Genomic DNA, 57,671 nt, shown 5'->3' with positions numbered 1-57,671 from the left:
CAATCCGTTTTCTTCGATAAACGTATCGTTGTTGATTAAGAATATGTATTTTCCTGCGGCTTCACGGATACCGAGGTTGTTGCCACCGGCAAATCCGAGATTGCGTTCGCTGCGTATCGCCTTGATGTCCGGGTAGCGCGTCTGAAGTTCACTCGCTTCATCCTTTCGGGAAGCATTGTCTACCACTATGATTTCATAGCTCACGGAATGAATGATTTGTTTCAATGACTCAATCAGTTCGCAAGTATCATCGAAACCATTGTAGCAAACGGTGATAAAAGAGATGTCGATGAGTTGTTTCATATTAAATTAAAGTTAACAGGTTTGTCCGGAAGTTCAGAAGCCGGTGTTTCTTCTCCTTTCTTTTCTTTTTGCTCCGCCTCTATCCGCTTGTCAATAAATGGAGCGGCAAAACAGATGGCGAATCCTGTGTATACGACAATCGGGTTCGGATATTGCATGGCATCGTTGGCATAGCATGCCACGAAAAATCCGGCGTTGGCGCAAAGCCATGCGCCTGCCATTCCCCGCAGCCGCTTGTTTTTTACTTTGAACATCAATAAATAACTTCCCCATGCGAAAAGGAACCCGTGAATGCCCAGATACAGGCAGATGCCTATGATTCCTGTTTCCACCCAAACGGCTATCAACCATGAGTCGGGCGGATAAGGCATCCGTTCGCGTGGCTGTATCTCTCCTCCGGCTTTGCTGAGCCCAAGCCCGTAACCAATGGGTTTGCTTGCCATTAATACTTTCATCTTTTTCCGGTTTTCCACACGTACGATGTAGGAAGCGTCTTGAGTGGGACGGAAGGCGGAGCGCATTTTGAAAATAAAAGCGTTTCCGTTTCCGATAGTTGTGAAATAGAAGAAACAAAATGTGGCTGCCAGAATGGTGGTGCTGATTCCTATCACTTTCGTGTTTTTGGCTAAAACCGCTGTCATTGCCACCCCCACCAATACAACCGCAATAGCGGCACGAGTGCCTGAAACTCCCATCCCGTACAGTCCGCATCCGGAGATGAATAAATAATACAGCCTTTTCCACTTGCCTTGGGTGTAAAAGGCGGAAATGCCGAAGACAACACCTATCACTGCGGCATGAATACCGTAGGCGGCAGCGTCCGAGAAGCAGGAAAAGTAACGGATGCCTGACCAGATGATGTGTGTACGCCATCCACCCAATGCATATAGAAAGTAACGGTCTATCTCACTAAAGCCGATAAATTGTTGCCAAAGGGTTTTGATGGTGACAATGATGGCGAAAACAGACCATATCAGCAGTAACTTTTCAATATCTTTGACTGTCCGGATTACAATGGGCGTAAGGAACGCGCAAATAAGAGGGATTAAGGCATATGGTACCATACTGACGTTCCAGGCAGCCATCACTGTGTTCGGATTACCGATTTCCATGATGCAATAGGCAGTCCAGAAAGCGAAAAGAATGAGCATCAGGTTATTTCCCGGACGCCAGTCCGTTTTCTCATCGTTGCTCAACTGAATGAGGGTGAGTACACAGCAAATGATAGTCAAGAGCAATGAAAACAATCCGACTTTAACATTCATCATGAATATCTTGCAGGCTATCAGCAAGAATTGTATGGCAAATAGGGCGTAAAAACCTGTTACCTTATTGGCGGTCATTCATCGTCCTCCTCTTCGTCTACGTTCTGCCCTTCTTTGGATTTATACCACTCCAAAGGTTGTCTCATCGTTTCCGACAACGACAGTTGGCTGAAACGATATTGAAGCCGGCGCATCAAGGTGTAGGGCGGCAACAGGCCGGTAAAGCTCTCCACGGCTTCACGTGAAGCGTCTGTCAGGCATAGATACAGGGGAGTAGTACCGATTTCCGATTGGAGAATCTTGTTAGCTATGTTATCCGTCTGTTTCCAGCCATATTTGGCAGAAGCCACCAGAAGAGTGAAGTTGGCGTCCCTGAGGAGAGGTTCCGGCAAGTTGTTGTCTTCCAGTGGAGGATATTCTACAATGAGCACATCTTCGTCTCCGGGAGTATAGAAGTCTTTGAGGCTTGCTGCCAGTTTATAGGCGGAAGAGTTTGCTTCATAGTCTTTCTGCCAGGAAATACTGTTGACCCGAAGTCCTTTCTCTGTCCAGAAGTTTTTAAGCTGGCCGGCTACTTCTTCCGTCCCTTGCCCGTGAGTGGTGCTGACCAAGTTGACAATATACAGGTCGAGGGATTTTCGTTCGGTAAGAAAGCGGAGGATTACATTGCTCAGTTTGACCATGGCAAACTGCATATATTCAGGATAATATTTTTGATATTTGGATAAGTATCCGGGCAATACGCCGGCAACCGGTATCTTTACGATTCTTTGCGCACGCAACGCGTCTCTCAGAGTCCTGTCCAGTATTTCAATCAGTATGATAATGGCGCATAACAGCAGGAAGGTGACGGCACAGGCTGCCATGACAATCATTTTCCGATTGGTAGGATTGGAGGATATAGGATACATCGGGTCATTCAGTACTTTGAGAGTGGCGGAAGTCATTTCCAGATTTTTCTTTCTCATCAATGCTTCGTTGTAACTCTGTAGAATGGTCAGATAACTCCGTTCCGTGAAATTTATGGCACGCTCCTGGCGTCTGATAGTGGTACCGACCGGAGCAAAGAATACATATTTATCATTCAGCTCTTGACGCGCCTGTTGGATGATTTGTAAATCGGATTTTGCCTTTTCGAATAAAAGGGTCTGATCGAGCCACTGATTGATTATATTTGTCCGGGCAACTCCCTCTTTGGTGTATTTATGTTCGATATACTTATCTGTGAGTTCATTCAGTTCCCCGCGGACTTCGGATAACTTCTGCTTTTCAGCATCAAGGTTTGTATTATTCTGATCCACGGATTCTTTTTCTGAGATTCGTCCTGCAATGGCAGAAGCTTCTTTGAGTTTATCTATAAACTGGAGGTTGTTGACTATTTGCTTGACATTGCTATCCATATGTTTTTCCAGTTCTTGCAGCATCGCTTTGGCACTGTTGTAGGCGAACAGTACATCTTGTTCGCGCAGCTCGTATTCCTTGTTGATGGCAGCTATTTCTTTGGTTTCGTCCAAATAGTTGATGACACGTTTGTTTACGTTGTAACTTGTGAGGGAATCTTCCTGATGCCGGAGTAATTTTCCTACCCGGCCTAATTCGGTGCGGAAATATTCGATCACCTTGTCTGTTTCGCCATACCGGATACGGCGATACTCATCCACGAATTCTTCCATTAGGATACTGACAGTGTTGAAAGCAATGCCCGGGTCGCCTGAGGAATAGCTGACATCCATCAAGTCACTGCTCAAACGGCGTTGCACCTGTATTCTTTTCAATGCATTCAGGCTGTAATATGGATGATTGTAATAGAGAAGTCCGTATAAATAGTTTTCCTTGACGGGTTTCATATATGACTCAAAATTCGCTGTAGTCTTTTCTTCGCTGTTTTTGTCTATTAACGCTAGCAATTCTTTACCGACAGGGCTGTTGGCTAGGTGATTATATGTATATTGATAGCTGGCGGCGGTGATTCCATTCTGGTCCTTATCCGGTGAACCCAGTATCAATACACGGGCCAACAAGTGGAGGGATACTTTTTTTAGTGTACTTTCTGCTTGTATGATGCTGATTAGATTGTCCATCGTATTTTGCACAAGTGCCCAGTCTGTACGTTGGTCGCTCTCCAAATTGTAACCGGAAGCTACTCCAGTGTATAATGTAGCTTTCACATCATAATCACCACGCATATGGCGGGTATAATAGTAAACAAATGCTGTAACAAGAATGGTCCCTATGAGAATCAACCATTTGTGCCGGTAAAGGGCTTTCAATATGGGGAGTATGAATTTCATGCTTTTTATTTTTTGATAATGGGCGTACGTGCAATCAACTCTAGTGTAAGCAGGCTCCTGGTTAGTTCCAGTTTACTTTTCTCAAAAGCTTCCTGTGCCTGGGATTGCCGCTCTTTTTCTATTGCCAGCTCAGAGGAGTCAATCGTTCCATTCGCAAAATTCTTTTCGGATATCTCATATTGGAGATTGGCGAGGACAAGGTTTTCACTTCGCATTTTCAGGACTGTAAGCTGGGAAGTTGCTGTTGCATACAACTCAATGATATTTTTCTTTATTTCATCGTATTTCACTTCCCGCTCCAATTCTGCATTTCTAAGCGTGAGCCTCTGGCGGCTGACACGTCCTTTGAGGTCGAATAAGCCGTCTAATGGAATGTTGACGCCTGCTCCTAAAGTATAACCATTTTGAGCCTGGGTGGAATATGTGAGGTAGGGGGCAATTGCCACATCCGTGTATGTGGACTCATTTCCAAACATCCCATATTGATAACTTCCCCTTAAACTGAAGAAACCAAGGAATGACCATTTCTCTTTTTGTAGTAACTTGCGTTCTATCAACGCTTTTACATCTGCCATTTCGTAGACAGGACTGCTCTTTGCGTTTTCAAACAAGACAGACAAAGGGGGAAGAGCTATGTTAGTATAATCTTCGCCTCTGAGTTGGGAATAATCACTGAATTCCTGCGCAACTACACGGGAAGCGGAAGTGAATAAGAGTAGTAACCCCGAAAAAAAACATATAAATTGCTTCATAAAAAATCCTATTATTTGCTCTTGCTGTGCTATAGCTTGCGCAAATATAAGGATTAATTTCATTTGTGAGCAGTCTTTTATTATCTATTTTATATTCTTTCCCCTTAAATTGTACACGAATACTTATTTATAATACTTCCATCGTTCCGAAACGGAATGCTTGCATACCAATCCGGAACGTCTTTATGGCTGAACAGAAAGTCCTTATGGCTGAACAGAAACTCTTTCCACACCGGCTTGTATCAGAACGCCTCTGTCATATTAAAGTAGAACAAATTCTGCTTATTCACCATATCTCTACCGAGGTCGAGACGTATATTCATCCGGGGCTGTACTTCGATGCGCAAACCTACGCCGAGATTGGGAAGGACGCCTTCTATCTTGCCCGGAGTAGGGCCCATGAATCCGCATCCGCCCCAAGCCACATAGCCTACGTGATTGAGCATCTTTTTCACCCATGTACTCTTGTCTGTATTTATCATCTGGCGATATTCTGCCATCATTACATGAGATGACTTGTCGCGAAACTGTCCCATGTAATATCCGCGAAGGTCGAACGGCGTTCCGCTAAGCGCGTATTTCGTCAATGGTACATCTCCGAATACGTTTTTCGTCTGCACCGTCCAGGCGATTACCTTCCGTTTTCCGACAGTCTTGTATTGGCGGTAATCAAACTCCAAACGGTAAAAATTATCATCACCGCCGAATGCTTTGTTATACATCATCCCGCGGAAATCGAGATACATTCCCCGATAAGCATTAGCGGGAATGTCACGTGTGTCATAGGTCAGCAGGAAGCCGAGCCCCGAACTGAAATTCTTATATCCATGCTCCGTTCCGCCTGCCGCGATATAGGATGGCTGATTAACCATTCCTTCCGCAGGTTTAGTAATCTTATCGTAATTCAAGTCGACTTGCGGGCCGGCAAAGAAATCGCTTTCGCCCAGCCGGAAAAGGAACCACGGGTTCACCTGAATGCCGCTATAACGATATTCACTGGTATCTTCACCACGGGGATAGTCTTTATTCGTGCTATATCCGATACCATAGAAATTCTCAATCGTATTTTTATAGGAGAATGTCCCGAAAATGCGGAAACGGTCGCCTTTGAAGAACAGTTGCGGTTTCGTCATCAGGTTCAATCCGCCCTTAAACATCAGCGCAATGGCCATCGGCACCACAGACCGTCGCTGGGTGGTATCGCTCGGATTCATCCGGAACGTCATCAACGCGCTACCGCCTACCAACAGACCGAAGTCCGGCGTATAGCTGGGCCCACCTAATATATTATAGTGAAGATTCCGCTTTGCCACACGTTGGCGGCGTAACTCCCGTTTGGAGAGGGTGGGGATGGTATCTGACAAAGTGCCGTTACTATCTGTCCGGATATCATCACTGATAGAAGTTGCAGACATTGGCAGTTCGTCGCTTCTTACTGCTGTGCTGTCAGCCGTAGCCGACATACTATTGATGGACGGGAACATCATCAATACACCTATTATATATTTCTTCATAATTTCTTTCTGAGGAATTCGACTGCAAAGAAAACTCTTTTATTTTGATTAGTTTTGATACTCTTAGATAATAATTCTAAAAAAGAATCGTAAATTTGCGATTTTCTATTACTATATCCGAAGTGTAATTGATTAATAAACTATTTAAACTAAATTATCATACGAATGAATAAACGAATTTTATCAGTTTTTGTTTTCTGTGCTTTCTATTATTCCACACAAGCGCAAGAAGTGAAAGGCGGCATCAGCGAGGACATGATGCAGCAAATCAAGCAGAGTTACCAGAACACCCCGAATGACAAGGCCATCCGCAACGCCATCGGCAACAACGACATCCGCAAACTGGCTCTGAACCAGGACAACCTGAAAGGTATGGATACGCACTTTTCTATCAAAGTGAATTCCAAAGGTATCACCGACCAGAAATCTTCCGGCCGTTGCTGGCTCTTCACCGGTCTGAACGTGATGCGTGCCAAAGCCATCGCCCAGCACAACCTTGGCTCATTCGAATTCTCACAAACTTACCCTTTCTTCTTCGACCAACTGGAGAAAGCGAACCTTTTCCTGCAAGGCATCATCGACACCAGCGACAAACCGATGGACGACAAAATGGTGGAATGGCTTTTCCGCCATCCTTTGAGTGACGGTGGTACCTTTACCGGCGTAGCCGACATCGTGAGTAAATACGGACTTGTCCCCAAAGACGTAATGCCCGAAACGAACAGCAGCGAAAGCACATCTCGCATGGCGAACCTGATTACCTTGAAGCTCCGCGAACAAGGGCTTCAACTCCGCGACCTTGCCGCCAAAGGCACAAAACCGGCAGCCCTCGAAAAGACTAAGACCGAAATGCTTAGTACCATCTATCGCATGCTTGTCTTAAACTTAGGCATTCCCCCCACTGAATTTACCTGGACGGAATACAACGCCCAAGGCAAGCCCGTCTCTACTGAAACCTACATCCCGCTTTCTTTCTTGAAGAAGTATGGTGACGAAAACCTCATCGGGAATTATGTCATGCTCATGAATGACCCCAGCCGCGATTATTACAAGTGTTATGAAATAGACTACGACCGTCATCGTTACGACGGCAAAAACTGGACCTATGTCAATCTCCCCATCGAAGACATCAAAGAGATGGCTATAACCTCTCTCAAAGACAGCACCATGATGTATTTCTCTTGCGACGTAGGCAAATTCCTCAACTCCGACCGTGGTTTGCTCGATGTTAAAAACTACGACTACGAATCTCTCATGGGCACTACGTTCGGCATGAACAAGAAGCAGCGCATCCAAAGCTTTGCCAGTGGCTCAAGCCACGCCATGACACTCATGGCGGTAGACCTCGACAAAAATGGAAACTCAACCAAATGGATGGTTGAAAATAGTTGGGGTGCGGCTTCCGGTTATCAAGGCCATCTCATCATGACCGACGACTGGTTCAACGAATATATGTTCCGCCTTGTAATAGAAACAAAATACGCCACGAAGAAAGTCTCTGAAATCCTCAAGCAGAAACCCATCCGCCTTCCGGCTTGGGACCCCATGTTTGCGGAAGAAAAATAACCTTGTTTTGAGGGCACAACCAGTAACATGTCCTCAGCAGCGAACACGCCGCATGGGGATCGGCCTACTTTTTTCTCCGTCAAGCGAACGCCCGAAACGTAGCGTTAAGAAGGGCAGACTGTTTGAGCGTAGCGAGTTTCTGCCCTTTAGCGAAGTGCAGGAAGAGAGTAGGAGAAAAAAGTAAGCCTTGAGTTTTTCTTTGCTTCTTTCTTTTGTTTCAAGACAAAAGAAAGATGATTATGTGTACGAACACGAAAGGAATTACGGATATTTTTCCGTAATTCCTTTCTTTTTTCCTCCCGAATCACATTATTATTTATTACTTTTGCGGCAAATTTATGAAACCATTATTTTATTTATAGCATGGCAAATGTAATAAAGTTACGCAAAGGCCTTGACATAAACCTGAAAGGTACGGCTGCAGAGACGTACACAACAGTGAAAGAGCCGGGATTTTACGCACTCGTACCCGATGATTTTCCTGGAGTGACGCCGAAGGTAGTCGTAAAAGAGCAGGAGTATGTGATGGCTGGTGGACCCTTGTTTATCGACAAGTATCATCCTGAAGTAAAATTTGTTTCGCCCGTGAGCGGCGTAGTGACAAGTGTAGAGCGTGGAGCCCGTCGTAAGGTACTGAACATTGTGGTGGAAGCTGCTGCAGAGCAGGACTACGAAGAGTTCGGTAAGATGGATGTCAACGTGATGGACGGCAATTCAGTGAAAGCTGCTTTGTTGAATGCCGGACTGTTCGCATTCATCAGACAGCGTCCTTATGACATCATCGCAGATCCGTCGGGGTTCCCGAAGGGTATCTTCGTGTCCGCGTTCGACAGCAATCCGCTGGCACCCGACTTCGAATTTGCGCTGAAAGGCGAAGAAGCAAATTTCCAGACAGGACTCGATGCCCTCGCCAAGATGGCAAAAACTTACCTGAACATTAGCGTGAAGCAGAACGCTGCCGCGCTGACACAGGCAAAGAACGTTACAGTTACCGCATTTGACGGGCCGAACCCTGCAGGAAACGTGGGCGTTCAGATCAACCATCTCGATCCCATATCCAAGGGCGAAACAGTATGGACAATTGATCCGCAAGCTGTCATCTTCATCGGCCGTCTCTTCAATACAGGCCGCGTAAACTTCACACGCACAGTAGCCGTGACAGGTTCCGAAGTGTTGAAACCTGCGTACTGCAAACTTCAGGTAGGCGCACTGCTCACCAACGTGTTTGCCGGCAACGTAACAACAGGCAAAGACCTGCGCTACATCAGCGGTAACGTGCTGACAGGAAAGCAAGTGTCCCCGAACGGATTCTTAGGCGCATTCCACAGCCAGGTGACAGTCATCCCCGAAGGAGACGACATTCACGAAATGCTCGGATGGATCATGCCGCGTTTCAATCAGTATAGCGTCAACCGTTCATACTTTAGCTGGTTGATGGGGAAGAAGGAATACACACTGGACGCACGTATCAAGGGTGGCGAACGCCATATGATCATGTCCGGCGAGTACGACAAAGTGCTTCCGATGGACATTTTGCCTGAATTCCTGATTAAGGCCATCATCGCCGGCGACATCGACCGCATGGAAGCGCTCGGCATCTATGAAGTAGCTCCCGAAGACTTCGCGCTTTGCGAATTTGTCTGCTCTTCAAAGATGGAACTGCAACGCATCGTTCGTGTCGGACTCGACATGCTTCGTTCGGAAATGGCATAAGAGAATTAATAATTAAAGATTAAAAATTAAAAAATGATAGTTGGGACTTTGTGAAATCGTCTTCCGGTAAACACAGCGTAGTTATTTCTCAATTCTCAATTCTCAATTCTCAATTTAATAAATGAAAGCGTTAAGAAATTATCTCGATAAGATAAAGCCGAACTTTGAAGAAGGCGGCAAATTCCACGCATTCCAGTCGGTGTTCGACGGCTTCGAAACATTCCTGTTCGTGCCCAGCAAGACTGCGAAAACGGGAACGCATATACACGACGCGATTGACAGCAAACGCATCATGTCGATTGTGGTTATTTCGTTAGTACCGGCATTGTTGTTCGGTATGTACAATGTAGGTTACCAGCATTTCACCCATACAGGTGCCGCAGGCAGCTTCTTCGAAATGTTCATCTACGGATTCCTGGCAGTACTGCCCAAAATTATCGTATCTTATGTAGTAGGTCTTGGCATTGAGTTCGTTGTAGCCCAATGGAAGAAAGAAGAAATTCAGGAAGGGTTCCTTGTTTCAGGTATCCTGATCCCGATGATCGTTCCGGTAGACTGTCCGTTGTGGATTCTTGCCGTAGCTACTGCATTCTCTGTAATCTTCGCTAAAGAAGTATTCGGTGGTACAGGTATGAACATCTTCAACGTGGCGTTGATAACCCGTGCATTCCTGTTCTTCGCATACCCGACCAAGATGTCCGGTGATGCCGTTTGGGTATCGGGCGACAGCATCTTCGGCCTGGGACAGTCAGTAGACGGACTAACCGTTGCCACTCCGCTGGGAGAAGCCGCTACAACAGGCGCTGCCCCTGCATTCAACATGGATATGGTGACAGGTCTTATTCCGGGTTCCATCGGTGAAACAAGTGTGATTGCTATCCTGATTGGTGCCGTTATCCTTCTGTGGACAGGCATTGCAAGCTGGAAGACAATGATTTCCGTATTTGTCGGCGGTGCATTCATGGCTTGGGTATTCAATGCCATCGGCATTGAAGGCAACGCTATGGCTAACATGCCTTGGTACGAACACCTCGTTCTCGGTGGTTTCTGCTTCGGTGCCGTGTTTATGGCTACCGACCCTGTAACTTCCGCACGTACGGAAAGAGGCAAATACATCTTCGGATTCCTGATCGGTGTGATGGCTATCGTCATCCGTGTCCTGAACCCGGGTTACCCTGAAGGTATGATGCTTGCCATCCTGCTGATGAACATCTTCGCTCCGCTGATTGACTACTGTGTAGTGCAGGGTAATATCAGCCGCCGCGAAAAACGTGCTATCAAGTCTAACCTATAAATACCGGATGAAAATGAATACAAATAGTAATAGTTATACTATCATTTATGCTTCGGTAATGGTTATTATCGTAGCATTCCTGCTGGCATTCGTTAGTTCTTCACTGAAAGCTACACAAGACAAGAACGTGCAGCTCGACACGAAGAAGCAGATTCTTGCTGCTTTGAATATCAAGAATGTGGAAGATGCGGATGCTGAATATCAGAAATATGTAAAAGGTGACATGCTGATGAACGTAGACGGTACGCTGACTGAAAATACAGGCGAATTTGCTACCAACTACGAAAAAGAGGCAAAAGAACAACAACGTCTTCACGTATTTGTATGCGAAGTGGACGGTCAGACTAAATATGTAGTTCCTGTTTACGGTGCCGGTCTTTGGGGCGCTATCTGGGGATACGTTGCGCTGAACGAAGACAAGGATACTGTTTACGGTACTTATTTCTCCCATGCAAGTGAGACTCCGGGTCTGGGTGCTGAAATCGCAACCGACCATTTCCAGAACGAATTCGTAGGTAAGAAGACGTTGGAAGGCGGTTCTGTCGCTTTGGGAGTTGTGAAGAACGGCAAGGTAGAGAAACCTGAATATCAGGTGGACGGTATCTCGGGTGGTACAATCACCTCTGTAGGTGTGGATGCCATGCTGAAAGCTTGTCTGGGTAGTTACATGAGTTTTTTAACTAAATAATAAGGAGAAGAAAAGAATATGGGACAACTGTTTTCAAAGAAGAATAAAGAAGTATTCTCTGCTCCGTTGGGAATAGATAATCCGGTTACCGTACAGGTGCTCGGTATCTGTTCTGCACTTGCTGTTACCGCAAAACTGGAGCCTGCTATCGTAATGGGACTTTCGGTAACGGTTATCACGGCATTTGCTAATGTTGTTATTTCACTGTTGCGCAAGACCATTCCCAACCGTATCCGTATCATCGTTCAGTTGGTGGTGGTAGCTGCCTTGGTTACTATCGTAAGTGAGATTCTGAAAGCGTTTGCTTATGACGTAAGCGTTCAGCTTTCTGTATATGTAGGTTTGATTATTACCAACTGTATCCTTATGGGACGTTTGGAAGCATTTGCCATGCAGAATGGTCCTTGGGAGTCTTTCCTGGATGGTGTCGGTAATGGTTTGGGATATGCCAAGATTCTGGTAATCGTCGCTTTCTTCCGCGAGCTGTTGGGTTCGGGAACGCTGCTCGGTTTCAACATCTTGAACTATGAGCCTATTCAGAATATAGGATATGTGAACAACGGCCTGATGTTGATGCCGCCGATGGCGTTGATTATCGTAGCCTGCATCATCTGGTATCAACGTGCACGTCACAAAGAACTGCAAGAAGAAAGTAATTAATAAAGATGAAGAACTCTTCATCCTTAATTCTTAATTGAAGATATGGAACATTTATTAAGTTTATTCGTCCGCTCTATCTTTGTGGACAACATGATATTCGCGTTCTTCCTCGGTATGTGTTCATACCTGGCTGTATCGAAGAATGTGAAGACTGCCGTAGGACTGGGTATCGCCGTGACTTTCGTGTTATTGGTGACGTTGCCGGTCAACTATCTGTTGCAAACCAAGGTGCTGGCTGCCAATGCTATCATCGAAGGCGTTGACCTCAGCTTCCTGAGTTTTATTCTTTTCATTGCCGTTATTGCCGGTATCGTGCAATTGGTGGAGATGGTGGTAGAACGTTTCAGCCCTGCGCTGTACGCTTCACTGGGTATCTTCCTGCCGTTGATTGCCGTTAACTGTGCTATCATGGGTGCTTCCCTGTTCATGCAGCAACGCATCAACCTCGGCCCGAGCGACCCGAAATACATTGGTGATATCTGGGACGCGCTTTCTTATGCACTGGGTTCGGGTATCGGTTGGTTGCTGGCTATCGTTGGTCTGGCTGCTATCCGTGAAAAAATGGCTTACTCTGACGTGCCTGCTCCGTTGAAGGGCTTGGGTATCACATTTATCACAGTAGGTCTGATGGCAATCGCATTCATGTGTTTCTCTGGTTTGAACATCTAAAAAGAAAGGAATAAAGACAATGGATATGAATTTAATATTAGCGAGCATTGGGGTATTCCTTGTGGTTATTCTGTTGCTTGTTGTGATCTTGTTGGTTTCCAAGAATTTTCTGGTACCATCAGGAGATGTGAAACTGACAATCAACGGTGAAAAGGAGTTGGAAGTGGCTTCCGGTTCTACTTTACTGAACACGCTGTCTGTAAACGGAGTATTTCTGTCATCCGCTTGTGGTGGTAAGGGTTCTTGCGGACAGTGCAAATGCCAGGTGCTCGAAGGGGGCGGCGAAATCCTTCCTTCCGAGGTTCCTCACTTCAGCCGCAAACAGCAGCAAGACCACTGGCGTCTGGGCTGTCAGGTGAAAGTGAAAAGTGATATGTCTATCAAGATTGACGAATCTGTACTCGGCGTGAAAGAGTGGGAGTGCGAAGTTATCTCCAACAAGAACGTGGCTACGTTTATCAAGGAGTTTATCGTGGCTCTGCCTAAAGGCGAACACATGGACTTTATCCCGGGGTCTTACGCACAGATTAAGATTCCTAAATTCTCAATGGACTATGATAAGGATATCGACAAGAGCCTGATTGGTGACGAGTATCTGCCTGCATGGGAGAAATTCGGTCTGCTGGGCTTGAAATGTAAAAACGATGAGGAAACCATCCGTGCTTACTCTATGGCGAACTATCCTGCCGAAGGTGACCGTATCATGCTGACAGTGCGTATCGCTACTCCGCCGTTCAAGCCGAAAGAACAAGGTCCCGGATTTATGGATGTAATGCCGGGTATCGCTTCTTCTTATATCTTCACTCTGAAACCGGGTGACAAGGTTATCATGAGCGGTCCTTACGGAGATTTCCACCCGATTTTCGATTCTAAGAAAGAAATGATGTGGATTGGTGGTGGTGCCGGTATGGCTCCGTTGCGTGCGCAAATCATGCACTTGACGAAGACTTTGCATACTACCGACCGTAAGATGTCTTACTTCTACGGTGCCCGTGCACTGAACGAAGTGTTCTATCTGGAAGACTTCTTGCAGATTGAAAAAGACTTCCCGAACTTCACATTCCATCTGGCACTTGACCGTCCGGATCCTGCTGCCGATGCTGCAGGCGTGAAGTATACTCCGGGCTTCGTTCACAACGTAATTTATGAAACTTACTTGAAGAACCACGAAGCTCCTGAAGATATTGAATACTACATGTGTGGCCCTGGCCCGATGTCGAAAGCTGTTGAGAAGATGCTCGACGACCTTGGCGTACCGGCGCAGAACTTGATGTTCGATAACTTCGGCGGATAATTCTCCGGAAGTTAACTTTCGGTCGGCGAAATGGCCGGAAAGATAACATAAGAACAGAGCGGGAAACCTGAAAAGCATATCAGCTTTTTCAGATTTCCCGCTTTTTCTTCTGTTACGCTTCTTCTGTTACGCTTCTTCTGTTACGCTTCTTCTGTTACGCTTCTTCTGTTACGCTTCTTCTGTTACACTTCTTCTGTTACACTTCTTCTTTTGTGCTTTTTCTTTTTGTGCTTTTTCCTACCTGTCTTTCCGCTATGCCATTCGGCTTTTTTGTGTCCGTTTTGAAGATAATCTCCTGTTTTTACCTATACTTATTTATTATATTCGTATATTTGACTGCCCAATAGAACTTAAATACATTACAGGTTATGGAATACCATCGTATATCTTTTATTCACGACGATACGGAGTACACATTTGTCAAAGCCATGAGTTCGGAACTGACCGGATATGCATTAATATCAGCCTGCCGCGCGGAAGTTACCATTTATATGCGGGAGAATAATCTGAAAGGACGGTATATCTTGACCGGTATGGCTAAAGTGTAAGTCCCCATGTTAGAGAAAAATGAAATTATACAGTCGGCTCTTCGCAACCTGAAGATTGAGGAGCTGAATCCGATGCAGGAAGCATCACTTGAACAAGCAACCGGAAGGAAAGACGTTATATTATTGTCTCCGACAGGGTCGGGCAAGACACTGGCTTATCTATTGCCTTTATTACTTACCCTGAAACCGGATGACGGAAATGTGCAGGTCTTGATTCTCGTTCCTTCGCGTGAGTTGGCTTTGCAGATTGATACCGTGTTTAAGGCAATGGGAACTTCCTGGAAGACCTGTTGCTGCTATGGCGGTCATCCCATTGCGGAAGAAAAGAAGAGTATTCAAGGGAATCATCCCGCTATCATTATCGGTACTCCGGGGCGTATCACCGACCATTTGTCTAAAGGAAACTTCAATCCCGAAACGATTGAAACTTTAATCATTGATGAGTTCGACAAGTCTTTGGAGTTTGGTTTCCATGATGAAATGGCGGAGATTATCACGCAACTTCCGGGGCTGAAAAAGCGTATGCTGCTCTCGGCTACGGATGCAGAGGAGATTCCCGAATTTACAGGACTGAACCGGACGGTCAAACTGGATTTCCTGCCGGACGTTTCTGAAGAACAGGAATCCCGCTTGACATTAATGAAGGTGATGTCTCCTGCGAAAGACAAGATTGATACTTTATATAACCTGCTTTGCTCATTAGGAAGCAGTTCAAGCATCGTCTTTTGTAATCACAGGGATGCGGTAGACCGTGTGCAGAAACTATTGGCGGAAAAGAAACTGGTAGCCGAACGTTTTCACGGCGGCATGGAACAGCCGGATCGGGAGCGTGCTTTATACAAATTCCGTAATGGTAGTTGCCATGTACTGATTTCTACCGATTTGGCAGCGCGTGGGCTGGATATTCCGGAGATTGAACACATCATTCATTATCACCTGCCGGTGAATGAAGAAGCCTTTACGCACCGGAATGGACGTACGGCACGTTGGGACGCTACCGGAACATCTTATCTGATTCTCCACGAGGAAGAAAAATTGCCTGCTTATATTCCCGAAGATATGGAAACAGTCGTTTTGCCTGAAAATCCGCCCCGTCCGCCGAAATCGCTCTGGGCTACTATATATATAGGTAAGGGAAAGAAGGAAAAACTGAACCGGATGGATATTGCCGGATTCCTATATAAGAAAGGAAACCTGGCTCGTGAAGACGTGGGTGCGATTGATGTGAAGGAACATTATGCTTTCGTTGCCGTTCGCCGGGCAAAGGTGAAACAACTCTTGAACTTGATTCAAGGAGAGAAGATTAAAGGAATGAAGACCATTATTGAAGAAGCTAAATAAATATACGTTTTTATTGCATTTCGCTTTCACTTTATTAGTAACTCCCCCATACAATGTTTATATTTCGACCTTTATCCCTTACTTGATATCCGTAGATAACAATATGGTGTATATATCCTGTATAAACCAATAAAAAGAAAGGAAAATCTGCTTTAAAACAGTATTTTTATAAGGAAAGATTTGTGCACCGGAAATAAATTCGTAAATTCGCAAAGTCAAAGGACAAAAGTAACGAAATTGTTAAACCAAAAACAAACTTCAAATGAAAAAGCATAATTTCAATGCAGGACCTTCCATTCTTCCGCGTGAGGTGATAGAAGACACAGCGAAGGCTATTTTAGATTTCAACGGCTCTGGTCTTTCTATAATGGAAATCAGTCACCGCGCCAAAGACTTCCAACCTGTGGTTGACGAAGCAGTGGCATTATTCAAGGAATTACTCAATATCCCCGAAGGTTATTCGGTGCTGTTCCTTGGTGGTGGTGCCAGTCTGGAGTTCTGCATGGTGCCTTTCAACTTCCTTGAGAAAAAGGCTGCTTACCTGAACACAGGTGTATGGGCAAAAAAAGCAATGAAAGAAGCTAAGGGGTTTGGTGAAGTTGTAGAAGTTGCTTCTTCTGCTGAAGCTACATATACTTATATCCCAAAAGATTATACAATCCCGACAGACGCAGATTATTTCCACATCACTACCAATAATACGATTTATGGTACGGAATTAAAGGAAGATCTCGATTCTCCGGTTCCGATGGTTGCCGATATGTCTTCTGATATTTTCTCACGTCCGATTGACGTTTCTAAATATATCTGTATCTATGGTGGTGCACAGAAGAACTTGGCTCCCGCAGGTGTTACATTCGTTATCGTGAAGAATGACGCGGTAGGCAAGGTGTCACGTTACATCCCCTCCATGTTGAACTATCAGACTCACATTGATGGTGGTTCTATGTTCAACACTCCGCCGGTAGTACCTATCTATTCTGCCATGCTGAATCTTCGTTGGATCAAAGCACAGGGTGGTGTGAAGGAAATGGAACGTCGTGCCATCGAAAAGGCTGATATGTTGTATGCGGAAATCGACCGCAACAAAATGTTCGTAGGTACTGCTGCCAAGGAAGACCGTTCACGCATGAACATCTGTTTCGTAATGGCTCCCGAATACAAAGACCTTGAAGCCGACTTTATGAAGTTTGCTACTGAAAAGGGTATGGTAGGTATCAAGGGACACCGTTCAGTAGGTGGTTTCCGTGCATCTTGCTACAACGCTATGCCGAAAGAAAGCGTACAGGCCTTGATTGATTGCATGCAGGAATTTGAAAAACTTCATTAATAATATTTTCACCACAGATTACACAGATGGACACAGATTTTTTAATTCTGTGAGAATCCGGGTAACCTGTGGTGAGTCTTTATAAACAGAATTAAATTATGAAAGTACTTGTAGCTACTGAAAAACCGTTTGCTAAAGTTGCGGTAGACGGTATTCGTAAAGAAATAGAAGCAGCTGGATATGAGCTTGCTTTACTCGAGAAATATACAGATAAAGCTCAGTTGCTGGATGCAGTGAAAGATGCTAACGCTATCATTATCCGTAGTGATATTATTGATGCCGAAGTGCTTGATGCTGCCAAGGAATTGAAGATTGTAGTTCGTGCCGGTGCAGGATACGATAACGTAGACCTGGCTGCTGCCACTGCCCACAATGTATGTGTGATGAACACTCCGGGACAGAACTCGAATGCTGTTGCCGAACTGGCTTTGGGCATGATGGTGTATGCTGTCCGCAACTTCTATAACGGAACTTCCGGTACGGAATTGATGGGCAAGAAACTGGGTATCCACGCTTATGGAAACGTTGGCCGCAATGTGGCTCGTGTTGCCAAAGGCTTCGGAATGGAAGTGTATGCTTATGACGCATTCTGCCCGAAAGAAGTAATCGAAAAAGACGGTGTGAAAGCACTTGATTCGGCAGAAGAACTGTATAAGACTTGCCAGGTTGTATCTTTGCATATTCCTGCAACTGCCGAAACTAAGAATTCTATCAATTATGCTTTGCTGAAAGATATGCCGAAGGGCGCGATGTTGGTAAACACTGCCCGTAAGGAAGTTATCAATGAAGCCGAACTGATTAAGTTGATGGAAGACCGTGCCGACTTCAAATACATCACAGACATCATGCCTGCCGCCAACGCAGAATTTGCGGAGAAGTTTGCCGGACGTTATTTCTCAACTCCGAAGAAGATGGGTGCACAGACTGCTGAGGCAAATATCAATGCCGGTATTGCTGCTGCCCAACAAATCGTTGGTTTCTTGAAAGACGGTTGCGAAAAATTCCGCGTGAATAAATAATATTCATAGAAATAGTAGTATATTTGAGCCACAGATTTTCAATAAGTCTGTGGCTTTAATTTTTTACATATTAAATACTAATATCATGGCAATAATTAAACCTTTTAAGGGCATTCGTCCACCGCAAGAGTTGGTGGAACAGGTTGCTTCACGTCCTTATGATGTCTTGAATTCAGAAGAAGCCCGCCTTGAAGCGGAAGGTAACGAAAAGTCTCTTTATCATATCATTAAACCTGAAATTGATTTTCCCGTTGGCACGGACGAACATGACGAGCCGGTGTATGCCAAGGCTGCCGAGAACTTCCAGGCGTTTCAGGACAAAGGCTGGCTGGTGCAGGATACGAAGGAAAACTATTATATCTACGCCCAAACGATGAACGGGAAAACACAGTACGGACTGGTTGTCGGTGCTTATGTTCCCGATTATATGAATGGAGTTATCAAGAAGCACGAACTTACCCGTCGTGACAAGGAAGAAGACCGTATGAAGCATGTCCGTGTGAATAATGCGAATATCGAGCCTGTTTTCTTCGCTTATCCTGATAACGATAAGTTGGATGCCATTATCAAAAAATATACTGCGGAAAAGCCTGTCTATGACTTTATCGCTCCGGGTGATGGTTTCGGCCATACTTTTTGGATTGTTGACCAGGACGAGGATATTGCTGTCATTACGGCTGAATTTGCGAAGATGCCGGCTCTGTATATCGCCGACGGGCATCACCGTTCCGCTGCTGCCGCATTGGTAGGGGCAGAGAAAGCGAAGCAGAACCCGAATCATCGCGGTGATGAAGAATATAATTACTTCATGGCCGTTTGCTTCCCCGCCAATCAACTGACTATCATTGATTACAACCGTGTAGTGAAAGACCTCAACGGATTGACTCCCGAACAGTTCCTTGCTGCATTGGAAAAGAACTTTGTCGTAGAAGAGAAAGGTGCGGATATTTACAAACCATCCGGTTTGCATAACTTCTCTCTTTACTTGAATGATAAATGGTACAGCCTGACTGCCAAAGCCGGAACATACAATGATAATGACCCTATCGGTGTACTTGATGTTACCATTTCTTCTAATCTGATTTTAGATGAAATCCTGGGAATAAAAGACTTGCGTTCGGATAAGCGTATCGACTTTGTTGGCGGTATCCGTGGATTGGGCGAACTCAAGAAACGTGTGGATAGCGGTGAAATGAAAGTAGCTCTGGCACTTTATCCTGTGTCTATGAAGCAACTGATGGATATTGCGGATACAGGTAATATCATGCCGCCCAAGACCACCTGGTTTGAACCTAAACTTCGCTCAGGATTGGTTATTCATAAGTTGGATTAAGGAATAAATCTTATTTAATAAAATCAAGCGGTCGAACCGTTACAATCATACAACCGATTGTAGCAGTTCGACCGTTCGTTTGTAATGGAATAACCGTTTGTTTGTAGTAAAACGACCGTTCATTTATACTGAAACGACCGCTCGTTTGCATCAATTCGACCGCATATTGATGAATGAACATCACTTAATATTTCCAAATGATAGATTGAATTTTCTCAATAAAGCCGTATCTTTGCACCATGACTGCTGAAGATACTTATAAAACCATCACAGAACCTTCCGAAGGTATTTATACAGAAAAGCGAAGCAAGTTCATTGCTATCGCCCTTCCTGTGCGTACTATCGACGAGATAAAGGTACATCTTGAAACGTATCAGAAGAAGTATTATGATGCCCGGCATGTATGTTATGCTTATATGTTGGGTGCGGCACGCAAGGATTTTCGTGCCAATGACAACGGAGAACCTTCCGGCACGGCAGGCAAGCCTATTCTCGGACAGATTAATTCCAATGAACTGACGGATATTCTGATTATCGTAGTCCGTTATTTCGGTGGAATCAAGTTAGGAACCAGTGGATTGATTGTTGCTTATAAGGCTGCTGCTGCCGAAGCTATCGCTGCCGCTACGATTATAGAGAAAACGGTAGATGATGATGTGACGGTCATGTTCGAATATCCTTTTATGAATGACATCATGCGCATTGTAAAAGAAGAAGAACCGGAGATTCTCAACCAGTCGTATGACATGGATTGCAGCATGACACTGCGGATTCGCCGTTCGATGATGCCGAAACTACGTGCACGACTGGAAAAGGTGGAGACAGCGCGGATTCTTGATGATGAAGAGAACTGACGTGTAGAAAGTAGTGATAGTTGGAACAGGTCGATTAGATTGAATTTGAATGAGAAAGAAATACTGCATATTTTATATTCTGCTTTTAAGTTTCCTTGCATGGGGGAGTGCTCGGATTGTTTGTGCACAGGAGACTCAAATGATTCAGGAGACTCGAACGACTCAGGAGACTCGGAAGATTCAGGAGACGCAGAAGCCTCAGGAAGCGCAGAAGCTAGCTCCTAATAACATTCCCGTTCCCTGGTATTCGCAGAAAATCACGGGATGTCCTTATTCGCATTGTTCCCTGGCTTCCTCTTTGATGGTATTCGACTATTTTAAAGGGATGACGACCGAAAAACAACGGTCGGCTCAAGATGCGGAAAAGAAACTGGTAGAATATCAACGGAACTACTTCCTGAAAAAGCATGCTCCTTTCCGTCGGCGTACTTCGATAGGGCAGGGTGGTTATTATTCTTTCGAGATAGATTCACTGGCCCGTTATTACGAAAATATGGTAAGTGCCGAGCATTTCCAAAAGAAAGATTACCGGATATTGAAAGATTATATTGACCGTGGTATTCCTGTGTTGGTGAATGTAAGATATACAGGCGCAGTGCGTGGCTTGCGTCCCGGGCCGAGGGGGCATTGGATGGTACTTCGCGGCATTGATGATAAACATGTGTGGGTGAATGATCCCGGCCGTTCGCCGGAGATGCGGAGTAAAGGTGAGAATATCTGCTATCCCATAAAGAAACAAACGGGTAATCCCTCTTATTTTGATGGCTGCTGGACAGGGCGTTTTATCGTGGTTACCCCCAAAGAATGGATACGTAATCCGCTCTTTGCACAAGTGGGAAAATTGCCGCCATTGGAAGAGGTGACTTATGTAGTTCCCCCTTTTATTTCGTCTATGGAGTTGCCACGGGTTATCAGTCAATAAAAGCAATGCATTTATAAAACATCATTAGTAAAATAAAGAAGAACAAGATATATGGCATTTGAAGCAACTAAAAAAGAGTGGTGTGAACTATATACTTTCTTCCGCCTGTTGGCGGACGGGAAGGTTGTATTAGGTACGGCAGAGGCGAAAGCAGGAGAGATTTCCTGGCCTGTGGCAATGATTCAACGGGAAGAACATGACGGAACACGCCGGTATTATATTGAAGAAGAAACGATTCGCATCGAAGGAGAAACAGGGATTAAGTCCATGCCTCGCGAGGATTTCGGCATTGTGGCCGAATTGATATTACAGGCCGTTAAATCTTCTTCGGAGAATGACGTTACCTCACCGGACGGAGTGGAAGAGTTTTTGGACGAAGCGGGTATCTTCGATTTGGAAGCAAAGACGGAAGACCGTACAGACTTCTCTGTCGCCTTTTGGCATCCGGAAGCACCGTTGAGAGGATTTAATGTCCGTTCCCGATTGAGTGCAATGAATCCGTTGTTGGATGGCGGACGTGCCGCAAATCTTAAGTTGGAGCAGAGTGGAATTAAATTTGCCACTCCGACAGTGAACAAGATTAATGCTTTGCCTGAATCTCCTAATGAGGTAGCCGAGCGAATGATGATGATTGAACGTTTGGGTGGTGTACTCAAATATTCGGATGTGGCCGACCGTGTATTCCGTAGCAATCTGTTGATGATTGACTTGCATTTCCCGCGAGTATTGACGGAAATGGTGCGTATCATGCATCTGGATGGTATATCCCGTATCAGTGAACTGACGGAGATTATCAAACAGATAAACCCGTTGAAGATTAAAGACGAACTGATAAACAAGCATAAGTTCTATGAATTTAAGATGAAGCAGTTCTTGATGGCACTGGCATTGGGTATGCGTCCTGCGAAAATCTATAACGGACAGGATTCGGCAGTAGAAGGTATACTATTGGTGGATGGTAACGGCAATGTACTCTGTTATCATAAGTCGGAGAAACAAGTGATGGAAGACTTCTTGTTCCTGAATACCCGGCTGGAGAAAGGTTCTTTGGATAAGGATAAATACGGATTCCTGGAAAGGGAGAACGGAGTATATTACTTCAAACTGAATGCGAAGATTGGTCTGGTTAAAAGATAGGTTCTAAACAAGATAAGTTTAAAACATAGTATGAAAACAAATGAGATTTTAGAAAACATCAAAGCGCGTCGTAGTGTACGGGCCTATACGAATCAGCAAGTTTCAGAAGAAGATTTGCAGGCGATTTTGGAAGCGGCGACTTATGCTCCGAGTGGAATGCATTTGGAAACATGGCATTTCACGGCTATTCAGAATACCGGCAAACTGTCGGAACTGAATGAACGCATTAAGGGAGCTTTCGCAAAAAGTGATGATACCCGTTTGCAGGAACGTGGTCATAGCAAGACTTATTGTTGTTATTATCATGCTCCGGCTTTGGTGATTGTATCTAATGAACCCACCCAATGGTGGGCAGGTATGGATTGTGCCTGTGCAATTGAGAATATGTTCCTTGCCGCCCGGTCTTTGGGAATCGGTTCTTGTTGGATTAATCAGTTAGGTACAACGTGTGACGATCCTGAAGTCCGCGAATTTATTACTTCACTTGGAGTACCGGAAAATCATAAGGTGTATGGTTGCGTAGCTTTGGGATATGCTGACCCAAAGATTCCGATGAAAGAGAAGAAAGTGAAAGCGGGTATGGTGACGATTGTCAAATAGAGAATATCAGCCGACTTATTATTTTGAAGCAACGCTTTACGATTCATAAAGCGGTGCTTTACAACATTTAAAGCGGCGCTTTAGGACTCCTAAAACGCCGCTTTATATTTTATGAAACGTCATGTTCTCCAAGTTACCTCAGAGACACATAATCAATCGAATGTTCCATATCGGGTCGGCAACAGTTTGCGGTCGCCCAAGGTATTATCTACACGTGCTACGTTTACCCAGAATTTATTGTCACGTACACTTGCTATCGGATAAGCTGCCTTTTCACGTGTGTATGAATGTTCCCAACGGTCATTAACCACTTCATATTCGGGATGAGGGGCATTAATCAATACATTGTCATTCTTGTCCGCTTCGCCGTTCTTCACTTCCTGGATTTCTTTCCAGATATTCAGCATGACATCTATAAAGTTATCCAGTTCGGCAAGGCTCTCGCTTTCCGTCGGTTCAATCATCAGTGTACCGTGAACAGGGAAAGATAGGGTAGGAGCATGATAACCGTAGTCCATCAGACGCTTTGCAATATCATTCTCCGAAATACCGGTTTCTTCGTGTACTTTGCGACATTCCAAAATCATTTCGTGTCCTACAAAGCCATTTGCTCCGCGATAGACGACACCATAAGTGTCCTTCAGGCAAGCAGCCAGGTAATTGGCATTCAGAATGGCAATTTTAGTTGCCTGTGTCAAACCTTCCGTACCCATCATCCGGATATATCCATATGTGATAGGCAAAATACCTGCGCTGCCGAACGGGGCGGAAGAAACCTGATTCTGTGAATTGCCGAAGATGCCATGTCCGGGCAGGAAGGGCACCAAGTGTTCCGCCACGCAGATAGGGCCTACTCCCGGGCCGCCACCACCGTGAGGGGAAGCGAAGGTCTTATGAAGATTAAGATGGCAGACATCCGCACCGATAAATCCCGGATTGGTCAATCCTACTTGTGCATTCATATTGGCGCCATCCATATATACTTGTGCGCCACAGGCGTGAATTATTTCACAAATCTCCTTTATCTCCGTTTCAAAGATGCCGTGAGTGGAAGGATAGGTAATCATTAATGCGGCTAATTCATCCTTATTCTCTTCAGCTTTGGCACGCAAGTCGTCCATATCCACATTTCCCAACTCGTCGCAGGCACAAGTGACGGTCGTAAATCCTGCCTGGATAGCCGATGCGGGATTCGTTCCGTGAGCCGATGCCGGAATCAAAACTTTGTTCCGATGTCCCTGACCGATACTTTCAAGATAAGCGCGAATCACGCGAAGACCGGTATATTCTCCGGCAGCACCCGAATTCGGCTGTAAACTGACTCCTGCGAAGCCGGTGATAATCTTCAAGTCTTCACTTAAATTCTTTATTAATTCACGATATCCCTCTGCCTGATCTTCGGGAACCAACGGATGCATACCCATGAATCCTGAACAGCTCAAAGGTAACATCTCCGAAGCGGCATTCAACTTCATCGTACAAGAACCAAGGGAAATCATAGATTGAGCCAGCGAAATATCCTTGCGATCCAAACGCTTGATATAGCGCATCATTTCCGTTTCCGTGTGATACTTGCTGAATACTTCGTGAGTAAGGAAAGGAGACGTACGCTTCAACGCCTTGTCGATATTGCTTTTTTCTGGAATATCATCTACTTTCTGATAATCTTTTCCGGCAGCAATGGCAAAGATGGAAAGCAACACGTTAGCGGCTGCGATATCAGTAGTTTCGTCAATGCTGAAACCTACATTCCCATTCTCATAATAACGTAGATTTACTTCTTTGCTAAGTGCAATCGTACGAATCTGCTGTGCCGAAACGTGTTCGGGCAGTTCAAAACGCAATGTATCGAAATATTGTGCGTTGACTTGCGTATATCCGAATTTCTTCAGTTGCTTGTCAAGAAAAACTGTGATGCTGTGGATGCGTGAAGCAATGGTTGAAATACCTTCCTGTCCGTGATAGACAGCATAGAAACCTGCCATTGTGGCGAGCAGGGCTTGAGCCGTGCAGATATTCGATGTCGCTTTTTCACGCTTGATATGCTGCTCACGTGTCTGCAAAGCCATCCGGTAACAGAGCTTGCCGTATTTATCTTTCGACCATCCGATGATACGTCCCGGCATATTCCGTTTGTATTCATCCCGTGTGGCGAAGTAAGCAGCGGACGGGCCACCATAGAACATCGGTGTGCCCAGGCGTTGAGTTGTTCCGAATACGATATCCGCTCCCCATTCTCCCGGAGGAGTCAGCAGGGCGAGACTTAGAATATCGGCGGCAACAGCCACTTTGCAATCAGCCGCATGTGCTTTTTCTGTAAATGCGGCATAGTCTTCTACACTTCCATTGGAATTAGGATATTGCAGGATGCAGGCGAATACTTCCGGTGAAGGTTCGAAATCTTTATATTTACCTATGCGCAGTTCGATACCTTGCGGCACGGCACGTGTAGTCATGACAGCTAGTGTTTGCGGGAAAATGTTTTCGTCTACAAAGACAACGTTTGCACCCGATTTCTGTTGGGCACGGGAGCGCAGGGCATACATCATGCTGACAGCTTCGGCTGCGGCGGTTCCCTCGTCCAGCAATGAACAGTTGGCAAGCGGCATGGCGGTGAGGTCACACACGGCTGTCTGGAAATTCATCAATGCTTCCAGACGTCCTTGAGACACTTCCGCCTGATAAGGAGTGTAAGAAGTGTACCACACCGGATTCTCGAATACATTCCGTTGGATAACGGCGGGCGTGATTGTATTATACCAACCCAGTCCGATATAGGTGGTGTACAGTTTGTTTTTGCTTGCCAATGCGGCAATGTGTTTTCCAAATTCGTATTCCGTCAACGGACTGGCCAATGCCAACGGTTCTTTCAGCCGGATATTGGCAGGAATTGTTTTGTCAATAAGTTCATCCAGTGATTCTACTCCGATTTTGCGGAGCATCACGGTTGTGTCTTGTTCATTGATGCCGATGTGACGGCTAGCTAACAAATCGGTTTTCATATTATGAGGGATTTTTATGTGTTATCTGAAAAATGGATTCTCTGCTTTTTCCATTCCGATGGTCGTGGGAGCACCATGTCCCGGATAAACGACTGTCTCGTTAGGAAGGACGAAAAGACGGCTGCAAATATGCTCTATCAGTTCGTCGAAGTTGCCACCTGTAAGGTCGGCGCGGCCGATACTGCCTTGGAACAGGACATCGCCGGAGAACATACAGTTGTCTTCTTTGCAATAATACACCAGGCTACCGGGCGAGTGTCCGGGTACATGGATTGCTTCCAGTTGGGTGTGTCCGAAAGTGATGATATCACCATCATGCAGATATTTCCCTAACGGGACAGGTGCTTCCTGCAACTGGAAACCAAACATCCGGCTTTGTTTCGGCGCTTCGTCAATCCAGTATTCGTCAGCTTTGTTGGCTTCTGCCGACAAGCCGAATTCTTTCAGCATGAAAGGATTTCCGAAGATATGATCCAAATGTAAGTGAGTATTCAGAAGATGCTTCACGGTGAGCCCGTTCGTGAGAATGAACTTTTTCAGTGCTTGTTTCTCTTCTTCATAGAAACAGCCCGGATCAATGACGACTGCTTCTTTTGTTTCGTCCCATAATACGTAGCAATTTACGGGAAACATATTAAATTCAAACCTTTTTATTTTCATGGTTCTTTTCTATGATTAAATCTTATTCGGAACTAATAGTCTTTAAATCGGAACATATACCACTTTTTTGGTTTCAAAGAATTCTTCTTCGAAGTTATCGCTCAAGCTATGAATCATTGTCTTGTGCTTGAACGGCATTGTCTCATGCTCCAGCTCGCCGCCTTTGAGACAGATTAGCCCGTTGGGCAACGCGTTCTGCTGTTTGGAAGAAATATTCTTTTTGATAATCTTGACCAAATCCGTCAAAGGCATCACGGCACGGCTGACAACAAAGTCGAATGTACGTTTTTCCTCTTCCGCACGGGCATGGCGGAAAGTGACATTCTTCAGTCCGATGGCATTGGCTATCTCTGTCGCTACACGTACTTTCTTGCCGATGCTGTCCACGAGATGAAACTTCGTTTCAGGAAATAATATAGCCAATGGAATGCCGGGGAAACCGCCGCCCGTACCCAAGTCCATGACACTGGTTCCGGGACGGAACTGGATTACTTTGGCAATACCTAACGAATGGAGCACATGGTGCTCATACAAATTTTCGATGTCCTTGCGTGAAATAACGTTGATTTTCGAATTCCAATCGATATAGAGGTCATATAGAGCCGCAAATTGTTTGCGTTGCTCTTCTGTCAGTTCAGGGAAGTATTTCTGTATGATTTCCACTTTTATTAATTACAAATTACGGATTATAAATTATAGTAAATGAATATCCTTCATAATTACTATTGGCGTAGTAACAACAGGATATTCATTGGGTTTTGTTCTTTTATGAAGTTTAATCTTTCAGCTCTCCCAAAATCGGGTTGCTGCCGAGAAGATGTTCCATCATAGGGAATGGAATTGTCACCTTTACGGGGCCCATAGAATAGGGAGTGATATCATATACATTATAGTAGAAGGTAACGCCCTCTTTACTTAGATAGAAATTCTCGGTCGGGGTAATGTCACCGGTTGAAGCATATCCCATGTCTTCCAAAGCTTCGTGAGTCGTCACTTTGTTATCAGCCATGAGCTGGTTCCAGATCAGGTCGGTCAATGAGTCTTTGTAATCTCCGACGAAGATATCATCAAGACGAAGCGGGCGCATCAGAGTAAGATCCATATTCAGATAAGTTGTCATATAGATGCCGTGTGCACCGCCGGTGTATTCATTATAGTCGATACGATACACAAGCAAGTCTTTCTCATACAGTTGCACGTGGCTTTCGATACCCTTATAATAAGAATACCAGGCACCGATGGAAGCTTCGTCTTCCTTGTCTTTTTCATCCTCTGTGTACATCGGCTCCAGATCGCGGCGATATTCACTGATATAATTTTCAGTATATTGCTTTATAACCTCTTCCGGTTTTTCCCCGATGTACTTATCGCCGAAACAGGCGGAAATGAAATAAGCATTCAAACTGTCTTTCAGCATATCATCCGATGACTTGACGGGATAGGCGAAATTGATAATAATATTACAAGCCGGTTTGGCTGTATCGTTGAACAGGTGTGCCGTCTTGTTCACCTGAATACTATCGAACTGCAACGCACCTGTATTTTTGTTCATCTTGTCATGACAAGAAAACAAAAAGCCGCTTACCGAAAGTATAATAGCAAGCAGGCTGACATATTGTTTTTTCATACTCGTTTTTTCTATAAATTACACATTTACTGTCTCATTCACTATTGACAAATATAGATGAAATTCATGAATCGGACTAATAAAAACAGAAAAATATTCAGATGATTTTCAAACTTTGCTTATCATTAGAGCCTTATCTAAGGAGTGGATTTATAACTAGGTCGATATTCCTTATAAATTATATGTTTATTTTACCGTTTGGCAAGTTTTCGTCGTTGGGCAACCGCAATCACACCGTTGCCCAATGACGAATTTATCGTTAGCCAACGGTGAAAACGTCTCAAATGTGTTAAATGTCAAAAAAAATAGGAAGACATTTCTGCCTTCCTATTATTAAAAAACGAGAGATCCCCCCTGTCAGAGACTAGGGTCGGGTGTCTCTTCCTCACCCGGATCAACTGTACCTCCATTACCGTTTTCATCCCCGCTTTCGGCGCCGTTAACAGAAAATAGCTCCATACCGGCATTGGACAGCATGGACTGGAACTTGCTTCCCGGTGTGAAGGCAATTCTCCTTCGGATGATGGATGAAGCTGTCACCTCCTTTTCATCATCTTGTCCTTCCGCATTGATAGCGGGGCGGAAGGAGCCGAATTCACCCAATTTCACCGAGAAACCCTCTTCAAGATAGGCAATCATTGTGTCTTGCGCACCTGCCAGCACTACATCCACTATCGAACGATGGATGCCTGTCCGTTGATTTACTTCACTACACAACTTTGCGTAGCCAATGCTGCCAACAAGAACATTGGCTGCCACATACTTCTCTACAGGATTCTCCTTGTCGAATCGAAGTACGATTTTCTTCTTTTTGTACCTTAGTGACATAAAAAATAGTTTATATGAATAAATAAATCCAGAAGCCACTCTCTTGGCTCCGGCACAAAAGTAGTTCTACAAAATGGCTTCTGCATCATCTGAATTATTCTAATTCGTGACTTTCTCCGAACAGTCACGAATGGGATCTGAGAATCTTTCTTTCCTCCGAATTACCGCTCTACTTTTGCCATCATCAAGACTTGAGAACAGCAGATAGATATGAAAGTACTGATAGACGAGCACAGATAGTCTGCAAGTAATTAACCCTTTAACGATCTGAAAGGAGGTGTAAATAGTATGGCAATAAAGAAATCCGTATGGGACGTCATTATCAAAGTGGTGATAGCCGCCGTTTCGGCTTTGGCAGGAGCGCTTGGCGTGAATGCGACGAATTTGTAAAAGCAAATAAGTAAACAAGTAATTAAAACTCTCATCCCGGGCATAGTGAAGAATGCATGCCTGGGATGACAAAATAAACATTCAAACAAAAATGAATTAACATGAAAAAGGTAATCTTATTAATTTTATGCGCGTTATGCGCAATAACAGGAAGTCTCCGGGCTCAAAGTCCCCTTCCCAGCATGCCGAGTCCGACGGCTTCCAATCTGGGGCTTTACGGAGAAGTTCCGGTATCGGAATTTACAGGGACACCTAATATATCTATTCCCTTGTATGAATTTAAAACCAAGTCATTTACTATACCCGTTGCCCTTAGCTATCATGCGAGCGGCATCCGGCCGGAGCTACATCCCGGACCTACCGGCTTGGGATGGACGTTGTTTGCCGGTGGTGCCATAACTCGTGAGGTAAGAGGTATTCCGGATGAGAACGATTGCAAAGGCCTCATGGGTACTGTAGGATATGGTTATTTCCTCAATAAAAATGGCTGGCTTGCCAGGTCTGACTGGAAGCCATCTTCAAATTTAACGTCAGAAGAATATGAGCGGTACTTTTCTCCGTTTAGGAATGAATTTGAGCCTGATGAGTTTTCTTTCAATTTTTTCGGCATCTCAGGTAAATTCTATTTTGACCAGAAAGGAAATATCCGGGTGCAGAGCGACCGACTTCTCACTGTTTCTTTTGACCCCAATAATTATTTGAAAATGTCGGAGCTTGATTTTGCTAACAATGGGTCCTTGTACAGGTCGATCAGAGAATTTGTGATCACTGATGAACAAGGTAACCGATATTATTTTGGCGGCAAAGATGTTGTCGAGATATCCGACCCTATTTCGTATGGCCCTGAAGGAGTGTCAACAAAGGATAATATGAGTGTTACGTCCTGGTTCATCACCAAGGCTGAGTCCGCAGATGGTGAAGATGTAATTTCTTTTGAATATGAACGCGGTCCTTTTATCAGCCAATTGTATAAATGGAATGACAATCATCTATATCTCGGTGCTAACGGGTTTGGTGGTTCGGCACAAGATTGGTCTGCTATGTCCGGCTACCGACAGAACGGAAGTTTTATTTCTCCCGTATATCTTCGTACTATCAGGAGTAGCAATGGGACGGTTCTTTCCTTATTTTATAGCGAGAGCAGAGAACTCGTGTATCCGGATAAAGAGTATCGCTTGATTTTTGAACAGAATAGTCTGCATCCCGAGGATCCGTATCCATTGCTGTCACGAACCTCCCAAATTCCTTGGTTGAATAATGGCATTACTTCTCCTCCCGTGGGCTATTCTAATTCTTTGGATAATATTCGTTGGTTAAAATGCGATGTGATAGCCATCCGGCAAGAATCTGCCAGTCAAGTCAAAACTGTTGAATTTCACTATAACGACAATTCTTCGGAAAGACTTTTCTTAGATAGCCTGACGATAAAGGGAGAGACGCAAGGAAAGGACAATCCTTATGGTCCGCCTGTACCCTCTTACGGATATTCGTTTAAATATAAAAATCGACACCGGTTGCGTCCCTATTTGGAAAGCATTACTGACCATTGGGGCTTTGATAACGGACGGGGATTTGGAACATCTTTTACTCCTTCTTTACGTGAACCGAATGCAGAATATGCTCAAAATGGTATTCTTTCATCCATTCACTATCCCACCGGCGGGATTACTTTCTTTGAGTATCAGAGCCATGATTATGCCAAAGCGGTTGATAATAAAGACAGGAGAATAGTATCGCCCGCAAAGGGAGTGGCCGGAGGTGTCCGGATATGGAAAATCGTCTCAGACGATGGAAGAGGAGGCGGATTTACCAAAGAGTATTTCTATCGTACTTCCCCTACTGCGACCGTGTCGTCAGGAGTACTCAATGCTACTCCTCTCTATCGGTATTCAATAGATATAACCGATGACGGCGGGCAACGTCTTCAAATGTACAGCGTACGCAATACACCTGTGGTCCCGCTGACTCAGTGGAATGACGGCATCGCGATCGCTTACACCGATGTGTGTGTGAAACAATCTGCAAAGGGCTGTGACAATGGATATGTTCATTACACGTTTACCAACCATGATAATGGGTATGCAGATGAAGTGCTTGCAGGAGGACAGTACAATAGAGCGCCTTATCCCCAAAATCCTGCAAACTCCCGTTCCTTTGAACGTGGGAAGCTAATGAAAGAACTGCAATATAATGCAGCGGGAAAACCAGTGTATGAAAAAGAAACGACCTGGAATCGGTATGGCTCTCAAGGCGAAGATAATGTCCGTGCCATTTTTGTTCAAATTGACGGTATCACCTTTACATGCAGTTCCTTGGCTTGTTATCTGAACTATGTGTATAAGTTTTTACCCGCTAAGCAAGTAGAGACGGTTTATGATACTACTGGATCTAATCCGGTAGCAAAAGCCACGGCTTATACGTATAATGCACAGATGCTTCTCTCAGCGGAAGAGACAACAACCAGCAGAGGTATCCGTAAAACAACGTATAAATACCCTTCCGACTTTGCCACTACCGAGCCGTACAAGACGATGGTCGCAAAACATATACTGTCTCCCATCGTGGAAAAAAGCCGGTATCAGGACAACGTGTTTTTGCAGAAGGATTTGACCCGATACAAGAAATGGACTACCCGATATGAGGAGGAGGACGAGACGAAGATTTCGACCTTCTTCGCTCCGGAATTGATTCAAACACAAGCCAATGGGCAGACAGCCCCGGATACCCGCATCAAATATTTGAGCTATGACATGTATGGCAACCCTGTCGCTGTTTTGAAAGATGGGGCGGAGAACATGGTATATCTTTGGTCATATGGTGGGCAATATCTCGTTGCAGAAATCTGGAATGCCACTCTTGACGAAGTGAATGCCGCGTTGAGTTCTGTCTTTGGTGTAGCTTCTGCAGGTGAGTTTTCGACTTGGGTGACGCCGGACGAGACGGTGTTAAAAAATGGCAGTTTGCAACGGGCGTTGCCGAAGTCGCAGGTCACTACCTATACACATAAACCGCTGATGGGGGTGATTTCATCCACTGATCCTGCAGGATTGACCACTACCTATGAATACGATACCTTCGGACGTCTTGCCAAAATCAAGGATCCCGACGGACACGTAATAGAATCTTATGAATATAATTATGCTCATTAAAACAGGAAAGATTATGAAACGAATAAAACTATATACTCTCTTTTTGCTTTGCTGGCTAAGCTCCGTTGCATCCGGACAAATCAGCCCGCAAAACTTCCAACGCTTGCTCCCGGGCAACACGTCTTTGACGGTTGCCGTAGATTCCCGCAACTCTTCAAAAGAATATGATGGCAGCAACAATATTCTGGCCTACTTCTTTGGGTTAGACTGTTATATGGATATCTCAGTTACTTTGTCAAATGCCGAATCAGACAGTGTTAATATTTCTCTGCTTGATGATAAGGGAGAACTCATTGCATCCTCTCAAAATTCTAAGCTGGACGTCATGATATTACCTCCCGGTATGTATTGCCTGGCTGCAGAAGGTATAAGGGAAAACGGGGTAATCTCGATGAATATTGAAACTAAACCTTCGGAAAAGGTGGTTATCGACTTGGGAAGATATTCGGAGCTGTTCCAAATCAGCTGTGACGAAAAGGATACTCGTGAACTTTATGATGGATATCGTCCGGCTGACTGGCCGTGGGAAAACTCTCCCAATGACGTGTTCTATCGGTTTACGTTGGATACCCCCATGTTTCTTTGGGCTGAAATGACGACAAATTTGGAGGAAGTTACAGGTGTTCTATATTGTTTGGAAGAAGAACCGGGCACCGGACAATTGACACCCATTCCGCTCGTGGAAGATTTTATATTCACTACCCCCATACAAGGCAGATACTTAAAAACCGGCACTTATTATCTGGTTGCCGAAGGGCCGGTAGATAATGGTGGTATCGCTATTGATTGTATGATGAAGACGGAAATAGTAGGCCTCCCCGGCAGATATACAGTCCCTCTTGGTCTTTTATCAACGAATATTCAGCAAACACTTACAGGCGATTCTCACAGAACCTCCAGCGAACATGGGGATTCTGTTCGAAACGATGTTTATTACAGTTTTGACTTAAGGTGTCCTATGAAACTCTCCGTTTCCTTGAATCGTTCCTCGAACTTGGGTAATGTGAATTTGTATCTTCTGGATGGTTCAAACAAAGTAATCGTGTCATCAACAGATGGGAGTTTGTTTGTAGAAAAACTACTATGGGGAAAGTATTATCTGATGGTGGAGGGACAAGAACGTGATGGAATGTTTGCTGTAGATTTTGAATTGGAGCCACAAGAAAGGAGCATTGATTTGGGCAAGGTATCAGGAACTAAAACTTTTTCTGAAACTTACAATACGACTAATGCTGAAAATCGTTTTGGATTATCTCCTAATGAAATCTTCTATAAACTGCAACTTACCCGCGGAATGGATATCTCCATATCCAACCATCCATCTACAAATAACATCATTTTAAGCAATGCGACCGTTATTTATCTATTGGATGCAGATGAGAACGTCATTCAGAGTACTCAAGATGGCAAGGCGGGATTGACAGTCAAAAACCTTCCTGCCGGAACGTACTATATCGTTTCCGAAGGAAAAGTTAGAAACATGAATATAGTCACTCAGATATCGACTACTTATTATGATCTTCATCCGGATAAAGATCCTGATAAAGATTCAGATAAGGGTCAGGATATGTATAAGGATATGGGCAAACATAACTATATCATGACTCGTACCTACACAAAGACCGACGGTTCTGATAGCCGCATTAATATAGACTACTTTGATGGGCTTGGTCGTTCTTCCAATTCCATTCTTTTGGGTGCATCACCCTCAGGGAAGGATATTGCGACCCGTCAAGATTACGACAGCTTCGGTCGTCGCTCTTGTGAATGGCTTCCCCGGGTATCGACATCCTCAAACGGGAGGTATCTTACGCCTACTGAGTTTGAGGGTTTATCCTCCGGGATTTACAATAACGATACTCATCCTTATTCGATGCCTGTATATGAGTCTTCTCCTTTGAACCGGATACTGGAGCAATATGGCCCGGGGCAGGACTGGTATAACAAAGGGGCTTCCGTCTCAACAGCCTATAAAACCAATCTCCTTGGAGATGCTGTCTTGAACTGTAAACTTTATGTAGTTGGTGGCACCAGGCAAAACCCGACCTTAGGCCAGAGTGGCAACTACGCTACCGGGCAACTGTATGTCACCGGGGTGAAAGATGAAGATGGCAACACGACTTATGAATTTAAGGACAAACTGGGTCAGATAGTACTCACCCGCCAAATGAAAGACAACGTAGCTCATGATACTTACTATGTGTATGACGACTTTGGCAACAAATGTTTTGTACTTCCCCCGCGCATCCAGGATGAGGACATCACACAGGCTAAGCTTGACGAACTTGCCTATCAATACATATACGATACCCGTAATCGCCAGATAGCCAGGAAACTCCCCAGTGCGGGTTGGACATACTACGTCTACGACAAGGCAGACCGGCTAATTTTTAGCCAGGACAGTATCCAACGTAAGAAGGGAGAATGGTTGTTTACAATCCCCGATGTCTTCGGCCGTGTAGTGCTCACGGGTATTTGTAGTGATACTATCTCCGTGACCAATAAGTTCGTCAAAGGGGTGTATTCTTCTGTGGGTCAATATAATTCCTATTTTATCCATATAGATGGAGTCTACGGATTCTTTTCGGCTTCGCCTACCATTCTGTCTGCCAATTACTACGATAACTATGATTTTCGCGGTGTAACGGCAACGAAGATACCATCTGCCGGAACTGAATACAACGAAGAGATAGGCTATGGCACTCGGTATACAGGAGTCAAAGGTCTGCTCACCGGCACGTTGACTGCTCAAATGAATGCAGATGGTACGCCGTCATCTGCTTATCTTTACTCGGTGATGTACTATGATACTCGCGGGCGGGTGATTCAAACCAAGAGCAACAATCCACTGGCTGATGGCGTTGACCAGGAATATCTGGCTTATGATTTTGTAGGGAATGTGATTCAGCGTAAGCATGTACATCAAGTCGCAGGAAAGGCACCGCAGACTGAAATCTATAAATATGACTACGACCATGCAGGGCGATTGCTCACTACTACGCATAAGGTTAACACGGAAGCGGAGATGACTCTTGTCAACAATGTCTACGATGAATTGGGGCGTCTGGCAACAGACAAGCGTAACGGCAATGCCAAGTTCAAGACAGATTATAAGTATAATGTGCGTAACTGGACGAAGTCCATCACTAGTCCGTTATTCAGCCAAACGTTGTATTATAACGACAAGCGAGAAAATGGTACACTGAATACCCCGACTTACAACGGAAATATTTCCGGTATGGACTGGACGGGCGGTAAAGGCTATAACTTCACATACGACCACTTGTCACGTCTTACAAACGCTGCTTATTTGGAGAATAACGTCGGCAGCACGAAGTTCAATACCTCTTACTCGTATGATAAGCATGGAAATATGCTCACGTTGTCACGTAATGGTAATCAGGCCACTGCCATTGATAATTTGACATTCACTTACCGAGGCAATCAATTGATGAGGGCAGATGATACTGGGACGAACTCTACGATGGCCGGTTCTATGGACTTCCGTAACGGAACGAACACAGGTGACGACTATGCTTACGATGCAAATGGTAATCTGATTAAAGATTCTAACAAAAATATTGTTGATATCCAATATAATGTTTTAAATTTGCCAAGTAAGATAACTTTTGGTGATGGCAACTCTGTTTCTTACATGTATGCTGCTGATGGGAGAAAACTTCAGACGGTGCATACAATCAACGGAGCTACCACGACAACGGACTATGCAGGTAATATGATTTACGAGAACGGGACATTGAAGCGGATTTTGGTGGATGGAGGATACAACGAGAATGGTGAGTATTACTTCTACTTGAAAGACCATCTGGGTAATAACCGGGTGGTGTCGAAACAAGATGGTACTGTTGTTGAGACAAATGATTATTATCCTTATGGGATGACATTTGCAGAAAGTGCTGCGACGGATGCTCAGCCTTATAAGTATAATGGTAAAGAACTGGATACTAAGGGTGGATTGAATTTGTATGATTATGGGGCACGACATTATGATCCGGTGTTGGGTAGGTTTATGACTGTGGATCCGCTGGCGGAGAAGTATTATAGTTGGTCGCCTTATGCGTATTGTTTGAATAATCCAATGAAATATATAGATCCGGATGGTCGAGATCCAAAGAAGTTGAGTCATTGGATACGATTTGGAAAAGAAACCGCTAAGGCTGTCAGTATTGTAGCAAGTGTAGGACTTCAGGTAGCTGGCGAGGTGGAGTTGGGCAGCAAGAAGCTTGGAGGTGATATGAACCTTATTTCACAAGATGTTGCAGGTGTCAAAGATGGTGTTTTTTTCCATCCAGGTGGTAATTTTGATAAAGCGGAAACAAAACAAGGGGTAGAACTTGGAGCTGGTTTAGTAGGTGTTTCAGTACAGAAAAAGATAAAAGAGGAGTCTGGTAACCAAATATTAGAAGAACAACAAAGTATTTCTTTGGGACTTTTAGAACATACCAATACAGAAAGTACTCCTATCGATCAGAATTATCGTACGGTAGGTAAAACACAAAAAACATCAGAAACAAAAACTGCAGATTTGAGTGTAAAAGCAAAGGCTATAATTGGGATTGAATTTAGTCTCGATCTGAACAAATTATGGGACGCATTAGGTAATTTGTTATTAGACAAGTAATTAAAATAAATCATTAATATGTTTAACAGATTTGTACCTCTTTTCATTGTCATTGGAATTCTGCTTATTATTTACGCGTTTGCGTTAATGTTTATAGGAGATTGGGAAAATGGTATTGGATATTTTTTCTCTGGGATCGCCGGTTTGATATTATGTAGAATAGTACTCAAAATAAGAAAATGGTGGAGAGATTGATTATGCCAAACATGTGTATTATATAAAAAGTTAGTTATTATGAATATAATAAATAAAAGGATTGAAGCTTTCGTTATAGATATTATTGTTTTAATCATAATGAGTTCTTCTTTTTTTCTAATAAGTGTTTGGCTTAATAACAGTATGCTTTGGATGAGCTTTGCTTTGGCTCTAATCTATAGCTTTCTGTTTTGTAAGGACGTGAATGGTGGAAGAAGTATTGGAAAGCAGAGGACAGGATTGTGTATTCTTTCAGAGAAGAGTGACTCAGTTCCTTCCGCAATAAGATTGATATTACGAAATATATTCTATATTTTGTGGCCTATAGAAATACTCTTGTTTTTTTGTAACTCGGGAAAAAGGCTTGGTGATTTAGTAATGCAAACTAAAGTTGTTGCGTGTAATGAAAAATCAGATGTAACCTTTCGATTTACACTTAAATATATCTGTTCTATTTTGATCATGACTGTTATCTTGTTTACTCTATTTTATTCTATTGCTAGATTAATATATGGATTTAGTCCGCTAATGCGTCTATTATATTCTTGATAACCGTCCTTTCGCATATGTTGTGCGGAAGATTGAGTATGAAAATTACTTATCCCGTTAGTCTGCAATATGGCTAACGGGATTTTTGTTGTTTATATTTTACCGTCCTTCTTATGAGTACATCAAAGAGCATGTCCATATTGTGCACGCCTATTGAACCGAAAATGATGTTCTTTCAACGGGAACTGCTACAACAACGGATTATGTAAGCAATATGATTCAGGAACATTCCATATTTCTATAAATATACTTGTAAATTTGTACTCTATTATGTATGTTATCAATTTCTTTTCTTACTTTTGTACGTTACATAACTAATGTTCTTGCACAATGAAACAAAAGAAGCTACTATTTTATTTGATAGGATTATGTTTGCTTTTAGGGCTTTCTTCCTGTTCAGATTCAGAAGATGATAAAAGTGTGTTTGGTGATGATTTCGATATTCCCCAATTGACTGATGCAAATACAATTCAGTTCACGGTGGATGCTACCGGAGAAAGGGAACTATTACAGCTAATTGGTGGTGGCGGTAGAATGGCTATTGAATGGGGAGACGGGCGATTACAAAAAGTGGAAAATGCAGATGCCAACCTGATGATATATTACAAGTATCGTAATCGTAAAGTATACCATATAAGGATTTGGGCGGAAGAACTGGACTTTTGCTCTATTGGTATTAAAATGCCGCCTGTCAGTGAACTTCATCTAGGATATTTACCCAAAATGAAAGAGTTGAAACTATATAATTTTTCAGCTACTCCGGAACTGGACTTAAGTACTTCCTGCCCGAATGTGGAGTCAATTAATATTGCTTATTGGGCAGACTTAGAGAGGGTAGAATTGAGCCAATGCCTGAAACTTAAGAATATAGAAATTTATGATAATCCTAAATTGACTTTGCTAAAATGAAAATAAGTTTTTGGGTAGTAGAAACTGAGATCAGTGTTTACAAACCTTTGTTATATCTACCGTAAATCCATCTTCAGCAGGCATGAATTTCCCTTTCATCTTAAGGAACTCTATAAGGGTATCCACATCCATATCTTCTGCCGAGCAAGTGTAGAAATGCTGCTGTTCACCAAACCTTTTAATGATTGCTGCTCGCAATGATGATTCCGAGTAGCTATTTCCTTCCATCATGTGAAGGACTTCATGTGCATGTAACTGTTCCATAATCTATCTTTTTTTGCAAAGATAGGGATGAGATAACTTATAGATTGTAACATATGTGACATTCTTCTTCTTTTTTGGTAAAATATGCATTTAATTTGATTTTATTATTATCTTTGTCCCTTGGTATGAAAAGATTAGCTTACATAACAGCATTGGTTCTTTCACTCTTGATTATTTATTCGGGAGCGGGAGTATCTATTATGCACTATTGCTGTGCCCGTTGCGAAACGGTGCAAAGCTGTTGTGACACAGGCTGTCCGAAATGTAAGAAAACACATACTTGCGACTCAAAAAAGGATTGCAAAGCAAAAGGTTGTACGGCTACTATCTATAAGCTGGACTTGATGAAACATACTACTGAACTCAATGTTTCAGTTCAGGCGATCGACCTTTTCTGTGCACAGTTCTGCTATCTGCTGACTTCTACGTATTTCGATAAACCGGTAGAATATACTACTATTACTTCGCCGCCACCTCTCTGTTCCCGACAGAAGCTGGCATTATATTCCACCTATATTATTTAGCCACTAAATCTTTCTTTTTAGGGACTTTGCTTTCTGCTGCATTTAAAGCAGGAAAGTGAGGTGTAATTGAATGCAACCAAGTTGCATGAGAAATGAATTAATTTTGTATCTCGAAAGAAAGTTTAGAAAGAATGAAATATATGATAATAGGACTGTTCCTGTTGTTTGCCGGCAATATGCATGCGCAAGTACACGGAACGGTAAAAGATAGTACCGGAGAGGTTATTCCGGGAGCAAACGTATTTTGGATGAATACAGGACAAGGCGTGACTACTAAGGAAGATGGAAGTTTTTCTATCGCCAAACCTTCAAAAAGCCATATGTTGATAGTCAGTTTTATCGGTTTTCAGAACGATACGGTTCATGTGAACGGTAAGAATCAGAAACTGGATATTGTGCTTCGTGATGGAGTGGAACTGAATGAAGTCAATGTAGTCAGTCGAAGACTGGGAACAATGAAACTGCGTAGCAGCGTGATGAATGAAGATATGATAAGCAGTGCCGAGTTGAGCAGAGCCGCTTGTTGTAACCTGGGAGAAAGTTTCGTGACGAATCCTTCGGTTGATGTGAGTTATTCCGATGCGGCAACGGGAGCCAAGCAAATCAAACTCTTGGGACTTTCCGGTACTTATGTACAAATGCTGACGGAAAATATTCCGAACTATCGCGGGGCTGCTGCTCCTTATGGTTTGGGCTATGTCCCCGGCCCATGGATGCAGAGCATACAGGTTTCCAAAGGAACTTCTTCCGTAAAAAACGGCTATGAAGCCATTACGGGACAGATTAATGTCGAGTTCAAGAAACCCCAATTGCCGGAAGCCGACTGGGTGTCTGCCAATCTTTTCGCAAGCACCACCAATCGTTATGAAGCCAATGCGGATGCCACGCTGAAAATCTCCAAACGTTGGAGCACTTCTCTGCTGGCACATTATGAAAACGAGACGAAAGCTCACGATGGTAATGACGACGGATTTGTAGATATTCCGCAGGTAGAGCAATATAATGTGTGGAACCGGTGGGCGTATATGGGCGACCATTATGTCTTTCAGGCAGGTATCAAAGCCCTTTCTGAAACACGTACCAGCGGGCAAGCCAATCATGGCGGAATGCATTTCGACAACCCTTATAAAGTGAACATTGATACGGAACGCTATGAATTCTTCACCAAGAACGCCTATATATTTAATAAGGAGAAGAATACTAACCTGGCTTTGATTCTCTCTGCCAGTTTACATAATCAGGATGCCAATTACGGACTGAAGCTCTATAATGTAGACCAAACCAATGTCTACGCTTCATTGATGTTCGAAACGGAGTTCAATAAACAGAACAGCTTCTCCGCAGGATTAAGTTTCAATTATGATGCTTACGATCAACACTACCGTTTGGCAAACAATGCGGATAACACTCCTCTCAAAGCCTTTGAGAAAGAAGCTGTTCCTGGAGCTTACGTGCAGTACACTTTGAATCTGAATGACCAATGGATGCTGATGGCAGGTCTTCGCGGGGATTATAGCAACGAGCATGGATTCTTTGTAACTCCCCGTGCGCACCTCAAATACAATCCGAATGAGTATGTAAACTTCCGTCTCTCTGCCGGAAAAGGCTACCGGACGAATCATGTACTGGCAGAAAATAATTATCTGCTTTCCAGTAGCCGTAAAGTGGAGATTGCAAAGAATCTGGACATGGAAGAAGCATGGAACTATGGCGCAAGTGTGTCTACCTACATCCCGATATTTGGTAAAACATTGAATATAAACGCTGAGTACTATTATACGGACTTCTTGAAACAAGTCGTAGTAGATATGGATAGCAATCCCCACGGAGTATCTTTCTATAATTTGGACGGTCGTTCGTATTCTCATGTATTTCAGGTGGAAGCAAGCTATCCGTTCTTCAAGGGATTCACCTTGACGGGTGCCTACCGACTGACGGATGCGCAAACCACCTACAAAGGCGAGCGGATGGAAAGACCTCTGACCAGTAAATACAAAGGTCTGCTGACTGCATCTTACCAAACTCCACTGGGAATATGGCAATTTGACGCAACGTTGCAATTGAATGGCGGCGGCAGAATGCCTTCCCCTTACGAACTTGGAGACGGGCAACTGTCATGGAATCGCCGTTATGGCAGTTTTGAGCAACTTAGCCTGCAAGTAACCCGTTATTTCCGTCGCTGGTCTATCTACGTGGGCGGCGAGAACCTGACAAACTTTAAGCAGAAGAACCCGATTATCGACGCAGCCAATCCTTGGGGAGATAACTTTGACTCTACCATGATATGGGGGCCGATGCACGGTGCGAAGGCGTATATCGGACTGCGTTTCAACCTGGCTAGAAACAGTGAATAAAAAGAATAACTAACATTTAAACTTATAAGAAAAATGAGAACAAAAAGATGGATGGCCACTTGCGTGGTGGCTCTTTTGAGTGTAGCTGCCGTAATGGCGAAAGATATTCGTGTAGTAGTATTCAAAGTGACTCAGATGCACTGCGAAAACTGTGAAAAGAAGGTGAAGGACAACATGCGTTTTGAGAAAGGTCTGAAAGATGTTTCCACTGTCGTGAAAGACCGGACTGTCACTATCACATACGATGCTGAAAAGACAAATGTAAAGAACTTGCAAGCGGGATTCAAGAAGTTCAATTATGAAGCCGAATTTGTGAAAGAAACGAAGAAGGACGATAAGAAAGCGGATAAGAAGTAATTGAACAAATACCCGTATTGGCTTGTTTCTATAAGTAAATAATGGTCTTTCCCTGTTCTTTATCAAAGGTACAGGGAAAGACTGAAAAATAATAATATATATGGGTAATATGGTAAAAAAGGCATTTCCCGTGCTCAATATGCATTGTGCGGGTTGTGCTAATAATGTAGAAAAAACAGTAAGAAAATTGCCGGGAGTCATGGAGGCTTCCGTTAATTTTGCCACCAATATGCTGACTATTTCTTACGAGAAAGACAAACTGACTCCCGGAGAAATCCGTGCGGCGGTGCTTTCGGCAGGTTACGACCTGATTGTAGAAGAAGCCCATAAAGAGGAACGTCAGGAAGAAGAGCAGCATAAACGCTACGTTCGCTTGAAACGGAAAGTGATTGGTGCATGGATTTTGGTAGTACCATTACTGGTATTTTCCATGATATTGATGCATATGCCATACTCTAACGAGATTCAATTGGTACTTGCTATCCCTGTCATGGTCTTTTTCGGCGGCGGTTTCTTTACCGGAGCGTGGAAGCAGGCGAAGATGGGGCGGAGCAATATGGATACTTTGGTTGCACTGAGTACTTCCATCGCGTTTCTGTTCAGCTTGTTTAATACTTTCTTTCCTGAATTCTGGTATGCTCGCGGACTGGAATCGCATGTCTATTATGAAGCTTCTGCGGTGATTATCGCCTTCGTGCTGACCGGAAAACTGATGGAAGAACGTGCGAAAGGAAATACATCCACCGCTATCCGCAAACTGATGGGTATGCAACCTAAAGTAGCCCGTGTCCTGCGCAACGGAGTAGAAGAGGAGATTCTGATTGAGCAACTGCAAGTCGGTGATTTGGTAGTCGTTCGTCCGGGAGAGCAGATACCTGTGGACGGTAAACTTTCCGAAGGCGATTCATATGTCGACGAAAGTATGATAAGCGGTGAGCCTATTCCGGTAGAAAAGAAGAAAGGTGATAAAGTACTGGCGGGAACTATCAATCAGCGCGGTTCGTTCATTATCAGCGCGGCACAGGTCGGCAGTGAGACGGTATTGGCGCGTATCATCCATATGGTACAGGAAGCACAAGGCAGTAAAGCGCCCGTACAGCGTATCGTTGACCGTATAACCGGTATTTTTGTACCTGTCGTGCTTGGTATTGCCATCCTGACATTTATCCTGTGGATTACCATTGGCGGCAGCGAATATATATCTTATGGAGTTCTGTCCGCTGTGTCTGTTCTCGTGATTGCCTGTCCGTGTGCTTTAGGGCTTGCCACGCCAACCGCATTGATGGTAGGAATCGGCAAGGCGGCCAATCAGCATATACTGATTAAGGACGCCGTCGCTTTGGAACAAATGCGCAAGGTCGATGTCGTAATACTGGATAAAACCGGAACACTGACCGAAGGACACCCCACAGCTACCGGATGGCTATGGGCACAATCGCAGGAACCACATTATAAAGATGTACTCCTCGCTGCGGAAATGAAATCGGAACATCCTCTCGCCGGTGCCATAGTCGCTGCACTTCAGGACGAGGAAAAGATAACTCCCGCCAAATTGGATAGCTTTGAAAGTATCACAGGAAAAGGTATAAAAGTTTCCTATCAGGGACAAGTGTACTGGGTAGGAAGCCATAAACTTTTAAGGGATTTCAGCGCTACGATGAGTGATGTAATGGCTGATATGCTGGTTCGCTACGAATCGGATGGTAATGGCATCATCTACTTTGGTCGTGAGAATGAACTATTGGCTATCATTGCCGTCTCCGACCCGATAAAGGCGACCTCTGCCGAAGCGGTGAAAGAGTTGAAGCGTCAGGGTATCGACATCTGTATGTTGACCGGCGACGGACAACGGACGGCCTTGGCTGTCGCTTCCCGTTTGGGAATTGAACGTTTCGTTGCCGACGCACTGCCGGACGATAAGGCCGACTTTGTACGCGAACTGCAATTGCAGGGAAAGAAAGTCGCTATGGTGGGTGACGGAATCAATGACTCGCAAGCCTTGGCATTGGCTGACGTCAGCATTGCTATGGGAAAAGGTACGGATATTGCCATGGACGTTGCCATGGTTACTTTAATGACATCCGACCTGCTCTTGCTTCCCAAAGCCTTCCAGTTATCGAAGCAGACAGTCAAACTGATTCATCAGAACCTCTTTTGGGCATTTATTTATAATCTGATAGGTATTCCTATCGCTGCCGGAATCCTGTTCCCATTGAATGGATTGTTGCTGAACCCGATGCTGGCAAGTGCCGCTATGGCTTTCTCCAGTGTGAGTGTAGTGCTTAATTCACTGAGTTTGGGAAAAAGGAGATTGTAATTGGCGATGATTCAAAATAAATAATTCTGTTTTAATCAGGCACGGATTACGCGGATTTCACGGTTTTCTGAAATATGGTTGTACAAAGCAACCGCGTATTCCGTGTAATCCGTGCCTGAAAATATTATTACCCGTTTCTGAATTCCAATGGCGTCATTCCCACATATCGTCTGAAATATTTGCCGAAGAAAGAAGCACTGGGGAAATTCAGCGAATAAGCAATTTCCTGAATTGTCATATTCGTACCTTTCAGTTTGGCTTTGGCATCCATGATAACGATATAAGCAATCGTATCCAATACACTTTTCCCTGTCACTTGTCTCACCGTAGTGCTCAGATGTTGGAGAGATACCCCCAACTTATCCGCATAGAACTGCGCACGACGTTCGTTTCTGTAATTCTCAGTGATAGATTGAATTAGTTCCCGACATATTTCCTTTTTACGGTTTGAGCTGCTGCTCTCTCCCGGATAATTATGATATATCAGCCGTATGCTTGTCAGGATAGTCTGAAGCGACAATTCTACCAGTTCAGGATCCATATCAAAGTTCTCATTGCAACTGGCTCGTGATAGCAGGGCAAAGTAATCCTTCAGATAACTGGCTACTTCCTCATTAAGCGGAACTACCGGTTGTTCGATAAGTTTAGGATAAGCATTGCCGATATTCTTCATCAGATTGATACGTCCGGCGCAATGAGCGGAGAAACCTGCGAAGCAGAGACATACTTTTTCTGTTTTTTCCCGAAACTGGATGATAGTTCCCGGTAATAATGTTATCAAGTCATTGGGACGTATTTCATAATCAAGCAAGTTGATGGAAGCTTTCATTGAGCCTTCAGTACAAATAGCGACAATACATGCCTGCAACCGACAAGATTGCTTATAAATGTTCAGAATATCTTCCGTGACATTCGTCCATGCTAATACTTCGGTAGGCAAGTCTACCTGTGGAAAGTCCATTTTCATAGTTGTGTTTGTTATATTCGGCCAACAAATGTACACATTTTCTTTTTATTTCTTACCTTTGTTTTTATGAAAACAGTTTTTGTCGATTGGAATTTGATACCGTATGCCGAAGCCTGGCAACGGCAGACGGAATGGTTTGACGGAGTTGTCCGTGCAAAAGCACAGGATGAAGCCTATGAGAACCGTATTATTATGTGTGAGCATCCCCACGTCTATACTTTGGGACGTAGCGGGAAAGAAAATAATATGTTGCTGAGTGACGAACAGTTGAAAGCGATTGATGCGACCCTTTACCACATAGACAGGGGAGGAGACATCACTTATCACGGCCCGGGGCAATTGGTATGCTATCCGATACTGAATCTTGAAGAATTTGGGTTAGGACTGAAAGAATACGTCCATCTGTTGGAAGAAGCAGTGATACGTGTCTGCGCATCTTATGGCATTGAAGCGGGACGACTGGAGAAAGCGACGGGCGTATGGTTGGAAGGTGATACACCCCGTGCCCGTAAGATATGCGCGATAGGAGTGAGAAGCAGCCACTATGTCACCATGCACGGACTGGCTTTGAATGTAAATACGGATTTACGATATTTCAGCTATATCCATCCTTGCGGGTTTATAGACAAAGGCGTCACTTCACTTCGTCAGGAACTGAAGCACGATGTGCCCATGGACGAAGTGAAGCGACGCCTCGAAGAGGAACTTAGAATACTATTCCGACTCCCAACTGCCAGGTTCGGTGCATAAAGCAATCCTTATCTGCCAGTGTGTAAGAGAAATCGGCACGTATAGGCCAGAAGTTGATTCCACAGCCTAGAGTGCCGTAGCTGCCTACGCCCTTGTTCTTATCTCCGAAATGATATCCTGCACGGACTACTCCGTATTTGAGGAAATTATACTCGGCTCCTACGCCCGCCTGCAAATGGCGGATTTCGGAAGGAAGCAGATAGTTGAAGTCAAGTGCTACCTGCAAACGGTTCTCCATGCTGAATGGCAAGTCGATGGCACCCCCTAATCCCAACTTGGCGGGAAGTTTATATCCGTCCAACTTTTTCCCTATATTAGCAGCCTGGAAACCGATGCTCCATGATGCCATTTCGTCCAAAAGAGCCATATTGCGGTGGTATGTAGCCCCAAAATCCAGACAAACAGAATTCTCACTGTCTGCACTTTGCCAGGATTTGGATTGCATATATCTGAGAGTTAAGGAGAGGGACAGGTTTTTTGCTACATTTCTAAAATATCCGGCTTCTAAATCCCATATGTAGGGACGAAAACCGGTATTAAGCCCCCCGTCTAATTCCTGTTTCGGGTCTTTGAAGTGGCGGAATCCTACCATAAAGCCGTGTTTCCCTTCTCTTCCGATCTTATAAAAGAGAGATGCGCTGTGCAACGCATAATCTTTATTAATGTCGGCGTATGAATAACTTGCACCCATTGTTTCCATAGAGAATGCAAGAGTAGAAGCGTTATGAAAGATTGCTGTACTTCCGTTGTCAGTGATAGCCAATCCTGTACCTGCCATACCCGCCGATTGAGCATCTGGGGTAAGTTCCAGAAAATAGGCACTTGGAATTGATGCCAATAGGTCAACGCCTGCCCTTTTTTGTGCTCCCGCTAAGACAGGAAATAAGCACAAAATGAAAAGGAAATGTTTTACTCGTTTCATAATCAGTTATTTTTAATGTGCGACATCCGGACGACACGTATGCCTGTCCACGATTTATTGTTGTCAAGCATATGGCGGAGAGAGGTATCGCTGACAACCACTTTCCCTAAGGTAGAAGAAGCGTGCAGCAGATGTAACTTTCCCCGTTTATATTCTGCTATTCCTACGTGAGCAATGTCCAGTCCGGGCAATTTGGTCGTAATAGCAATAATATCTCCATCCATAATCCACGGCAATCCGTTTTCCGGCAATTTGCTTTTCGGCAGCCAATGTACTGTTTTTCCTGATAATGCTTTCTCATATTCAGCCATCCGTAACACATTTTCCGGCGAATCAGCCAATTTCTTGTATTGTTTGGGATGGGTGGACATGTATGAAAGGGACAATTTCATTGTAGACGTACTGTTCCCGGCAGTGACATCTGTAAGGAAACCATTGCGGACACCATTTTCAATCCAGTCGGACGTATAATGCAATCGCGAAGGATAACCGTCGATGATACCGTCACGATATCGTATCTTTTGCAGATTTTCTGTAAAGGAAGGACTGATGGCCTGCGCCAACGTATATTCCACGAACGTGAGACAATCCACCGCATCCGTCCGGATGACCAGTCCTTCCTCTCCATCCCGGTCTAAAGTATTGGCTACATATTTTGTCCCCAGATAAGACTTTCCGATTCGCAGCATATCGCCGGAGTCCTGCGGAGCAAGCTCCGCAGACTGTTTCTGTGCAAAGGTCATTACACTGACAAGCGATACTATGACGGATAAAAGTCTCCTCATACTATTTTATTTAACTTTCATTGAAGCCTTGATAAAGTAAAGAATCAGCAGCGCATATGCTCCTAATGCTAACACTTCCGACCAGGTATTGTTCAGCCATGCTTCATTCACCAGATTGACTCCGCCGAAACGCATAGCGGCACTGATAACCCCCATCAATGCACCACCGGCAATGAAACCGGAAGCCAGCAATGTTCCTTTTTCTCCTCTTTCCGTATTCAATGTTGCATCTTTGCTACGAGTGGTCACAAACCAATTGACAGCTCCACCCACTACCAACGGCACATTCAGTTCCAAAGGAATAAACATACCCAATGCAAAAGCTAATGCAGGAATTTTACAAAGAGTGAGAATAATAGCTAACACAGCACCGATACCATATAGCAACCAGGGCGCACCTACACCACTCATCAACGGTTCGATAACGGCTGCCATCGCGTTTGCCTGCGGAGCAGCCAGTGCGCCGCTCGTAAATCCGTATGTCTTGTTGAGGATAATCATCACACCGCCTACGGTTGCAGCCGATACGATAGTTCCCAGAAACTTCCATGTTTCCTGTTTGGCAGGAGTGCTTCCCAACCAGTAACCGATTTTCAAGTCAGTGATGAAACCACCCGCCATTGAAAGTGCGGTACATACTACACCACCCATCACCAATGCGGCAACCATTCCCGAAGGGCCTTTCAGACCGACAGCCACCATCACTACGGAAGCCAGAATCAGCGTCATCAACGTCATTCCCGATACAGGATTCGTACCTACGATAGCAATCGCATTGGCAGCTACCGTGGTGAATAGGAATGAAATACCTGCCACCAGGACAATCGCTACCAATGTATGCAACAGGTTACCCTGCATTACGTCAAAGTAGAAGAACAATACAATCAATATCAGTGTAATGATAGAACCTATGGCGATAATTTTCATTGAAAGGTCACGCTGCGTACGCATAATGCTCTTTTCCACATTACCCTTGCCACCCATTTCCTTGGCAGCCAGTCCGACAGCACTTTTAATAATACCCCAGGAACGGATGATACCAATCACACCCGCCATGGCGATGCCGCCGATACCGATACTCTTCGCGTAATATTTGAAAATCTCTTCCGGGCTCATCATCCCTACGGTAGACGTGATTTCGGGATTCCATGCATTCAGCACACTGTCTCCCCAGATAGCGGACATTCCCGGAATGATAATCCACCATACAGCCAGTGAACCGGCACAAATGATAGAAGCATATTTCAATCCGACGATATATCCCAACCCCAGTACGGCAGCACCCGTATTCACTTTAAATACCAGTTTGGCCTTTTCTGCCAACATCTCTCCGGCACTGCATACACGCGTCGTGAAATTCTCGTTCCACCAGCCGAATGTAGCTACGATGAAGTCATACAATCCACCAATCATACCCGCCATCAACAACGGTTTGGCCTGACTACCGCCTTTCTCGCCTGAAATCAGCACCTGTGTGGTAGCCGTTGCTTCCGGGAAAGGATATTGGCCATGCATATCACTGACGAAATATTTCCGGAAAGGAATCAGGAACAGGATACCCAATACGCCACCCAGCAGAGAACTGATGAACACCTGCATGAAAGTAACCGTCATTTCGGGATATTTGGCCTGAAGGATATAAAGAGCGGGCAGGGTGAAGATAGCTCCCGCCACAATCACTCCCGAGCAAGCTCCGATAGACTGGATGATTACATTTTCTCCCAACGCATTTTTCCTCTTGGCTGCTCCTGATACACCTACCGCGATAATCGCAATCGGAATAGCAGCTTCGAATACTTGCCCCACCTTCAAGCCCAGATAGGCTGCGGCGGCGGAGAAAAGGATTGCCATGGCGATACCCCATGCTACTGACCAGAAATTAACTTCCGGATAATTTTTCGAGGGACTCATCAACGGGTTGTATACTTCCCCCGGTTTCAACTCTCTGAACGCATTCTCGGGTAACCCGGTGAATTTGTCTTCTTCTTGTTTCATAGTTTTATAATTTGCTAATGTGTCAATTTACATTTCTGTCCTCAAAGTAAACAAAAAAAAAGGAGAACCGAAAGATTCTCCTTTATGTAATAGTCTATTTTTTCCTACTTTGTGTCTTTTGCTTCCATATCGCCCTCGATATACAATCTTACCATCTCAGTTTTGGCATTGGTACGCAGGGTGATTGACTTCTTGAAGTGTCCCGGATATTTACCCGTTCCGTTATAAGTCACCTTGATTGTGCCTTTTTTGCCCGGCATGATCGGTTCTTTCGTATATTCGGGTACGGTACATCCGCAAGAAGCTACTGCCTGGTGAATTACCAAAGGAGCATCACCTATATTAGTGAAGGTAAACGTGCAACTGACCACCGGACTGTTTTCTGAAAACTTACCGAAATCGTGAGTTGTCTTGTCAAACTTGATGTCCGCATTTGTTTGCGCAAATGCAAAACTTACCCCCATAACTAATAAGGTCATTAAAAAAAGTATCTTTTTCATTTTTCCTTCTCTTTATTGATTACAAGTGCCAAAGGTAATGCTTTTTCCCCTAAAATATACTCTATGGAGTGCGAAATAGTATTAAACGCCCCGTTTTTGCTATTTGGTGAGTTGGAATCCCAACATCATTCCGTCATAGTTGTCGGCCAGTGAACTGACTGTTTTCAGTGCGGTGCTGTTGCTCTTGCTGCCGATAAAAGCCATCAGTTTCAGCAACTTGTCCGAGTTGAACAGTAATTCCAGTGAGTTGGAAGTGCAATTCACTTTTGCGTGCAGGTTCAGCAATTTCAGGTATTTCAAGTCTACCTGTTTGGTAGAAGCATTGTAGGAGTAAGTACCATTCAGTTTCTTTTTTCCTACGGTACTGGTGAAAGTACTGTCGGCATTAAAAGTAAAGCTCATCTGGCCTTCCTTGATACCGATTTTGCTCAACTGTTCGTTCAGTTTGCTTTCCGCCATGGTAGCTGCGGCAGCTCCGCCCGCTTTCATCAACAGGTTGTCCGATTCGAACTCGACGGCTGAACCTTGATAACTCCATGTTCCGGTCATGTCGATAGACGCGGTATTGCCGGTAATGGCGTTCACCACTTTTGAAATGTTGTCCTTGTTCAACAAGTCCGCCCATGATTGCGCGTGGCTGTCAGTAGCCGTCAGCATGAATGCTGCCATAAAAGCAAGTGATAAAAAAATCTTTTTCATTTTCATTCTCTTTTTCATTGATTGATACTCTTGTTTATGTTTTCTATGTAGTCAAGTATTTCTTTACGTCCTGTGCGGTCTTCCGAAGAAGAAATAAAATAAGGCGGGAGTTCTTCCCATTGCTTTCTTAATTCGCGCAGATATGAATTGATATTCATTTTCAGGCGTCCGCCCTTGAGCTTGTCCGCCTTGGTGAAGATGATGGCGAAAGGAATACCGTTTTCGCCCAGCCATTCCATAAATTCCAGGTCTATCTTTTGCGGTTCGAGACGGCTGTCTATCAGGACAAACAGGTTTGTCATCTGCTCCCGTTCCAGAATGTAGTCTTCGATGATGGTACGTATCTGGTCTTTGCCTTTCTGGCCGCGTCGGGCATAGCCATATCCCGGAAGGTCGACAATATACCAGTTCTTATTAATCAGAAAGTGATTGATAAGCATCGTCTTTCCCGGTGTGGCGGAAGTCATAGCCAACCCCTTACGGTTGGTCAGCATATTGATAAGGCTGGACTTGCCCACGTTGGAACGGCCGATAAAGGCATATTCGGGGAAAATACCTGCCGGACATTTCTTCACGTCCGTGTTACTAATCACAAATTCTGCACTTGATATTTCCATATTTTTGTCATTTATTTCTTCATTCTATTATTTATAATAAACTCGTTCATCGTTTATAATAAACTATCGCGTCGTTTATAATAAACTCTGCCATTATTTATTATAAACGCCGGAGTACTTGTTTTCATGGTACTTTCAGCGTTTTCTCTTTTCGAGACATTATTATTAATCCTGCAAAGGTAAGTGTTCCATTTAATATTAGCAATTCATAACCGAATTTATATCCGGTTTCTTTGGCTATCCACCAGTCCAGGGCATAGCAGAGCAAGGGAGAGGCGATGGCTATGAAAGGCACCCGGCGGTCGTTGGTCTGCCTGCGGGTAAACAGTCCGAAAGCAAACATTCCGAGCAGCGGCCCGTATGTGTAGGAAGCGATGATGTAGATGGCATCAATTACACTTTTATTATTCAGCATTTCGACCAGGCAAATGAAGAAAGCAAGTAGAACCGAGAGTGATAAATGCACCTTGTTCCTTTTACGGCGGGCTACTTCTTCGGTATCCTTTTCAGTGTCGAGCAAATCGACGCATACGCTGGTCGTCATGGCTGTCAGGGCGGAGTCCGAATTGCTGAAAGCAGCCGCAATGATTCCGATTGTAAAGAGTATCAGGACGGATTGTCCCAAATAACCTTGTGTAGCGAACATCGGCAGAATATCATCGTTCATGGCAGGCAACTCCAGTTGCATCTGTCCGGCCAGTGTTATCAGCAGGATTCCCAGACACAGGAAAAGAAAGTTCAGCGGGATGAATGAGAATCCGTAACAATACATATTCTTTTGCGCTTCGCGCAGGTTGCGGCAGGAAAGATTCTTCTGCATCATGTCCTGGTCAAGTCCCGTCATCACAATCACGATAAAGATTCCACTAAAGAATTGCTTGAAGAAGTTTTGCCGGGATACCCAGTCATCGAGTACGAAAATCCGGCTGTATTCACTGCTCTGAATAGTCCGGACAATACCGCTGAAATTCAAGTCCAATTTCTGAATCGTGAAATAAATGATGAAAATCAGCGCGGCAATCAAGCAGAAAGTCTGCAAGGTATCTGTCCATACAATGGTTTTTATTCCGCTTTTATGAGTGTATATCCATACCAGTGCCACCGAACCGACGGCAATCGCCCAGAAAGGAACATGCATCTCCTGAAATACATAAGTATGGAGAATCAGGCAGACCAGATAGAGCTTTGCGGCCGTTCCCAGCATACGCGATAATAGAAAGAAAAAAGACCCCGTGCGATAGGCTCGTGTTCCGATGCGTGTGCCGAGATAGCCGTATATGCTTGTCAGATTGAGCTTATAATATAAAGGAAGCAGTACATGCGCCACTACCATATATCCGAAAAAGAATCCGGATACCGTTTGCATGTAAGTCATATCCATCCCGCGTACCATGCCCGGCACAGAGACGAAAGTAACTCCGGAAATGGTGGCGCCGATCATTCCGAAAGAGACTACATACCAGGGCGATTTGTTCTCTCCCTTGAAGAACGCTGCGTTCGAACCGCCTTTGCGTCCGGTGATACGGGCTATTAATAATAATACCGCAAAGTAACCTATAATAGTAATAAGTATCATCATAACGGCTGCAAAGGTAGTATTTTTTGCAGGTATTAAAACAATAATCTGTATCTTTGCGCCAAAATATCGATAGAATAGCAATTATTATCTATGAACCAACAATATCCTTCCGTACTGCTTGAAAAGGCAGTCGGTGAATTTTCAAAACTTCCGGGCATCGGGCGTAAGACGGCTATGCGGCTTGTCCTGCATCTGCTCCGTCAGGACACGGCTACCGTGGAAGCGTTCGGAAGTTCCATCATCACCCTGAAACGTGAGGTGAAATATTGCAAAGTCTGCCATAATATATCCGATACCGAAACTTGCCAGATTTGCGCGAATCCGCAACGGGACGCGTCTACTGTTTGTGTAGTGGAAAATATCCGTGACGTGATGGCGGTAGAAGCGACCCAGCAATACAGGGGGCTGTATCATGTCCTGGGCGGCGTCATTTCTCCGATGGATGGGGTAGGGCCGAGCGACCTGCAAATAGAGAGTCTCGTGCAACGGGTATCCGAAGGGGGCATCAAGGAAGTAATCCTTGCCTTGAGCACTACCATGGAAGGGGATACCACGAACTTTTATATCTACCGCAAACTGGATAAACTGGGAGTCAAACTGAGTGTAATCGCGCGCGGTATATCCGTTGGCGACGAACTGGAGTATGCCGATGAGGTGACTTTGGGACGCAGCATCGTGAACCGTACCGTTTTCACCGGAACTATATAATCAAATCAACTTTAGAATTAAGAACTTTAGAATTTAAAACTTTAGAATTTAGAACGAACATGGAAGAACAGATAAAACGCGCTGTCAGAAACTTGAATATCAGTTATGTTCTCTTTTGGGTGCTCCCTGCGTTTCTGCTTGGGGCAGGAGAGTTTGAACTTATTCCTGTCGGAATCCTTGAAGGGAACGTGCAGGCTACTTATTACTTTGAAACGGCCGGTATCCTACTGACGGCCTTGTGCATACCTCTTTCCCTGAAACTATTCAGCCTTGTACTGAAAAAGAAGATAGACCACATGACCATTACCCTTGCGCTGAAACGTTATGTGCAGATGAGCATCGTCCGGTTGGGAATACTTGAAATTGCCATCGTCGTAAATCTCCTGTGCTATTACCTGACGTTGAGCAGCACGGGCAACCTTTGTATGCTCATTGGGCTGACAGCTTCCCTTTTCTGTCTGCCGGGCGAGAAAAAACTGCGTAGCGAACTTCACATCACCAAAGAAAAAGACGAATGAGACAATCTTTCTTGATGAACGACCGTGTCTATCTTCGTGCGGTAGAACCGGAAGATATGGATATTATGTACGAGATGGAAAATGACCCTTCCATGTGGGACATCAGTAACTTTACAGTTCCTTATTCCCGCTACGTGCTGCGCCAGTATATCGAGGGTTCGCAATGTGATGTGTTTGCGGACAAGCAGTTGCGCCTGATGATTGCCGGCAAGTCCGACCATCGTATACTTGGCACGATTGATATTACGGATTTTGTCCCTCTCCATTCACGCGGAGAAGTGGGAATTGCCATTCATAAAGACTACCGCGGACAAGGATATGCCGCCGATGCATTGAAATTACTTTGTGAGTATGCGTTTGATTTCCTGTCTTTCAATCAGCTTTACGCACACGTGGCAGTAGACAACGAAGTCTGCATGAAGCTGTTCACCTCTTGTGGCTTCATCCAATGCGGATTATTAAAGAACTGGCTGCAAGTAGAGGGTCGCTATAAAGACGCGGCACTCCTTCAGTGTTTGAATCCTAAGAAATAAGAAATGAAGCAATCAGTTGAGAGTAGGCACTTGCGGGAAACGTGACCACGTTTCATACTTGCTGCCTAACTTCTCCAGTGCTTCCCGCCACATGTCTTTGGTGTTATCCTTCATCAGGTAAGATTTCCCTTCCTCAGAAACCAGCCATGTGTTCTCTTTAATCTCATTGTGCAATTGATCGTTTTCCCAACCGGAATACCCCAGGAAGAACCGGATACATTCACTTATTTTATTCCCCTGCAATATGTATTTCTTTATTGCGTCAAAGTCTCCATTCAGATAAAGACCTTTGCTGATAGAAATAGAACCGGGAATTTCCGCTAATGTATGGAGATAAAACAATGTATCAGTGGCGACAGGCCCACCTTTATATAAAGGTATCTCATCGAGATACTTGAATTCCATGATAATATCATTGAGTAGAAGCGGCAATTGCTTGTTGATAACCAGTCCCATACTGCCTTCTTCCGTATGATCGACCAGTAATATCACAGACCTGCCGAATGTCGCGTCACGTAAAAAAGGTTCGGATATTAAAATCTTTCCTCTTGACGGAAGCACATTATTCGATTGAATCTTAAATATATCAAGGTCTATATTCATGCCACTAAAGTAATAAAAAAAACGGAATAACAATCGTTCTTTCCGTTTTTTTTCATTTTAAGTGTAGCTTTTATAAATATCTTCTGCCAAACGATTAGCCTGCCGGATGATTTTCCGCAAATAGTTTCATCCTTTCGTCAAGCTGCGCATATTGATGGTCTTTAATAAAAGAGGTACATGCACGCAGACCTTCCTGATGGCTTCCTGTGGTGACTAACGAGATGGCGCTTACACCATAATACATTAATTCCTTAGCCAATTCACCGCTGGTCATCCCCGGATACCCGATAGTAAAATAAAATCCGTCCGCAATGGGGTCGCCCAAATCGTTGTCATATACCAGATGGAATCCGTGACGAAGGAAAATCTCTTTTAGCTTTTTCGCTCTTTCGCCATATATCTTCACTTCGTCGAGGAAATTGTATTGTCCCTCATTGGCAGCTTTCAGCATGGCAGCCATGGCGAACTGTGCGGAATGGCTTGTACCGGAAGAAAGCGCATAAAGCACGCGGTGAATGAAAACAGTACCGAATGTACCGCCGCCATAACGCTTGGTCAGCCCCGGATAACTCCGATGATACAGTTTGTCTGAAATACAGCTCACACCGATACGCTGTCCGGCATAACTGAATGCCTTTGAACCTGAAATCAGCAATACATAATTATCGGTATAATGGGCAACCGACGGTTGGAACGGTGCTTGATACGGCTTGCTCAAATTTTGGCGGAAATCCATCGCGAAGTAGGCCAAATCTTCCAGAACGATGACATCATACTGTGTAGCCAACTCACCGATGATTCTCAATTCTTCATCTTTCAGGCAAATCCAACTGGGATTATTCGGATTTGAATAGATAATTGCCGATATATTTCCTTTCTTCAGGTAACTTTCCAGTTTCTCTCTCAGTTTTTCGCCCCGATAGTCGTAGACATCAAACGTTTCATATTTTTGCCCCATCACTACCAACTGCTGCTTCTGCACCGGAAATCCCGGATCGATAAACAGAATCGTATCTTTCTTTTCATCGCATTGGCTGCAAGTGAGGAAAGAAGCGAATGTTCCCTGCATGGAACCTGTCACGGGTACACATCCTTCCGGACTCAAGTCTACATTAATAAATGCCTTGATAAAGTTGGAAGCCTCTTTTTTAAGTTCCGGCAACCCGTTAATGTCAGGATATAAACTGGCGATACCCTTCTGCAATGCCTCAATTTCCGCTTTTACACCTACGGCGGACGGCGGAAGTCCCGGAACACCCATTTCCATCTTGATAAATTCAACTCCCGATGCTGCTTCCGCTTTAGAAGCAATAGCTTTTACTTCCCGGATGGTAGCTTTGGAAAAATCGACAATTTGAAACTCATTGATGGTTTCATCAATCAGATGTCGCTCAATTGGTGTATTTTTCATTCTATTTTCTATTTTATGTAATAGCTGCAAATGTACACGATAATTCTTAATAAAACCACTTTTTCAGAAAAAAGATACGAAAGCTATTGCAGGTTTCAAAAAAATATCTACCTTTGCAACCGCAATCGAGAGAGATGCGATTAAAAAGAAATTCTGGTGCGTTAGTTCAGTTGGTTAGAATACATGCCTGTCACGCATGGGGTCACGGGTTCGAGTCCCGTACG

General features: G+C 44.3%; 49 protein-coding genes and 1 pseudogene (1 of these 50 running past the window's edge). 29 read left to right on the top strand and 21 right to left on the bottom strand.

The annotated features are described in order from the left end of the window. From AB5443_RS00250 to AB5443_RS00230, 5 genes are all read right to left on the bottom strand, one after another. On the bottom strand, nucleotides 1-303 hold the 5' end (the start) of the coding sequence (locus tag AB5443_RS00250; RefSeq protein WP_368113005.1) for a glycosyltransferase family 2 protein. 597 nt of this gene lie to the left of the window's left edge; the window shows 303 of its 900 coding nt (coding positions 1-303); the start codon lies at nucleotides 301-303; the stop codon falls past the left edge of the window. Next, nucleotides 300-1,646 (bottom strand): O-antigen ligase family protein, encoded by a 1,347-nt coding sequence (locus AB5443_RS00245; protein ID WP_368113004.1) that lies wholly within the window; start codon nucleotides 1,644-1,646, stop codon nucleotides 300-302. Before AB5443_RS00245 ends, AB5443_RS00250 begins: the two co-directional genes overlap by 4 nt. Next, a complete protein-coding gene (locus AB5443_RS00240; protein WP_368113003.1) occupies nucleotides 1,643-3,859 on the bottom strand; it encodes a hypothetical protein in 2,217 nt (738 codons plus the stop codon). The genes AB5443_RS00245 and AB5443_RS00240 overlap by 4 nt, the downstream gene beginning before the upstream one ends. A 5-nt stretch (nucleotides 3,860-3,864) precedes the next feature. After that, nucleotides 3,865-4,611: a TolC family protein gene (locus AB5443_RS00235; RefSeq protein ID WP_368113002.1), complete on the bottom strand. Its 747-nt coding sequence runs from the start codon at nucleotides 4,609-4,611 to the stop codon at nucleotides 3,865-3,867. A 242-nt stretch (nucleotides 4,612-4,853) separates the two neighbouring features. After that, nucleotides 4,854-6,125 (bottom strand): BamA/TamA family outer membrane protein, encoded by a 1,272-nt coding sequence (locus AB5443_RS00230; protein WP_303006307.1) that lies wholly within the window; start codon nucleotides 6,123-6,125, stop codon nucleotides 4,854-4,856. 165 nt (nucleotides 6,126-6,290) lie between these two features. On the opposite strand from AB5443_RS00230, the gene AB5443_RS00225 reads away from it, so the two are divergent. The 16 genes and pseudogenes from AB5443_RS00225 to AB5443_RS00150 all read left to right on the top strand — a co-directional run bounded on the left by AB5443_RS00225 (nucleotide 6,291) and on the right by AB5443_RS00150 (nucleotide 23,093). Then, a complete protein-coding gene (locus AB5443_RS00225) occupies nucleotides 6,291-7,691 on the top strand; it encodes a C1 family peptidase (protein ID WP_368113001.1) in 1,401 nt (466 codons plus the stop codon). Nucleotides 7,692-7,932: 241 nt separating this feature from the next. Beyond that, a pseudogene (locus tag AB5443_RS00220) lies at nucleotides 7,933-9,404 on the top strand (Na(+)-translocating NADH-quinone reductase subunit A). A 121-nt stretch (nucleotides 9,405-9,525) separates the two neighbouring features. Then, the gene (locus AB5443_RS00215) at nucleotides 9,526-10,698 is read left to right on the top strand and encodes an NADH:ubiquinone reductase (Na(+)-transporting) subunit B (RefSeq protein WP_022137692.1); all 1,173 of its coding nucleotides are present in this window, start codon (nucleotides 9,526-9,528) and stop codon (nucleotides 10,696-10,698) included. Nucleotides 10,699-10,711: 13 nt separating this feature from the next. Next, on the top strand, nucleotides 10,712-11,386 hold the full coding sequence (locus AB5443_RS00210; protein ID WP_022137691.1) for a Na(+)-translocating NADH-quinone reductase subunit C: 675 nt from the start codon (nucleotides 10,712-10,714) through the stop codon (nucleotides 11,384-11,386). Between the two features lie 18 nt (nucleotides 11,387-11,404). Then, the gene (locus tag AB5443_RS00205; RefSeq protein ID WP_008763479.1) at nucleotides 11,405-12,046 is read left to right on the top strand and encodes an NADH:ubiquinone reductase (Na(+)-transporting) subunit D; all 642 of its coding nucleotides are present in this window, start codon (nucleotides 11,405-11,407) and stop codon (nucleotides 12,044-12,046) included. Nucleotides 12,047-12,088: 42 nt separating this feature from the next. Then, entirely contained in the window at nucleotides 12,089-12,715 is a 627-nt protein-coding gene (gene nqrE, locus AB5443_RS00200) for an NADH:ubiquinone reductase (Na(+)-transporting) subunit E (protein WP_044653570.1), read from the top strand. Between the two features lie 19 nt (nucleotides 12,716-12,734). After that, complete coding sequence (gene nqrF, locus AB5443_RS00195) at nucleotides 12,735-14,009, top strand: NADH:ubiquinone reductase (Na(+)-transporting) subunit F (RefSeq protein ID WP_022137689.1); 1,275 nt, start codon at nucleotides 12,735-12,737, stop codon at nucleotides 14,007-14,009. Nucleotides 14,010-14,377: 368 nt separating this feature from the next. Beyond that, nucleotides 14,378-14,557 (top strand): hypothetical protein, encoded by a 180-nt coding sequence (locus AB5443_RS00190; protein WP_022137688.1) that lies wholly within the window; start codon nucleotides 14,378-14,380, stop codon nucleotides 14,555-14,557. A 6-nt stretch (nucleotides 14,558-14,563) separates the two neighbouring features. Beyond that, nucleotides 14,564-15,898, top strand: a complete 1,335-nt coding sequence (locus AB5443_RS00185) for a DEAD/DEAH box helicase (RefSeq protein ID WP_277133349.1) — start codon at nucleotides 14,564-14,566, stop codon at nucleotides 15,896-15,898. Nucleotides 15,899-16,160: 262 nt separating this feature from the next. Then, nucleotides 16,161-17,228, top strand: a complete 1,068-nt coding sequence (gene serC / locus AB5443_RS00180; RefSeq protein ID WP_073345010.1) for a 3-phosphoserine/phosphohydroxythreonine transaminase — start codon at nucleotides 16,161-16,163, stop codon at nucleotides 17,226-17,228. 98 nt (nucleotides 17,229-17,326) lie between these two features. Further along, nucleotides 17,327-18,247, top strand: a complete 921-nt coding sequence (locus tag AB5443_RS00175; RefSeq protein WP_022139807.1) for an NAD(P)-dependent oxidoreductase — start codon at nucleotides 17,327-17,329, stop codon at nucleotides 18,245-18,247. 85 nt (nucleotides 18,248-18,332) lie between these two features. Further along, nucleotides 18,333-19,580 carry a DUF1015 domain-containing protein gene (locus tag AB5443_RS00170; protein WP_022139806.1) on the top strand — a complete coding sequence of 416 codons (1,248 nt, stop codon included), beginning with the start codon at nucleotides 18,333-18,335 and terminating at the stop codon, nucleotides 19,578-19,580. Between the two features lie 239 nt (nucleotides 19,581-19,819). Continuing rightward, nucleotides 19,820-20,434, top strand: coding sequence for a YigZ family protein (locus tag AB5443_RS00165; protein ID WP_022139805.1), 615 nt, complete (start codon nucleotides 19,820-19,822; stop codon nucleotides 20,432-20,434). A gap of 139 nt (nucleotides 20,435-20,573) precedes the next feature. After that, the gene (locus AB5443_RS00160; RefSeq protein ID WP_368113573.1) at nucleotides 20,574-21,356 is read left to right on the top strand and encodes a C39 family peptidase; all 783 of its coding nucleotides are present in this window, start codon (nucleotides 20,574-20,576) and stop codon (nucleotides 21,354-21,356) included. 51 nt (nucleotides 21,357-21,407) lie between these two features. After that, nucleotides 21,408-22,493, top strand: a complete 1,086-nt coding sequence (locus AB5443_RS00155; protein WP_368113567.1) for an HpaII family restriction endonuclease — start codon at nucleotides 21,408-21,410, stop codon at nucleotides 22,491-22,493. 30 nt (nucleotides 22,494-22,523) lie between these two features. Continuing rightward, nucleotides 22,524-23,093 carry a nitroreductase family protein gene (locus tag AB5443_RS00150; RefSeq protein ID WP_368113566.1) on the top strand — a complete coding sequence of 190 codons (570 nt, stop codon included), beginning with the start codon at nucleotides 22,524-22,526 and terminating at the stop codon, nucleotides 23,091-23,093. A 152-nt stretch (nucleotides 23,094-23,245) separates the two neighbouring features. Here the strand turns inward: AB5443_RS00150 and gcvP are convergent, their stop codons facing one another. The 5 genes from gcvP to AB5443_RS00125 all read right to left on the bottom strand — a co-directional run bounded on the left by gcvP (nucleotide 23,246) and on the right by AB5443_RS00125 (nucleotide 29,210). Next, a complete protein-coding gene (gene gcvP / locus AB5443_RS00145; RefSeq protein WP_368113564.1) occupies nucleotides 23,246-26,095 on the bottom strand; it encodes an aminomethyl-transferring glycine dehydrogenase in 2,850 nt (949 codons plus the stop codon). Between the two features lie 21 nt (nucleotides 26,096-26,116). Continuing rightward, a complete protein-coding gene (locus AB5443_RS00140; RefSeq protein WP_044655322.1) occupies nucleotides 26,117-26,755 on the bottom strand; it encodes an MBL fold metallo-hydrolase in 639 nt (212 codons plus the stop codon). 42 nt (nucleotides 26,756-26,797) lie between these two features. After that, complete coding sequence (gene rsmG / locus AB5443_RS00135) at nucleotides 26,798-27,418, bottom strand: 16S rRNA (guanine(527)-N(7))-methyltransferase RsmG (protein ID WP_073345022.1); 621 nt, start codon at nucleotides 27,416-27,418, stop codon at nucleotides 26,798-26,800. A 112-nt stretch (nucleotides 27,419-27,530) separates the two neighbouring features. Next, nucleotides 27,531-28,382, bottom strand: coding sequence for a DUF3298 and DUF4163 domain-containing protein (locus tag AB5443_RS00130; RefSeq protein ID WP_277133341.1), 852 nt, complete (start codon nucleotides 28,380-28,382; stop codon nucleotides 27,531-27,533). A 357-nt stretch (nucleotides 28,383-28,739) separates the two neighbouring features. After that, nucleotides 28,740-29,210 (bottom strand): HU family DNA-binding protein, encoded by a 471-nt coding sequence (locus AB5443_RS00125; RefSeq protein ID WP_277133339.1) that lies wholly within the window; start codon nucleotides 29,208-29,210, stop codon nucleotides 28,740-28,742. Nucleotides 29,211-29,504: 294 nt separating this feature from the next. Here AB5443_RS00125 and AB5443_RS00120 point away from each other — a divergent pair, with 294 nt between their 5' ends. From AB5443_RS00120 to AB5443_RS00100, 5 genes are all read left to right on the top strand, one after another. Next, a complete protein-coding gene (locus AB5443_RS00120) occupies nucleotides 29,505-29,600 on the top strand; it encodes a smalltalk protein (protein WP_277133519.1) in 96 nt (31 codons plus the stop codon). Nucleotides 29,601-29,701: 101 nt separating this feature from the next. Beyond that, nucleotides 29,702-32,749, top strand: a complete 3,048-nt coding sequence (locus AB5443_RS00115) for an RHS repeat protein (RefSeq protein ID WP_277133337.1) — start codon at nucleotides 29,702-29,704, stop codon at nucleotides 32,747-32,749. A gap of 13 nt (nucleotides 32,750-32,762) precedes the next feature. Next, the gene (locus AB5443_RS00110) at nucleotides 32,763-37,391 is read left to right on the top strand and encodes an RHS repeat domain-containing protein (protein ID WP_277133335.1); all 4,629 of its coding nucleotides are present in this window, start codon (nucleotides 32,763-32,765) and stop codon (nucleotides 37,389-37,391) included. 234 nt (nucleotides 37,392-37,625) lie between these two features. Next, complete coding sequence (locus AB5443_RS00105; protein WP_349815018.1) at nucleotides 37,626-38,135, top strand: RDD family protein; 510 nt, start codon at nucleotides 37,626-37,628, stop codon at nucleotides 38,133-38,135. Nucleotides 38,136-38,465: 330 nt separating this feature from the next. Continuing rightward, the gene (locus tag AB5443_RS00100) at nucleotides 38,466-39,044 is read left to right on the top strand and encodes a hypothetical protein (RefSeq protein ID WP_289622015.1); all 579 of its coding nucleotides are present in this window, start codon (nucleotides 38,466-38,468) and stop codon (nucleotides 39,042-39,044) included. A 30-nt stretch (nucleotides 39,045-39,074) separates the two neighbouring features. Here the strand turns inward: AB5443_RS00100 and AB5443_RS00095 are convergent, their stop codons facing one another. After that, on the bottom strand, nucleotides 39,075-39,308 hold the full coding sequence (locus AB5443_RS00095; protein ID WP_277133331.1) for a YecH family metal-binding protein: 234 nt from the start codon (nucleotides 39,306-39,308) through the stop codon (nucleotides 39,075-39,077). Nucleotides 39,309-39,433: 125 nt separating this feature from the next. Here AB5443_RS00095 and AB5443_RS00090 point away from each other — a divergent pair, with 125 nt between their 5' ends. The 4 genes from AB5443_RS00090 to AB5443_RS00075 all read left to right on the top strand — a co-directional run bounded on the left by AB5443_RS00090 (nucleotide 39,434) and on the right by AB5443_RS00075 (nucleotide 44,860). After that, nucleotides 39,434-39,832 (top strand): hypothetical protein, encoded by a 399-nt coding sequence (locus AB5443_RS00090; RefSeq protein WP_044654035.1) that lies wholly within the window; start codon nucleotides 39,434-39,436, stop codon nucleotides 39,830-39,832. Nucleotides 39,833-39,963: 131 nt separating this feature from the next. Continuing rightward, nucleotides 39,964-42,186, top strand: coding sequence for a TonB-dependent receptor (locus AB5443_RS00085; RefSeq protein WP_368113561.1), 2,223 nt, complete (start codon nucleotides 39,964-39,966; stop codon nucleotides 42,184-42,186). A gap of 33 nt (nucleotides 42,187-42,219) precedes the next feature. Continuing rightward, nucleotides 42,220-42,543, top strand: coding sequence for a heavy-metal-associated domain-containing protein (locus AB5443_RS00080; protein WP_022139794.1), 324 nt, complete (start codon nucleotides 42,220-42,222; stop codon nucleotides 42,541-42,543). 100 nt (nucleotides 42,544-42,643) lie between these two features. Then, entirely contained in the window at nucleotides 42,644-44,860 is a 2,217-nt protein-coding gene (locus AB5443_RS00075) for a heavy metal translocating P-type ATPase (RefSeq protein WP_368113560.1), read from the top strand. A gap of 127 nt (nucleotides 44,861-44,987) precedes the next feature. Here AB5443_RS00075 and AB5443_RS00070 read toward each other — a convergent pair whose 3' ends face one another. Continuing rightward, a complete protein-coding gene (locus AB5443_RS00070) occupies nucleotides 44,988-45,827 on the bottom strand; it encodes a helix-turn-helix domain-containing protein (RefSeq protein ID WP_368113559.1) in 840 nt (279 codons plus the stop codon). Nucleotides 45,828-45,893: 66 nt separating this feature from the next. On the opposite strand from AB5443_RS00070, the gene lipB reads away from it, so the two are divergent. Further along, nucleotides 45,894-46,577, top strand: coding sequence for a lipoyl(octanoyl) transferase LipB (lipB, locus tag AB5443_RS00065; RefSeq protein WP_368113558.1), 684 nt, complete (start codon nucleotides 45,894-45,896; stop codon nucleotides 46,575-46,577). Here lipB and AB5443_RS00060 read toward each other — a convergent pair. The 7 genes from AB5443_RS00060 to AB5443_RS00030 form a co-directional block, all read right to left on the bottom strand. Next, on the bottom strand, nucleotides 46,534-47,499 hold the full coding sequence (locus AB5443_RS00060; RefSeq protein WP_368113557.1) for a PorV/PorQ family protein: 966 nt from the start codon (nucleotides 47,497-47,499) through the stop codon (nucleotides 46,534-46,536). The two genes, lipB and AB5443_RS00060, sit on opposite strands and share 44 nt — an antisense overlap. Before the next feature lie 2 nt (nucleotides 47,500-47,501). Beyond that, on the bottom strand, nucleotides 47,502-48,242 hold the full coding sequence (locus tag AB5443_RS00055; protein WP_368113571.1) for a DUF1460 domain-containing protein: 741 nt from the start codon (nucleotides 48,240-48,242) through the stop codon (nucleotides 47,502-47,504). Nucleotides 48,243-48,290: 48 nt separating this feature from the next. Further along, nucleotides 48,291-50,279 (bottom strand): OPT family oligopeptide transporter, encoded by a 1,989-nt coding sequence (locus tag AB5443_RS00050; protein ID WP_368113556.1) that lies wholly within the window; start codon nucleotides 50,277-50,279, stop codon nucleotides 48,291-48,293. 104 nt (nucleotides 50,280-50,383) lie between these two features. After that, on the bottom strand, nucleotides 50,384-50,779 hold the full coding sequence (locus AB5443_RS00045; RefSeq protein ID WP_368113555.1) for a DUF1573 domain-containing protein: 396 nt from the start codon (nucleotides 50,777-50,779) through the stop codon (nucleotides 50,384-50,386). A gap of 99 nt (nucleotides 50,780-50,878) precedes the next feature. After that, the gene (locus tag AB5443_RS00040) at nucleotides 50,879-51,478 is read right to left on the bottom strand and encodes a DUF4923 family protein (RefSeq protein ID WP_044654036.1); all 600 of its coding nucleotides are present in this window, start codon (nucleotides 51,476-51,478) and stop codon (nucleotides 50,879-50,881) included. 14 nt (nucleotides 51,479-51,492) lie between these two features. Then, nucleotides 51,493-52,095, bottom strand: a complete 603-nt coding sequence (yihA, locus tag AB5443_RS00035) for a ribosome biogenesis GTP-binding protein YihA/YsxC (protein ID WP_022139785.1) — start codon at nucleotides 52,093-52,095, stop codon at nucleotides 51,493-51,495. A gap of 124 nt (nucleotides 52,096-52,219) precedes the next feature. Then, nucleotides 52,220-53,674 carry a sodium:solute symporter gene (locus AB5443_RS00030; protein WP_195407181.1) on the bottom strand — a complete coding sequence of 485 codons (1,455 nt, stop codon included), beginning with the start codon at nucleotides 53,672-53,674 and terminating at the stop codon, nucleotides 52,220-52,222. Nucleotides 53,675-53,764: 90 nt separating this feature from the next. On the opposite strand from AB5443_RS00030, the gene recR reads away from it, so the two are divergent. Genes recR through AB5443_RS00015 form a run of 3 tightly spaced genes read left to right on the top strand, consistent with a single transcriptional unit; the run spans nucleotide 53,765 to nucleotide 55,433 of the window. Beyond that, nucleotides 53,765-54,382, top strand: coding sequence for a recombination mediator RecR (gene recR / locus AB5443_RS00025; RefSeq protein WP_022139783.1), 618 nt, complete (start codon nucleotides 53,765-53,767; stop codon nucleotides 54,380-54,382). A gap of 59 nt (nucleotides 54,383-54,441) precedes the next feature. Beyond that, nucleotides 54,442-54,900 carry a hypothetical protein gene (locus tag AB5443_RS00020; protein ID WP_307995930.1) on the top strand — a complete coding sequence of 153 codons (459 nt, stop codon included), beginning with the start codon at nucleotides 54,442-54,444 and terminating at the stop codon, nucleotides 54,898-54,900. After that, nucleotides 54,897-55,433, top strand: coding sequence for a GNAT family N-acetyltransferase (locus tag AB5443_RS00015; RefSeq protein ID WP_044654032.1), 537 nt, complete (start codon nucleotides 54,897-54,899; stop codon nucleotides 55,431-55,433). Before AB5443_RS00020 ends, AB5443_RS00015 begins: the two co-directional genes overlap by 4 nt. A gap of 12 nt (nucleotides 55,434-55,445) precedes the next feature. Here the strand turns inward: AB5443_RS00015 and AB5443_RS00010 are convergent, their stop codons facing one another. Both AB5443_RS00010 and AB5443_RS00005 read right to left on the bottom strand, forming a co-directional pair. Continuing rightward, nucleotides 55,446-56,036 carry a YqgE/AlgH family protein gene (locus AB5443_RS00010; protein WP_195663571.1) on the bottom strand — a complete coding sequence of 197 codons (591 nt, stop codon included), beginning with the start codon at nucleotides 56,034-56,036 and terminating at the stop codon, nucleotides 55,446-55,448. A gap of 94 nt (nucleotides 56,037-56,130) precedes the next feature. Next, complete coding sequence (locus tag AB5443_RS00005; protein ID WP_073345050.1) at nucleotides 56,131-57,447, bottom strand: pyridoxal phosphate-dependent aminotransferase; 1,317 nt, start codon at nucleotides 57,445-57,447, stop codon at nucleotides 56,131-56,133. Nucleotides 57,448-57,671: the final 224 nt, after the last annotated feature.

This window comes from Bacteroides sp. RTP21281st1_H5_RTP21281_210402 (genome assembly GCF_040918965.1).
Lineage (GTDB): Bacteria > Bacteroidota > Bacteroidia > Bacteroidales > Bacteroidaceae > Bacteroides > Bacteroides congonensis.
The sequence above is the reverse complement of the archived record's forward strand: the minus strand, read 5'-3'. Positions and strand labels throughout refer to the sequence as shown.

Excerpts from the sequence above, each read along its gene's own strand:
- AB5443_RS00245 (WP_368113004.1), bottom strand. The coding sequence starts at position 1,646 with ATGACCGCCAATAAGGTAACAGGTTTTTACGCCCTATTTGCCATACAA.
- AB5443_RS00240 (WP_368113003.1), bottom strand. The coding sequence starts at position 3,859 with ATGAAATTCATACTCCCCATATTGAAAGCCCTTTACCGGCACAAATGG.
- AB5443_RS00235 (WP_368113002.1), bottom strand. The coding sequence starts at position 4,611 with ATGAAGCAATTTATATGTTTTTTTTCGGGGTTACTACTCTTATTCACT.
- AB5443_RS00230 (WP_303006307.1), bottom strand. The coding sequence starts at position 6,125 with ATGAAGAAATATATAATAGGTGTATTGATGATGTTCCCGTCCATCAAT.
- AB5443_RS00225 (WP_368113001.1), top strand. The coding sequence starts at position 6,291 with ATGAATAAACGAATTTTATCAGTTTTTGTTTTCTGTGCTTTCTATTAT.
- AB5443_RS00215 (WP_022137692.1), top strand. The coding sequence starts at position 9,526 with ATGAAAGCGTTAAGAAATTATCTCGATAAGATAAAGCCGAACTTTGAA.
- AB5443_RS00210 (WP_022137691.1), top strand. The coding sequence starts at position 10,712 with ATGAATACAAATAGTAATAGTTATACTATCATTTATGCTTCGGTAATG.
- AB5443_RS00205 (WP_008763479.1), top strand. The coding sequence starts at position 11,405 with ATGGGACAACTGTTTTCAAAGAAGAATAAAGAAGTATTCTCTGCTCCG.
- nqrE (WP_044653570.1), top strand. The coding sequence starts at position 12,089 with ATGGAACATTTATTAAGTTTATTCGTCCGCTCTATCTTTGTGGACAAC.
- nqrF (WP_022137689.1), top strand. The coding sequence starts at position 12,735 with ATGGATATGAATTTAATATTAGCGAGCATTGGGGTATTCCTTGTGGTT.
- AB5443_RS00190 (WP_022137688.1), top strand. The coding sequence starts at position 14,378 with ATGGAATACCATCGTATATCTTTTATTCACGACGATACGGAGTACACA.
- AB5443_RS00185 (WP_277133349.1), top strand. The coding sequence starts at position 14,564 with ATGTTAGAGAAAAATGAAATTATACAGTCGGCTCTTCGCAACCTGAAG.
- serC (WP_073345010.1), top strand. The coding sequence starts at position 16,161 with ATGAAAAAGCATAATTTCAATGCAGGACCTTCCATTCTTCCGCGTGAG.
- AB5443_RS00175 (WP_022139807.1), top strand. The coding sequence starts at position 17,327 with ATGAAAGTACTTGTAGCTACTGAAAAACCGTTTGCTAAAGTTGCGGTA.
- AB5443_RS00170 (WP_022139806.1), top strand. The coding sequence starts at position 18,333 with ATGGCAATAATTAAACCTTTTAAGGGCATTCGTCCACCGCAAGAGTTG.
- AB5443_RS00165 (WP_022139805.1), top strand. The coding sequence starts at position 19,820 with ATGACTGCTGAAGATACTTATAAAACCATCACAGAACCTTCCGAAGGT.
- AB5443_RS00160 (WP_368113573.1), top strand. The coding sequence starts at position 20,574 with ATGATTCAGGAGACTCGAACGACTCAGGAGACTCGGAAGATTCAGGAG.
- AB5443_RS00155 (WP_368113567.1), top strand. The coding sequence starts at position 21,408 with ATGGCATTTGAAGCAACTAAAAAAGAGTGGTGTGAACTATATACTTTC.
- AB5443_RS00150 (WP_368113566.1), top strand. The coding sequence starts at position 22,524 with ATGAAAACAAATGAGATTTTAGAAAACATCAAAGCGCGTCGTAGTGTA.
- gcvP (WP_368113564.1), bottom strand. The coding sequence starts at position 26,095 with ATGAAAACCGATTTGTTAGCTAGCCGTCACATCGGCATCAATGAACAA.
- AB5443_RS00140 (WP_044655322.1), bottom strand. The coding sequence starts at position 26,755 with ATGAAAATAAAAAGGTTTGAATTTAATATGTTTCCCGTAAATTGCTAC.
- AB5443_RS00130 (WP_277133341.1), bottom strand. The coding sequence starts at position 28,382 with ATGAAAAAACAATATGTCAGCCTGCTTGCTATTATACTTTCGGTAAGC.
- AB5443_RS00125 (WP_277133339.1), bottom strand. The coding sequence starts at position 29,210 with ATGTCACTAAGGTACAAAAAGAAGAAAATCGTACTTCGATTCGACAAG.
- AB5443_RS00115 (WP_277133337.1), top strand. The coding sequence starts at position 29,702 with ATGAAAAAGGTAATCTTATTAATTTTATGCGCGTTATGCGCAATAACA.
- AB5443_RS00110 (WP_277133335.1), top strand. The coding sequence starts at position 32,763 with ATGAAACGAATAAAACTATATACTCTCTTTTTGCTTTGCTGGCTAAGC.
- AB5443_RS00105 (WP_349815018.1), top strand. The coding sequence starts at position 37,626 with ATGAATATAATAAATAAAAGGATTGAAGCTTTCGTTATAGATATTATT.
- AB5443_RS00100 (WP_289622015.1), top strand. The coding sequence starts at position 38,466 with ATGAAACAAAAGAAGCTACTATTTTATTTGATAGGATTATGTTTGCTT.
- AB5443_RS00095 (WP_277133331.1), bottom strand. The coding sequence starts at position 39,308 with ATGGAACAGTTACATGCACATGAAGTCCTTCACATGATGGAAGGAAAT.
- AB5443_RS00090 (WP_044654035.1), top strand. The coding sequence starts at position 39,434 with ATGAAAAGATTAGCTTACATAACAGCATTGGTTCTTTCACTCTTGATT.
- AB5443_RS00085 (WP_368113561.1), top strand. The coding sequence starts at position 39,964 with ATGAAATATATGATAATAGGACTGTTCCTGTTGTTTGCCGGCAATATG.
- AB5443_RS00080 (WP_022139794.1), top strand. The coding sequence starts at position 42,220 with ATGAGAACAAAAAGATGGATGGCCACTTGCGTGGTGGCTCTTTTGAGT.
- AB5443_RS00075 (WP_368113560.1), top strand. The coding sequence starts at position 42,644 with ATGGGTAATATGGTAAAAAAGGCATTTCCCGTGCTCAATATGCATTGT.
- AB5443_RS00070 (WP_368113559.1), bottom strand. The coding sequence starts at position 45,827 with ATGAAAATGGACTTTCCACAGGTAGACTTGCCTACCGAAGTATTAGCA.
- lipB (WP_368113558.1), top strand. The coding sequence starts at position 45,894 with ATGAAAACAGTTTTTGTCGATTGGAATTTGATACCGTATGCCGAAGCC.
- AB5443_RS00060 (WP_368113557.1), bottom strand. The coding sequence starts at position 47,499 with ATGAAACGAGTAAAACATTTCCTTTTCATTTTGTGCTTATTTCCTGTC.
- AB5443_RS00055 (WP_368113571.1), bottom strand. The coding sequence starts at position 48,242 with ATGACCTTTGCACAGAAACAGTCTGCGGAGCTTGCTCCGCAGGACTCC.
- AB5443_RS00050 (WP_368113556.1), bottom strand. The coding sequence starts at position 50,279 with ATGAAACAAGAAGAAGACAAATTCACCGGGTTACCCGAGAATGCGTTC.
- AB5443_RS00045 (WP_368113555.1), bottom strand. The coding sequence starts at position 50,779 with ATGAAAAAGATACTTTTTTTAATGACCTTATTAGTTATGGGGGTAAGT.
- AB5443_RS00040 (WP_044654036.1), bottom strand. The coding sequence starts at position 51,478 with ATGAAAAAGATTTTTTTATCACTTGCTTTTATGGCAGCATTCATGCTG.
- yihA (WP_022139785.1), bottom strand. The coding sequence starts at position 52,095 with ATGGAAATATCAAGTGCAGAATTTGTGATTAGTAACACGGACGTGAAG.
- AB5443_RS00030 (WP_195407181.1), bottom strand. The coding sequence starts at position 53,674 with ATGATGATACTTATTACTATTATAGGTTACTTTGCGGTATTATTATTA.
- recR (WP_022139783.1), top strand. The coding sequence starts at position 53,765 with ATGAACCAACAATATCCTTCCGTACTGCTTGAAAAGGCAGTCGGTGAA.
- AB5443_RS00020 (WP_307995930.1), top strand. The coding sequence starts at position 54,442 with ATGGAAGAACAGATAAAACGCGCTGTCAGAAACTTGAATATCAGTTAT.
- AB5443_RS00015 (WP_044654032.1), top strand. The coding sequence starts at position 54,897 with ATGAGACAATCTTTCTTGATGAACGACCGTGTCTATCTTCGTGCGGTA.
- AB5443_RS00010 (WP_195663571.1), bottom strand. The coding sequence starts at position 56,036 with ATGAATATAGACCTTGATATATTTAAGATTCAATCGAATAATGTGCTT.
- AB5443_RS00005 (WP_073345050.1), bottom strand. The coding sequence starts at position 57,447 with ATGAAAAATACACCAATTGAGCGACATCTGATTGATGAAACCATCAAT.